Source organism: Pseudomonas sp. (genome assembly GCF_036404235.1).
In the GTDB taxonomy this organism is placed as follows: Bacteria; Pseudomonadota; Gammaproteobacteria; order Pseudomonadales; family Pseudomonadaceae; genus Aquipseudomonas.
This window is the reverse complement of record NZ_DASWOT010000025.1, coordinates 1-57671: the sequence shown is the minus strand read 5'-3', so window position 1 is coordinate 57671 and position 57671 is coordinate 1. Positions and strand designations below refer to the sequence as shown.

The 57671-nt window shown below is 59.5% G+C and carries 55 protein-coding genes (1 of these 55 running past the window's edge); 37 read left to right on the top strand and 18 right to left on the bottom strand.

The window, feature by feature from the left end; translation table 11 throughout:
* From VGC62_RS03635 to VGC62_RS03615, 5 genes are all read left to right on the top strand, one after another.
* Positions 1-636, top strand: partial view of an amino acid ABC transporter ATP-binding protein gene (locus VGC62_RS03635; RefSeq protein ID WP_331185703.1) — the 3' portion only. Its footprint begins 156 nt before the window's first position; 636 of the gene's 792 nt are visible here — the last part of the coding sequence; the start codon falls outside the window, past its left edge; its stop codon occupies positions 634-636.
* Positions 637-665: 29 nt separating this feature from the next.
* Positions 666-1055, top strand: a complete 390-nt coding sequence (locus VGC62_RS03630; protein ID WP_331185702.1) for a RidA family protein — start codon at positions 666-668, stop codon at positions 1053-1055.
* A gap of 164 nt (positions 1056-1219) precedes the next feature.
* Complete coding sequence (locus VGC62_RS03625; RefSeq protein WP_331185713.1) at positions 1220-1984, top strand: IclR family transcriptional regulator; 765 nt, start codon at positions 1220-1222, stop codon at positions 1982-1984.
* Between the two features lie 46 nt (positions 1985-2030).
* Positions 2031-3236, top strand: coding sequence for an amino acid deaminase (locus VGC62_RS03620; protein WP_331185701.1), 1206 nt, complete (start codon positions 2031-2033; stop codon positions 3234-3236).
* Between the two features lie 31 nt (positions 3237-3267).
* Positions 3268-4209, top strand: coding sequence for a sugar kinase (locus tag VGC62_RS03615; RefSeq protein WP_331185700.1), 942 nt, complete (start codon positions 3268-3270; stop codon positions 4207-4209).
* A 158-nt stretch (positions 4210-4367) separates the two neighbouring features.
* Here VGC62_RS03615 and VGC62_RS03610 read toward each other — a convergent pair whose 3' ends face one another.
* Positions 4368-4643: a peptidylprolyl isomerase gene (locus tag VGC62_RS03610; RefSeq protein WP_331185699.1), complete on the bottom strand. Its 276-nt coding sequence runs from the start codon at positions 4641-4643 to the stop codon at positions 4368-4370.
* A 161-nt stretch (positions 4644-4804) separates the two neighbouring features.
* Here VGC62_RS03610 and VGC62_RS03605 point away from each other — a divergent pair, with 161 nt between their 5' ends.
* Together VGC62_RS03605 and VGC62_RS03600 are read left to right on the top strand one after the other, a co-directional pair.
* Positions 4805-5980, top strand: coding sequence for a PilT/PilU family type 4a pilus ATPase (locus VGC62_RS03605; protein ID WP_331185698.1), 1176 nt, complete (start codon positions 4805-4807; stop codon positions 5978-5980).
* A gap of 203 nt (positions 5981-6183) precedes the next feature.
* Positions 6184-7005, top strand: a complete 822-nt coding sequence (locus VGC62_RS03600; RefSeq protein ID WP_331185697.1) for an alpha/beta hydrolase — start codon at positions 6184-6186, stop codon at positions 7003-7005.
* A 17-nt stretch (positions 7006-7022) separates the two neighbouring features.
* On the opposite strand, the gene VGC62_RS03595 is transcribed toward VGC62_RS03600, so the two are convergent.
* On the bottom strand, positions 7023-8567 hold the full coding sequence (locus VGC62_RS03595) for a DHA2 family efflux MFS transporter permease subunit (RefSeq protein WP_331185712.1): 1545 nt from the start codon (positions 8565-8567) through the stop codon (positions 7023-7025).
* 65 nt (positions 8568-8632) lie between these two features.
* Positions 8633-9778: an HlyD family secretion protein gene (locus VGC62_RS03590; protein ID WP_331185696.1), complete on the bottom strand. Its 1146-nt coding sequence runs from the start codon at positions 9776-9778 to the stop codon at positions 8633-8635.
* A gap of 347 nt (positions 9779-10125) precedes the next feature.
* On the opposite strand from VGC62_RS03590, the gene VGC62_RS03585 reads away from it, so the two are divergent.
* Positions 10126-10458: a thioredoxin family protein gene (locus VGC62_RS03585; RefSeq protein WP_331185695.1), complete on the top strand. Its 333-nt coding sequence runs from the start codon at positions 10126-10128 to the stop codon at positions 10456-10458.
* Positions 10459-10489: 31 nt separating this feature from the next.
* Here VGC62_RS03585 and VGC62_RS03580 read toward each other — a convergent pair whose 3' ends face one another.
* The 6 genes from VGC62_RS03580 to VGC62_RS03555 form a co-directional block, all read right to left on the bottom strand.
* Positions 10490-11155 (bottom strand): response regulator transcription factor, encoded by a 666-nt coding sequence (locus VGC62_RS03580; protein WP_331185694.1) that lies wholly within the window; start codon positions 11153-11155, stop codon positions 10490-10492.
* Positions 11156-11208: 53 nt separating this feature from the next.
* Positions 11209-11760 carry a PQQ-dependent catabolism-associated CXXCW motif protein gene (locus VGC62_RS03575; protein ID WP_331185693.1) on the bottom strand — a complete coding sequence of 184 codons (552 nt, stop codon included), beginning with the start codon at positions 11758-11760 and terminating at the stop codon, positions 11209-11211.
* Between the two features lie 164 nt (positions 11761-11924).
* A complete protein-coding gene (locus VGC62_RS03570; RefSeq protein ID WP_331185692.1) occupies positions 11925-12719 on the bottom strand; it encodes an ABC transporter permease in 795 nt (264 codons plus the stop codon).
* Positions 12716-13447, bottom strand: a complete 732-nt coding sequence (locus VGC62_RS03565; protein WP_331185691.1) for an ABC transporter ATP-binding protein — start codon at positions 13445-13447, stop codon at positions 12716-12718. Before VGC62_RS03565 ends, VGC62_RS03570 begins: the two co-directional genes overlap by 4 nt.
* Positions 13444-14403 carry a YVTN family beta-propeller repeat protein gene (locus VGC62_RS03560; RefSeq protein ID WP_331185690.1) on the bottom strand — a complete coding sequence of 320 codons (960 nt, stop codon included), beginning with the start codon at positions 14401-14403 and terminating at the stop codon, positions 13444-13446. The genes VGC62_RS03565 and VGC62_RS03560 overlap by 4 nt, the downstream gene beginning before the upstream one ends.
* A 45-nt stretch (positions 14404-14448) precedes the next feature.
* Positions 14449-15630, bottom strand: coding sequence for an ABC transporter substrate-binding protein (locus VGC62_RS03555; RefSeq protein WP_414705738.1), 1182 nt, complete (start codon positions 15628-15630; stop codon positions 14449-14451).
* 184 nt (positions 15631-15814) lie between these two features.
* Between VGC62_RS03555 and VGC62_RS03550 the strand changes: the two genes are divergently transcribed.
* Positions 15815-17074 carry a HAMP domain-containing sensor histidine kinase gene (locus VGC62_RS03550; RefSeq protein WP_331185688.1) on the top strand — a complete coding sequence of 420 codons (1260 nt, stop codon included), beginning with the start codon at positions 15815-15817 and terminating at the stop codon, positions 17072-17074.
* Positions 17075-17716 carry a response regulator transcription factor gene (locus tag VGC62_RS03545; RefSeq protein WP_331185687.1) on the top strand — a complete coding sequence of 214 codons (642 nt, stop codon included), beginning with the start codon at positions 17075-17077 and terminating at the stop codon, positions 17714-17716.
* Positions 17717-17909: 193 nt separating this feature from the next.
* Here VGC62_RS03545 and VGC62_RS03540 read toward each other — a convergent pair whose 3' ends face one another.
* Positions 17910-18557 carry a pentapeptide repeat-containing protein gene (locus tag VGC62_RS03540; protein WP_331185686.1) on the bottom strand — a complete coding sequence of 216 codons (648 nt, stop codon included), beginning with the start codon at positions 18555-18557 and terminating at the stop codon, positions 17910-17912.
* A 199-nt stretch (positions 18558-18756) separates the two neighbouring features.
* Positions 18757-20625, bottom strand: a complete 1869-nt coding sequence (gene exaA, locus VGC62_RS03535) for a quinoprotein ethanol dehydrogenase (protein WP_331185685.1) — start codon at positions 20623-20625, stop codon at positions 18757-18759.
* Positions 20626-20870: 245 nt separating this feature from the next.
* Between exaA and pedF the strand changes: the two genes are divergently transcribed.
* From pedF to VGC62_RS03475, 12 genes are all read left to right on the top strand, one after another.
* Entirely contained in the window at positions 20871-21347 is a 477-nt protein-coding gene (gene pedF, locus VGC62_RS03530; protein WP_414705737.1) for a cytochrome c-550 PedF, read from the top strand.
* 5 nt (positions 21348-21352) lie between these two features.
* Positions 21353-22243 (top strand): substrate-binding periplasmic protein, encoded by an 891-nt coding sequence (locus VGC62_RS03525; RefSeq protein WP_331185684.1) that lies wholly within the window; start codon positions 21353-21355, stop codon positions 22241-22243.
* A complete protein-coding gene (locus VGC62_RS03520) occupies positions 22240-22995 on the top strand; it encodes a quinoprotein dehydrogenase-associated SoxYZ-like carrier (RefSeq protein WP_331185683.1) in 756 nt (251 codons plus the stop codon). Before VGC62_RS03525 ends, VGC62_RS03520 begins: the two co-directional genes overlap by 4 nt.
* 14 nt (positions 22996-23009) lie before the next feature.
* Positions 23010-23939, top strand: coding sequence for a quinoprotein relay system zinc metallohydrolase 1 (locus VGC62_RS03515; RefSeq protein WP_331185682.1), 930 nt, complete (start codon positions 23010-23012; stop codon positions 23937-23939).
* Between the two features lie 319 nt (positions 23940-24258).
* On the top strand, positions 24259-26034 hold the full coding sequence (locus tag VGC62_RS03510; RefSeq protein ID WP_331185681.1) for a PQQ-dependent methanol/ethanol family dehydrogenase: 1776 nt from the start codon (positions 24259-24261) through the stop codon (positions 26032-26034).
* 126 nt (positions 26035-26160) lie between these two features.
* On the top strand, positions 26161-26232 hold the full coding sequence (pqqA, locus tag VGC62_RS03505) for a pyrroloquinoline quinone precursor peptide PqqA (RefSeq protein ID WP_009394664.1): 72 nt from the start codon (positions 26161-26163) through the stop codon (positions 26230-26232).
* A 154-nt stretch (positions 26233-26386) separates the two neighbouring features.
* Positions 26387-27550: an alcohol dehydrogenase-like regulatory protein ErcA gene (ercA, locus tag VGC62_RS03500; protein WP_331185680.1), complete on the top strand. Its 1164-nt coding sequence runs from the start codon at positions 26387-26389 to the stop codon at positions 27548-27550.
* On the top strand, positions 27534-29264 hold the full coding sequence (locus VGC62_RS03495) for a NahK/ErcS family hybrid sensor histidine kinase/response regulator (protein ID WP_331185679.1): 1731 nt from the start codon (positions 27534-27536) through the stop codon (positions 29262-29264). The genes ercA and VGC62_RS03495 overlap by 17 nt, the downstream gene beginning before the upstream one ends.
* 142 nt (positions 29265-29406) lie before the next feature.
* Positions 29407-30702 carry a nitrate- and nitrite sensing domain-containing protein gene (locus VGC62_RS03490; protein WP_331185678.1) on the top strand — a complete coding sequence of 432 codons (1296 nt, stop codon included), beginning with the start codon at positions 29407-29409 and terminating at the stop codon, positions 30700-30702.
* Between the two features lie 303 nt (positions 30703-31005).
* Positions 31006-32340, top strand: coding sequence for a CmpA/NrtA family ABC transporter substrate-binding protein (locus VGC62_RS03485; RefSeq protein WP_331185677.1), 1335 nt, complete (start codon positions 31006-31008; stop codon positions 32338-32340).
* Positions 32341-32367: 27 nt separating this feature from the next.
* Positions 32368-33237 (top strand): nitrate ABC transporter permease, encoded by an 870-nt coding sequence (ntrB, locus tag VGC62_RS03480; RefSeq protein ID WP_331185676.1) that lies wholly within the window; start codon positions 32368-32370, stop codon positions 33235-33237.
* 11 nt (positions 33238-33248) lie between these two features.
* Positions 33249-34064, top strand: coding sequence for an ABC transporter ATP-binding protein (locus tag VGC62_RS03475; RefSeq protein ID WP_331185675.1), 816 nt, complete (start codon positions 33249-33251; stop codon positions 34062-34064).
* Between the two features lie 272 nt (positions 34065-34336).
* Here the strand turns inward: VGC62_RS03475 and moaA are convergent, their stop codons facing one another.
* The 5 genes from moaA to VGC62_RS03450 all read right to left on the bottom strand — a co-directional run bounded on the left by moaA (position 34337) and on the right by VGC62_RS03450 (position 41085).
* On the bottom strand, positions 34337-35335 hold the full coding sequence (moaA, locus tag VGC62_RS03470; protein WP_331185674.1) for a GTP 3',8-cyclase MoaA: 999 nt from the start codon (positions 35333-35335) through the stop codon (positions 34337-34339).
* Positions 35336-35398: 63 nt separating this feature from the next.
* Complete coding sequence (locus VGC62_RS03465) at positions 35399-36226, bottom strand: formate/nitrite transporter family protein (protein WP_331185673.1); 828 nt, start codon at positions 36224-36226, stop codon at positions 35399-35401.
* Between the two features lie 315 nt (positions 36227-36541).
* Positions 36542-37891 carry a cation:proton antiporter gene (locus tag VGC62_RS03460; protein ID WP_331185672.1) on the bottom strand — a complete coding sequence of 450 codons (1350 nt, stop codon included), beginning with the start codon at positions 37889-37891 and terminating at the stop codon, positions 36542-36544.
* A 286-nt stretch (positions 37892-38177) separates the two neighbouring features.
* The gene (locus VGC62_RS03455) at positions 38178-39461 is read right to left on the bottom strand and encodes an OprD family porin (protein WP_331185710.1); all 1284 of its coding nucleotides are present in this window, start codon (positions 39459-39461) and stop codon (positions 38178-38180) included.
* A gap of 682 nt (positions 39462-40143) precedes the next feature.
* A complete protein-coding gene (locus VGC62_RS03450; protein WP_331185671.1) occupies positions 40144-41085 on the bottom strand; it encodes a class I SAM-dependent methyltransferase in 942 nt (313 codons plus the stop codon).
* 316 nt (positions 41086-41401) lie between these two features.
* On the opposite strand from VGC62_RS03450, the gene hemB reads away from it, so the two are divergent.
* Positions 41402-42376: a porphobilinogen synthase gene (hemB, locus tag VGC62_RS03440; protein WP_331185670.1), complete on the top strand. Its 975-nt coding sequence runs from the start codon at positions 41402-41404 to the stop codon at positions 42374-42376.
* Between the two features lie 128 nt (positions 42377-42504).
* On the opposite strand, the gene VGC62_RS03435 is transcribed toward hemB, so the two are convergent.
* Positions 42505-43401 carry a LysR substrate-binding domain-containing protein gene (locus tag VGC62_RS03435; protein ID WP_331185669.1) on the bottom strand — a complete coding sequence of 299 codons (897 nt, stop codon included), beginning with the start codon at positions 43399-43401 and terminating at the stop codon, positions 42505-42507.
* 232 nt (positions 43402-43633) lie between these two features.
* Between VGC62_RS03435 and VGC62_RS03430 the strand changes: the two genes are divergently transcribed.
* The 9 genes from VGC62_RS03430 (at position 43634) to VGC62_RS03390 (ending at position 51922) form a co-directional block, all read left to right on the top strand.
* Complete coding sequence (locus VGC62_RS03430) at positions 43634-44710, top strand: ABC transporter substrate-binding protein (protein ID WP_331185668.1); 1077 nt, start codon at positions 43634-43636, stop codon at positions 44708-44710.
* A 71-nt stretch (positions 44711-44781) separates the two neighbouring features.
* Positions 44782-45855, top strand: coding sequence for an ABC transporter ATP-binding protein (locus VGC62_RS03425; RefSeq protein ID WP_331185667.1), 1074 nt, complete (start codon positions 44782-44784; stop codon positions 45853-45855).
* Positions 45842-46714: an ABC transporter permease gene (locus tag VGC62_RS03420; RefSeq protein WP_331185666.1), complete on the top strand. Its 873-nt coding sequence runs from the start codon at positions 45842-45844 to the stop codon at positions 46712-46714. Before VGC62_RS03425 ends, VGC62_RS03420 begins: the two co-directional genes overlap by 14 nt.
* Before the next feature lie 6 nt (positions 46715-46720).
* Positions 46721-47518, top strand: coding sequence for an ABC transporter permease (locus tag VGC62_RS03415; protein ID WP_331185665.1), 798 nt, complete (start codon positions 46721-46723; stop codon positions 47516-47518).
* Positions 47515-48657 (top strand): FAD-dependent oxidoreductase, encoded by a 1143-nt coding sequence (locus VGC62_RS03410; protein WP_331185664.1) that lies wholly within the window; start codon positions 47515-47517, stop codon positions 48655-48657. The genes VGC62_RS03415 and VGC62_RS03410 overlap by 4 nt, the downstream gene beginning before the upstream one ends.
* Positions 48647-49000, top strand: a complete 354-nt coding sequence (locus VGC62_RS03405) for a (2Fe-2S)-binding protein (RefSeq protein ID WP_331185663.1) — start codon at positions 48647-48649, stop codon at positions 48998-49000. The genes VGC62_RS03410 and VGC62_RS03405 overlap by 11 nt, the downstream gene beginning before the upstream one ends.
* Complete coding sequence (locus VGC62_RS03400) at positions 48997-50373, top strand: NAD(P)/FAD-dependent oxidoreductase (protein WP_331185662.1); 1377 nt, start codon at positions 48997-48999, stop codon at positions 50371-50373. The genes VGC62_RS03405 and VGC62_RS03400 overlap by 4 nt, the downstream gene beginning before the upstream one ends.
* The gene (locus tag VGC62_RS03395) at positions 50366-51559 is read left to right on the top strand and encodes an FAD-binding oxidoreductase (protein WP_331185661.1); all 1194 of its coding nucleotides are present in this window, start codon (positions 50366-50368) and stop codon (positions 51557-51559) included. The genes VGC62_RS03400 and VGC62_RS03395 overlap by 8 nt, the downstream gene beginning before the upstream one ends.
* Positions 51560-51571: 12 nt before the next feature.
* Positions 51572-51922, top strand: coding sequence for a RidA family protein (locus tag VGC62_RS03390; protein WP_414705739.1), 351 nt, complete (start codon positions 51572-51574; stop codon positions 51920-51922).
* Positions 51923-52092: 170 nt separating this feature from the next.
* Here VGC62_RS03390 and VGC62_RS03385 read toward each other — a convergent pair whose 3' ends face one another.
* On the bottom strand, positions 52093-52995 hold the full coding sequence (locus VGC62_RS03385) for a LysR substrate-binding domain-containing protein (protein WP_331185659.1): 903 nt from the start codon (positions 52993-52995) through the stop codon (positions 52093-52095).
* A 229-nt stretch (positions 52996-53224) separates the two neighbouring features.
* Between VGC62_RS03385 and VGC62_RS03380 the strand changes: the two genes are divergently transcribed.
* The 5 genes from VGC62_RS03380 to VGC62_RS03360 form a co-directional block, all read left to right on the top strand.
* Positions 53225-54070 (top strand): transporter substrate-binding domain-containing protein, encoded by an 846-nt coding sequence (locus tag VGC62_RS03380; protein ID WP_331185658.1) that lies wholly within the window; start codon positions 53225-53227, stop codon positions 54068-54070.
* Between the two features lie 13 nt (positions 54071-54083).
* A complete protein-coding gene (locus VGC62_RS03375) occupies positions 54084-54746 on the top strand; it encodes an amino acid ABC transporter permease (RefSeq protein ID WP_331185657.1) in 663 nt (220 codons plus the stop codon).
* A 7-nt stretch (positions 54747-54753) separates the two neighbouring features.
* Positions 54754-55431 carry an amino acid ABC transporter permease gene (locus VGC62_RS03370; RefSeq protein ID WP_331185656.1) on the top strand — a complete coding sequence of 226 codons (678 nt, stop codon included), beginning with the start codon at positions 54754-54756 and terminating at the stop codon, positions 55429-55431.
* A 10-nt stretch (positions 55432-55441) separates the two neighbouring features.
* A complete protein-coding gene (gene argH, locus VGC62_RS03365; RefSeq protein ID WP_331185655.1) occupies positions 55442-56944 on the top strand; it encodes an argininosuccinate lyase in 1503 nt (500 codons plus the stop codon).
* Positions 56941-57671 (top strand): amino acid ABC transporter ATP-binding protein (locus tag VGC62_RS03360; RefSeq protein ID WP_331185654.1); only part of this gene is annotated, 731 nt, incomplete at its 3' end. The genes argH and VGC62_RS03360, both read left to right, overlap by 4 nt.

Below are 57671 nucleotides of genomic sequence, written 5' to 3'. Positions count from 1 at the left end.
ACCACGCTGCTGCGCTGCGTCAATCTGCTGGAAGAGTTTCAGGGTGGGCACATCCGCCTAGAAGGCCAAGACATCGGCTACAGAGACGTCAACGGCAAGCGCATGCGTCATTCCGAAAAGGTCATTGCCCAACACCGTGCCATGACTGGCATGGCGTTCCAGCAGTTCAACCTGTTCCCGCACATGAGCGCCCTGCAGAACGTCACGCTCGGGTTGCTGAAAGTGAAGAAAATGCCCAAGGATCAGGCCATCGCGCTGGCTGAAAAGTGGCTGGACCGGGTCGGCCTGCTGGAGCGTCGCAACCATTTCCCCGGTCAGCTTTCTGGCGGCCAGCAACAGCGCGTAGCCATTGCCCGCGCTATTGCGATGAACCCAAGTCTGATGCTGTTCGATGAAGTGACCTCAGCGCTGGACCCTGAACTGGTCGGTGAGGTGCTGAGCGTGATCAAGGGCCTGGCTGAAGAGGGCATGACGATGCTGCTGGTGACCCACGAAATGCGTTTCGCCTACGAAGTGTCGGACCAGATCGTGTTCATGAATCAAGGCCGCATCGAAGAACAAGGCCCGCCCAAAGCAGTGTTCGAGCAGCCGAAATCGGCGCGCTTGAGCGAATTCCTCAAGAACATCCGTTTTTAAATCTATCGCTCAATCAAAGGAGATTTCTCATGAGCATTACTCGTTACGGCGCTGGCAGCACAGCAGGTGGCGGTCAGCCACGTCCTTTCGCTCGCGCAGTCGAGGCCGATGGCTGGTTGCATGTGTCGGGTCAAGTGCCTGCCGAAAATGGCGAGATCATTGCGGCCGGCATTGTTGAGCAAACGCACAAAACCATGCAAAACCTGGTGGCGATCCTCAGCGAAGCCGGTTATGAACTCAAGGATGTGGTGCGCGTTGGCGTCTGGCTGGAAGACCCTCGGGACTTCTGGAGTTTCAACAAGGTGTTCGGCGAATATTTCAGCGCCGAGCACGCCCCAGCTCGAGCCTGCGTGCAAGCCAACATGATGGTCGACTGCAAGGTCGAGATCGATTGCATCGCTTACAAGCAGAAGGTGTAAACAGGGCGTTTCGTGGTACCCATTGTTGGAGGCTTGCCCGCAAAGAGGCCAGTACGTCGAACGCATGTGCCAGCATCGACACAGCTTCGCGAGCAAGCCTCGCTCCAACGAGTAGAATGCGCGCAATCTTTCAGGAAACATCTGCACCGATGGATAACCCAACCATGACCGAAGACACCATCAAACGCAGGGCCCGTGGGCTGGACCGGGCGTTCGATATTCTCGACTTCCTCAAGGAAAAGGGCACGCCGCTGCGTCCAAACGAAATCGCAAGTGGCATTGGCAGCCCGAAATCGACGGTCTATGAACTGGTGGCCTCGTTGCTTGAACGGCGGATTCTCGAAACGGTGGGCAAGGAAGGTCATGTCTACCTGGGGCGACAACTGTATTTCCTGGGGCAAGCCCATCTGCGCCATTTCGACTTCACCCGTGAAGCCGAAGTCAGCTTGAGTGAGATCGTCGAGAAAACCCGGGAAACGGCACAGATGTGCCTGCTCAATGGCCGCAAATATACCGTCGCGCTGATGAAAGAGGGTGCCCGGCATTTCCGCATTTCGTCGGACATCGGCGAAGACGCACCGATCCCCTGGACCGCTTCTGGACGCTTACTGCTTGGGCATCTCAGCGACCAGGCGATCATCGACCTGATCGACGCCGATGACTTCATCTTGCCCGACGGCGAACGCTTGCCGCTGGAAACCTTCCTGGGCGAGATCCGCAAAGCCCACGGAGAAGGTTTTTTTTCCTTCGACAGCATCGCAGACACCTTCACCCACTGCCTGGCGGCCCCCGTCAAAGACAAGCAGGGCGTTTGTATCGCTACGCTGTGCATCGTCGCGCCCAGAGCCGACGCCAAGGCGCATTACGAAGACTATCGCCGAGTCCTGATCGACAGCGCCAACAGCCTCGCGCGGCGGGTCAACGATTGATGTGCTCGTCACCGACACGAGCCACGAACAACAATAGGAGCACAACGTGAGTATTGCCCTCGTAGAAAAAGGCGCCGCTAAGCCCGGCGATCAACTTGTTCGCGACGTCAGCCTGCCGGCGCTGGTGATTCATCGCCGCGCCCTTGAGCACAACCTGCACTGGATGCAGAAATTTGTCAGCGACAGCGGCGCCGAACTCGCCCCGCACGGCAAGACCAGCATGGTCCCCGCGTTGTTTCGTCGCCAGTTGGAGGTGGGCGCGTGGGGCATCACACTGGCCACTGCGGTGCAGACTCGCGCAGCGTATGCCCATGGCGTACGACGGGTGTTGATGGCCAACCAATTGGTCGGCGCGCCGAACATGGCCCTGATCGCCGAGATGCTCAGCGATTCGATGTTCGACTTCCACTGCATGGTCGATCATCCGGATAACGTCAAAGCCCTGGGGGAGTTCTTCGCCGCCCACGGCCTGCACTTGAACGTGATGATCGAATATGGCGTGGTCGGCGGACGTTGCGGTTGTCGCAGCGAGCCGCAAGTCATGGCCCTGGCCGAGGCCATTGCCGCGCAACCGGCGCTGAAGCTGACCGGGATCGAGGGCTATGAAGGCGTTATTCACGGTGATCATGCGGTCAGTGGCATTCGCCAGTTTGCTGCCTCGCTGGTACGCCTTGCGGTTACGTTGCAGGACAAGGGCGCCTTTGCTCTGGATCGTCCGATTATCACGGCATCGGGGTCGGCCTGGTACGACCTGATTGCCGAAGAGTTCGACAAGCAGCAAGTGCGTGAGCGCTTTCTCAGTGTGCTGCGCCCCGGCAGTTACGTGGTCCACGATCATGGCATTTATAAAGAGGCGCAGTGCTGCGTGCTTGATCGTCGCGATGATCTGAGCGAGGGACTGCAACCGGCGATGGAGGTCTGGGCTCACGTGCAATCGATGCCAGAACCCGGGTTTGCCGTGATCGCACTGGGCAAACGTGACGTCGCCTTCGATGCCGGCATGCCCAGCCCGCTGCTGCGTTACACCGCGGGCTTGGTTCCGGCCAAAGGCGATGATGTCAGTGCCTGCAAAGTCACGGCTATCATGGATCAGCATGCGTTCATGACCGTTGCCCCCGGCTGCGATCTGAAGATCGGTGACATCATCTCGTTCGGCACCTCGCATCCGTGCCTTACATTCGACAAATGGCGCACGGGGTGTCTGGTAGATGACGACTTGAGCGTCATCGAAACCCTGCACACTTGCTTCTAGCCGTTGTCATCGAAGGGAGCGCTATCGCCTCATGAGCGAATTGATCACTTACAGTTATCCGAAAGTCGCGCTGATCGGCGAATGCATGATCGAGCTGCAACAGCACGCCAACGGCAACCTCAATCAGAATTTTGGCGGTGACACGCTCAACACTGCGGTTTATCTGTCGAGGTTATTGGGATCGGCAGCGCAAGTGGATTACGTCACCGCGTTAGGCGACGACAGTTTCAGCGACGCCATGTGCCAGGTTTGGTCGGACGAAGGCATTGGTTTGAGCAAAGTGCAGCGTCTGCCCGGACGTCTACCCGGCCTGTACTGCATTCAGACCGATGCCAATGGCGAGCGGCGCTTTCTTTACTGGCGCAACGACGCCGCTGTGCGTGACTGCTTCACAACGCCTGCGGCTGAGCCGATTCTGGCCGCGCTCTCGGAATACGACGTGCTGTATTTCAGTGGGATCACCCTGGCAGTGCTCGGCGAAGTGGGCAGGGCACGACTCTTGTCAGCGCTGGGAGAGGCCCGTAATCGTGGCACTCGCGTGGCGTTCGACAATAATTACCGGCCACGGCTGTGGCGTAGCGTTGAGCAGGCGCGGCAAGCGTATCGTGCGGTTATGCATGAAGTGGATCTGGCCCTGCTGACCGAAAACGATGAGCAAGCGCTGTTTGGCTACACCGACAGCGAGCAGTTGCTGTCGGCGTATCGTGATCTGGGGGTCAGCGAGGTGGTGGTCAAGCGCGGCGCGCAAAGTTGTCTGGTGGAGTCGATGGGCACACGCGTCGAGATTGCGACACATCCGGTGCAGAAAGTCATCGATACCACGGCGGCCGGGGATTCGTTCAGCGCGGCTTATTTGGCGCGACGTCTGCGTGGCGGTAGCCCGGAGGATGCCGCACAAGCGGGGCATCGCCTGGCCAGTCTGGTGATTCAGCACCCCGGGGCGTTGATCCCCAGAAGCGCGATGCCTGCCTGATTGCACTGTCGCAGATTCATTGGCGATGGGGTTTTTCAGGCCATGAGGATGTATCGACTGCACCGGCCCCTCGCGAATCAATTCGCTCCGGGGGCGATGTTTGCCAGGCGATGGCGTGGCGGCTGGACGATGGGAGTCTTTTACAGGCTTGGCGCCGATCAATCCCGATAAAAAACCTGCACCAGGTGATACCCGAATTTGCTCTTCACCGGCCCGTGAACAATCCGCAGCGGTTTTTTGAAGATCACCTGATCGATTGCGCCGACCATCTGGCCGGGGCGCACTTCGCCCAGATCACCGCCACGTTTGCCGGAGGGGCAGGTGGAATACTTTTTTGCCAACACATCGAAGGCTTCACCCTTGGCGATACGCTGCTTGAGTTGTTCAGCCTCTTCGGCGGTTTTCACCAGAATGTGCCGTGCTTGAGCTTTCATGGAAAATAAACGCCTCAATTAAAAAGCCGCGCATTATGCCTTTCCCGTGCGCTTTCAGGTAATTTCCCTATCCTTGATCGGACGAGCGAACGCTCCCCGGGGTTGAGGGTCGCATCTGTAGCGGCCTGCCGTCTCCTTACCTCATTTGTGCGGTGCAGCTTATGGATTTCCCGGCGTTGTTGAAGATTCTGGCCAGTCAGGACGGATCGGACCTTTATCTGTCTACCGGCGCGCCACCTTGCGCCAAGTTCAACGGCGTACTCAAGCCGTTGAGCACCGAAGCCTTGAAACCCGGTGATGTCGCGCGGATCGCCGAGGGCATCATGGACAGCGAACAGCGTCATGATTTCGAGCGCGATCTTGAGATGAACCTGGCGTTCTCGCTTCCCGGCATCGGACGCTTTCGGATCAATATCTTCAAGCAGCGAAACGAAGTCTCCATCGTCGCGCGCAACATCAAGCTCGACATCCCAAAATTCGAAGACCTGCACCTGCCGTCAGTGCTGCTCGACGTGGTCATGGAAAAACACGGCCTGGTGCTGTTCGTCGGTGCCACCGGCTCGGGTAAATCGACCTCGCTGGCGGCGCTGATCGACCACCGCAATCGGCATTCCAGCGGCCATATCATCACCATTGAAGACCCGGTGGAGTTCATTCACAAACACAAAAAATCGATCATCAATCAGCGCGAGGTTGGGGTTGACACCCGTAGCTTCCATGCCGCCCTGAAAAACACCCTGCGTCAGGCGCCGGACGTGATCCTCATCGGCGAAATCCGCGACCGTGAAACCATGGAGCATGCGCTGGCCTTTGCCGACACCGGCCACCTGGCGATCTCGACACTGCACGCCACTAACGCCAACCAGGCGCTGGACCGCATCATCAACTTTTTCCCCGAAGATCGACGCCCGCAGTTGCTCCAGGATCTGGGCAATAACCTCAAGGCGTTCGTCTCTCAACGACTGGTCGAGACCAAAGACGGCAAGCGCAGAGCCGCTGTCGAAGTCATGCTGGGAACACCCACCATCCGCGACCTGATTCATCGCAATGAGCTGGGCGAGCTCAAAGGCATCATGGAGAAATCCAGCAATCTGGGCATGCAGACCTTCGATAACGCGCTGTATGACCTGGTGATCGAAGGGGCCATCAGCGAAGAAGAGGCGCTGAAGAACGCCGACTCGATGAATAACGTGCGCCTGCGCCTGAAACTGCACAACGATGGCGGCGTTGCCGACATCACCACGCCACCGCCAGCCCCCCAACCCGCAACGCAAGTGAACGTCGCGGATTGGGGGTTGGTGGACGAGAAAAACGAACCCGGCACACCGCATTTTTGATCTGCTTGATCCTGGACTGCAAACAATGGCACGCCGTGACGAATGCGTAGCGGCGGGCCATTGTGGTCCAGGCCGCAGGGCCCAGTTCAGGTCCACGGTGGTCTTTAAAACAAGCACAAACCTTCAAGGCGCTTGGTGGATATGCGTCTAGGCTCAATCGTTGCTGTTTACTCATCCGTTAAACGACACGAGGATTGCGTCCCATGACTACCTTGACCCTGAAAGACGGTACCGAGTTTTTCTACAAAGACTGGGGCACCGGGCAACCGGTGGTGTTCTCCCACGGCTGGCCGCTGGATGGCGATGCCTGGGACGCGCAGATGTTGTTCCTCGGGCAAAAGGGCTACCGCGTCATTGCGCACGACCGTCGTGGTCATGGCCGGTCGGGGCAAACCTGGGAAGGCAACGACATGGACACCTACGCCGACGACCTGGCGCAGTTATTCGAACATCTGGACCTCAAAGACGTGATTATGATCGGTCACTCCACCGGCGGTGGCGAAGTGGCGCGTTACATCGGTCGCCACGGTACGTCCCGCGTGGCCAAGACGGTGTTGATCGGCGCTGTTCCACCGATCATGCTTAAGACTGCCGCCAACCCCGAAGGCCTGCCCATCGACGTATTCGACGGTATCCGTGCCGGCTTTACGGCTGACCGTTCGCAGTTCTTCAAGGATTTGGCCCTGCCGTTTTTTGGCTTCAACCGAGAGGGCGCAAAAGTATCCCAGGGCGCTATCGATTCGTTCTGGTCGATTGGCATGCTTGGCAGCGTCAAGGGTGAGTACGACTGCATCAAGGCGTTCTCGGAAACCGATTTCACCGAAGACCTGAAAAAGTTAGATGTGCCGACGCTGATTCTGCACGGCGATGACGATCAGATCGTGCCGATAGTGGCGGCGGGCTACAAGAGCCATGAGCTGGTAACAGGCTCCAAACTGCACGTCGTCAAAGGCGGCGCCCACGGTATGTGTACCGTGCAACCGGCTGAAATCAACGAGATTCTGTTGGACTTCCTCAAGGGCTGAACTCGTGCTCTGCGTGCTCAATGAGCGTCGGGCGAGGGCGCGGCAGGCGGTACGACTTTGCGCATCAGCGGCACCATCGCGGTGGCGACGATGAAGCAAGCCATGATCGCCAGAAACGCATCGGCGTAGGTTTGGGTCTGCGCTTCGCGGTAAGTCAGCAGCCACAGTTGATGCAAGGCGGTGTTGCTGGCGTCCGCTGCGTTCTGGCCCAGGCTCATGAAGCTGCCAGTGACCTGCTCCAGCCAGTGATTCATCGACTCGTTGGTGGTGTTCAGGTGCTCGGCCATGCGGGTGAAGTGCAGGTTGGTGCGGTCGTTGAGGATCGTGGCGCAGGCTGCAATGCCGATGGCGCCACCCAGATTGCGCATCAGATTGAACAGCCCCGACGCCTGTTTCAGACGCGACATCGCCAAGCCGCCCAGGGTCAGTGTCACGGTGGGTGGCACCGCCATTTGCTGGGCGAAGCCACGAATGGCTTGTGGCAACAGCAACTCTTTGCCGCCCCAGTCGTGGGTGATCGGTGAGAAATCCCACATCGACAAGGCAAACAGCGACAGGCCGAACATCATGATCCAGCGTAAATCGACGCGGTTGGCGAGAAAGCCGTAGACGGGGATCGCCACCAGTTGGAACACGCCAGTGGAGAAGACCGCGATGCCGATGTCCAACGCGCTATAACCTCGTACTCGGCCCAGAAACAACGGTGTCAGGTAGATCGTGGCAAACAGGCCAATGCCGGTGACAAACGAGAAGAAGCAGCCCAATGCGAAATTACGATCGTTCAGGGCGCGCAGGTCGACGATGGGATTGTTCACCGTCAGCGTGCGGCTGATGAATGCGACCGCCAACAGCCCGGAAATCCACGCGGTGGTGAGAATGGTCTGGTCGCTGAACCAGTTCCAGCGCGGGCCTTCTTCGAGGGTGTACTCCAGACAGCCGAGAAACAGCGCCAGGAACACCATGCTCAGGTAATCTGCGCCTTTGAGCAGCTTAAGGTCCATTGAGTCGATGTTGACCAGTATCGGCACCGCGACGGCGACGAAGATCCCCGGCACAAGGTTGATGTAGAACAGCCAGTGCCAGGACGACACGTCAGTGATCCAACCGCCGATCACGGGCCCCAGCGTTGGCGCGAGGGAGGCGATGGCGCCAATGGTGGAGGCCGCGATCACCCGCTGTTTGCCGGTGAAGAACATGAACGCCGAGGTGAACACCATCGGGATCATCGAGCCTCCCAGAAACCCTTGCAGCGCGCGAAACGCAATCATGCTCTGAATGTTCCAGGCCAGACCGCACAACAGGCTGGCGACGGTGAAACCCACCGCCGAGGCGCAAAACAGCCAGCGCGTTGAAAACACCCGAGACAGCCAGCCCGACAACGGAATCACCACGATTTCGGCGATCAGGTAGCTGGTCTGTACCCAGGCGGTTTCATCGGAACCGGCCGACAAACCGCCGCCGATATCGCGCAACGATGCAGAAACGATCTGGATGTCCAGCAACGCGATGAACATGCCGACGCACATGCTGGCGAAGGCGAAGACTTTGGCGACGGTGGGCATCGAAGCTGCGTCGATATGCCCTTTGGGTGGGGCAGGCTGAGCGCCCGCAGTGGCGAATGAGCTGCTCACGGCGCGGTCTTGCGGTCAACGGCCAGGACAACCGCACGGTCATCCTGGTTGCTGACCCTGGTATCGACTTCGGCGATCACCGACAGCCCCGGGCGCAGCTTGCCCAGAATGCTGTCAGCGTGATCCAGCAATACCCGCACAGGCACCCGTTGCACGATTTTGGTGAAGTTGCCCGTGGCATTCTCTGGCGGCAGTACGCTGAATTGCGAGCCGGTGGCTGGCGCCAGACTGTCGAGATGGCCGTGGAACTCAAGACCCGGCAGCACATCGGCATGGATGCTCACGGGTTGACCGGGCAGCATCTGCGCCAGTTGGTCTTCCTTGAAGTTGGCATCGACCCACAAACCGCTGGCCGGGACCACCGACAGCAATTGCGTGCCCGTTGAAGCATAGGCACCGACCCGAGCGCGGCGGTTGCCGATGACGCCGTCCACCGGAGCACGCAACTCGGTGTAACCGACGTTCAGGCGTGCCATGTCACGTTCAGCACGGGCTTGCATCAGCGCGGCGCGGGCTTGTTGTTTTTGGGTGGCAATCACGTCCAGTTGGCGTTGTGCGGCAAGCATCGAGGCCTGGGCTTTTTCGCCATTGGCGCGAGCGGTCTTGTAGGTAGCGTCAGCGCGCTGGGCGCTTTCGATCGACACCGCGGCGTGTCTGGAGAGCACTTGATAGCGGACCTGATCGTCCCGGGAACGCACGGTTTCTGCATTGGCGGCATCAATGCCAGCCTTGGCCTGGCCGATCACTGCGTGTTGCAGTTGCTCGGTGGCGTCGAGATTTGCGAGCAAGGCTTGTTCAGCGGCGACGGCGCCTTCGGCCTTGTTTAGCGCGGCGATGTAATCGCGGTCATCGATCTTTATCAACAGATCGCCCGCGTGGACAAACTGGTTGTCCACGACCTTCAGCTCAGTGATGTAGCCAGGCACTTTGGGGCCGATGACGGTGACATCGCCGCCCACATACGCGTCGTCGGTGGCTTCAAGGAAGCGGCCCAGGGTCCACCAATGAACGCCAAACAACACCGCTGCGACCAGCGCGGCGACGATCAGCACCAGCAGAATCAGGTGTTTGACTCGCGATGGTTTTTTCTCGGATTGAGTGGCGAGGGTCGCAGGCTCGGTTGCGGTCGTGGGGCTGTTCATCGCCGGTTTACCTTTGGGTGGGCTGTTGAGTGGCATCTACGCCCAGCGGGGTTCTAATTATGATCATAATCCTAAATATATTAATTACATCATGTAATCCACTGATTATGTAAAGGTGAAATGCAGGTTTCGTAATAAAGGCACGCGCAGCTCGGCCCTGGAGCGGGCTGCTGGCGGATCGAAAGGCGGCTATTGCGCCGGAACTCGCTGCCGATGGCAGGGTTCTTATCGGTACACGCTTGTAGAGTGCGCCGCAATCACCGATGGTTCAGCAGCTCGATGATGTCTAAACAAGCACCCACCGATCAGCGGCAGGCCGGGATTCGGAATAATTTGGAGTACGCCCCATGAGTAACATCACGCCTTACGCCACGACCGCGCCAACGCGCGCAGAAGTGGACGCACTGTCCGGCACCAGCGTCGTCGAGTTCGGCACCGATTGGTGCGAGTACTGCAAGGCTGCGCAGCCGTTGATTGCGCAAGTTTTTCGCGACTACCCCAACGTCCGGCACCTGAAAATCGAAGACGGCAGCGGTCGCCCCTTGGGGTGCTCGTTTCACGTCAAGCTATGGCCGACGCTGGTGTTCCTGCGCGATGGCGTAGAAGTGGGGCGTCTGGTCCGGCCGACCGATGTGAGTGTGATCGAGGAGGCATTCGAGGCCCTTGTCCAGGAGGGCTGAATGCACGGTTGACAATTGCCGAGCGCAGCCGCTATCGGCGCAGGTAGGCCGTAAAATCGATATCCCCGGCGCTTAAAATCGCCTGCACCCGGTTGTGTACGTTGAGCTTGCGCAGGATGGCCGAGACATGGGCCTTGACCGTGGTTTCGGCGATTTCCAGGGTGTAGGCGATCTGCTTGTTGGATTCGCCCTTGGTCATGCGCTCCAGCACCAGCAATTGCTTGCGGGTCAGGGCTTGCAGCAGTTCGGGGGCAAACGTTGGGTTGTCATAGCTGTTGCGTCGATGGGTCGAGGTCTGGCTGCGAATGATGTCCGAGGGCAGGTACACATTGCCATTGAGGATCTGGGTGATAGCGTCGGTCATTTGGGCGCGTGGCGACGACTTGGTGATGAACCCGACCGCGCCATAGGTAATCGCTTGCAGCACTACCTGCTTGTCCTGTTCGGCAGAGACGATTACTACGGGGATGGTTGGCGCTTCGTTGCGCAGATTAATCAGCCCGTGCAGGCCATGCATGCCCGGCATGTTCAGATCCAGCAGAATCAAATCGAGGTCATCGTGGCTGCGCGTCAACGCCAGCGCGCTGTCGAGGTCTTGGGCTTGCATCACTTCGCAGCCAGGAAAGTGGTCGATGATCACGCTCTGGATCGCTTCACGGAACAACGGGTGATCGTCGGCGATCAGGATCTTGTACATGGTCGGTGACCTCATTGTTTTTATGAAAGTGCTGCTGCACACCGTGGTGGGGATCATTGCAGGGTTTCCGGTTGCGCGGGTGAGACAGGTAAACCTGCTGCCTGCCACGCGTCCAGGCCATCGCGGTACCAATACACCTCACTGTAGCCCAATGCCTTGGCGCGTTTTACCGCGTTCCAGCTCAGCCAGCAATCGGCGCGGCAGTAGAACACCGTTGGCTGGTCCAGGTGTCCGTCGCTCAGGCGGCGCAGATGCCGCGTGAAGTAATCCATCCACTGTGCGCTGAGTTCGCCGTCCCCGGTATTGGCTAGCCAGTGGCTACCGGGCAGATTGGCGTGGGGCTCGTCTTCGATGAACCTGCCTTGCAGCCATTGGCGACGATAGACGTCGATCAACAGCGGTTTGCGCGGTTGATCCAATAGGGACTGAAGTTGCTGTGTACCAATGACCGTCGCGCCTGCGGCCTGATCCGGCGTGGGGCTACGATAGAGGGAGATGCGGTAACCGTCAGCGTTGAACAGCGCAGGAGCCGATGGTGTGACCGACTCGGCGTGGCACGTTATCGACAACACAAGCACACAAGCGGGCAACAGGGCACGGAGCATGATGGTAATTCCTTTCTTCTTATGGCTCGCATTACACGACAGGCCTGCTGCTTTGTGAATGCGACCATAGAGAGCAAAGGCAGTACTAAAGGAGTAGGAGGCAGCCTCAAGTGGCTAGCTGCAAGTAAAAGCGGGCACCACGCGGTCCGCTTGTCGCTTGCAGTTCAGGGCTTGCCCTTGAGCAGTGCCGCGTGCTGCGGATTGAACGTCAGCACGGCCAGTAACGCGAACAACACTGTCAGCCCCAGGCAAACCATCAGCGCCAGCACGTTGAACCGCTCATACAAGGCAAAGCGCGCTAACTCCACCGCATGGGTGAAGGGGTTGATCGCGCACAGCCAATACAGCCACTCGCTCGCTTCGCGCATCTTCCACAACGGATACAACGCCGAGGACATGAAAAACAGCGGGAAGATCACGAAATTCATCACCCCGGCAAAGTTCTCCAACTGACGAATCGCGTTGGACAGCAGCAGCCCCAATGCGCTGAGCATCAGGGCCACCAGCAGCAGGGCGGGCAGCGCTGCTAGCAATCCCCAGGCCGGAGGCTGTACGCCGTAAACCCAGGCAATGGCAAGAAACGCGTACACCTGCAACAGGGATATCAGCGAGGTTGCCAGCAACTTGCTGACCAACAGAAACGTGCGGGGCAGGGGGCTGGTGAGCAGCACGCGCATGCTGCCCATTTCCCGGTCATAGACCATCGACAGCGAGCCCTGCATGCCGTTGAACAACAGGATCATGCAGGCCAGCCCCGGAATGATGTACACCTCATACGGGATGTAAGTGTCATACGGCGCGATGATGGCGATACCCAATGCGGCGCGAAATCCGGCCGCGAACACCAGCAACCACAGCAGTGGCCGTACCAGTGCGCTGAGAAAACGCGTGCGTTGCAGGACAAAACGCAACCACTCACGCAACACGATCCCGCTGAAACAGTGCCAGTAGGCATTCATTGCGCCCCTCCTGAGGTCGTCAGGCGTTGGAAGGCCACGCCCAATTCGCCGCCATACTCGGCACTCACTTGTCCCGCCTGACCAGACGCGACCAGCCGCCCCTGATGCAAGATCAGCAGGTCATCGTTGTGCTGCACCTCGTCCAGCAAATGCGTGGCCCATAACACGCTGATGCCGTCTTCACGGCACAGGCTGCGCACGTGTTGATTGAGCGCCAGGCGGCTGGCCGGATCGAGCCCGACGCTGGCCTCGTCCAGCAGTAACAGACGCGGCTGGTGCAGCAGCGCTCGGGCGATTTCGATGCGCCTGCGATGCCCGCCGTTGAGTGCGCGCACGCGTTCTCGACGACGCTCGGTCAAGCCTTGGCGCGCCAGCTCCAGGTCGATGCGCTGACGTGCCTGGCGGCGCGACAGGCCATGCAGCGCGGCGTGGTAGTGCAGGTTTTGCTCAACGCTCAGGTCTAGATCCAGCGTGCTTTGCTGAAACACCACCCCCATTTGCTTGAGCGCGGGGCGCGGCGACTGACGCAATGAATGCTGCCCGATGTGAACGTCGCCGCGTTGCAAGTCATACAGCCGGGTCAACAGGGCAATGAGTGTGGATTTGCCTGCGCCGTTTGGCCCCAGCAGCGCGCCGAAGCAGCCCGGTTGCAGGGTAAATGACAGCTGACGCAGCGCTTCCCGCGCGCCATAGGCAAAGCTCAACTCACTGACCTGCAACGCGCTCATGGCGCCACCACCACGCCCCACGGATAACGCCCGACCTTCACTGACTTCAGCACCTTGAGGCTCTTCACATCGATCACCGAGACATCGCCGCTGACGCCGTTGGTGGCGAGCAACTGGCTTTGATCCGGGGTAAACGCCATCTGCCATACGCGACGCCCGACCAACAGGTAGTCGATGACCTCGAACGTCTTCGCGTCAATCACGGCCACATGGTTGGCGGGGCCCAGGGCGACGAACGCATAACGCCCGTCGTTGGAAATCTTGATGCCCACCGGCTGCACTTTGTCCGGGTGAACACCTTTGATCTGGAAGGTCAGGGTCTTGAGGATCTTGCGCGTGGCGACGTCGATCACACTGACCGTGCCGCCGATTTCTGCCGACGACCACAGTTGCGAGCCGTCACTGTTGAACTCGACAAAGCGCGGGCGCTGATCGACCAACGTGTTGTCGGCCAAGGTCTGGGTACGGGTGTCGATCCAGTGCAGCATGTTGGTGGTTTCGCTGGTGTTGACCGCCCACTTGCCATCCGGGCTGACGGCCATGCCTTCGGGTTCGACGCCGACGTCCACCTGCGCCAGCACTTTGGAGGTTTCGGTGTCGATCACGGTGACCAGCGAGTCGTCTTCGTTGGAGACATACAGCCATCGGTTGTTCGGGTGCAGGGCGAATTGTTCCGGGTCCTTGCCTGAAGGCAGCTCCTTGATGATTTTATGCGTGGCGACGTCCATCACCTGAACCCGGTCCGAGTCGCTGGCGCAGATGTACAGCAGTTTGTTGTCATGAGACAGCAACAGCCCACGCGGGCGCATGCCAACCGGCAAGGTTTCGGTCACCTGCAATGTGTCCATGTCGATCAGGCTCAGGTTGTTGTCTTTCTCGTTGGAGACGAACGCGGTAGCGGCCAGGACCTGTCCGGTGGCGATCAGCAAGGCGGTAGCTAACAGGGTGCGGCGCATGGTGTGTTCCTTATTGTTGGAAGATTCGACGAAATAACGCGCCGTTCATTGGAAGTTACAACTCACCTCTGGCTTGTCGTAACCCAGGCTGTCCAGCTCGGTGCCAGGGTGCAGGAACCCTTCTTGCGGCGAGGTGGTGACCAACGCTCGGGGCTGCACCACCGGGATCGGCTGACGCAGTTCGCCGTTCCATGGGCGGTAACTGAGTTTGCTGCCCTTGAAACCGTCCAGCGGTAGGGTGTCGCTCAGTTCCAGCGTGCGGATTTGCTCTGCATCGGTGCCACGCAATCGGGTCACAGCGCTGGAGATACTGCGCACGGCCATCCACGCGGCGAAATCCCGATCATTCATCCAGCGCCCGGCGGCGGCCTCGAAGCGTTTTTGCAACTGCGCGGCGCCGTAGGTTTCGACCGTCTTGTGCCAGCCTGTCGGTGTCAGGCCCTGTGTGCCGGCGACCGGGCGCGGATACCAGGTTTGATAGGGCACGTACTCGCCAAAGTCACCGCGCTCGTCGGCCACCAGCACCACGTCGTATTCGGCGGTTTGGGTAAACAGCGGCATGTCCGCCTGGGCGCTGCGCCGCTGATCGTTATCAAAACTCCAGGCCTTCTCGGCGACAATGGTGTGGCCGAAACGTTTGGCGGCGCGGCGCAGGGCGTTGGCGTAGGCCTGGTCATCGGGGGTCTGGCCGACAATCAACAGCCAGCGATTCCAGCGCCGTACCGCCAGAAACTGCGCCAGGGCATCGGTCAGCATCGCCCGGCTGGGTAAGGTATGCAGCACGTTGCGCAGGCATGCGGTGCTGCGCAGGCTGTCGTCGGCACTGCCGGCGTTGAACAGCAGGCTGTCGGGCAGCGCGGCGCTGAGCTGGCGCAGGGTATCGACCGGCGCATTGACCACGAACAGTCGCAAGCCTTGTTCATGCTGGGCCTTGGCCTGTTGGAGCAGCGCCTCGGTACTCCCGGCATCAGCGCTGGTCAGGCTGTAGGTTTGCTTTAGAAAGCGTCCGGTGCTGTTGCTGTCGACGATGGCCAGTTGCGCGCCGCGCAGGCCGGCGTCCCTGGGCTCGGGGATAACATTGGAAAGAATCGGCCCAGGATCAGGGATGTAGGCCAGATAGCCAATGCGTACCTGCAACGGCTCATCCGCTGCGCTGACCGGCAGTGTCAGCAGTGCAAAAAGAAGGCAGGCAAAAGGGGGCAGGCGGGGACGATAAGACCGGTGCATGAGCGACTCCCTGGCAGGTAGCGCCAGCATAGGAACCCGCGCCCGGCAGGGAAATATGCAGAAAGTACCAGTGGACCTGTACCAAGGTACTAAACCGCGCTGCCAGCTCGGTCATTACCATGCAGTCAGGTACGACTCCCAACCAATGACGTTCAACTAATAATAAAAAAGCGTGGCGATCTGCATGTCGGCACTATGGCGTATCAATCTGTGGGTGATTGCTTTTTTCGCGTTGGTCACCTTGTCCTGCACGTGGCTGCTGTTGCACCAGGCCGTTGCCGACGTGGAGCGCGAACTGGTGGCCGCTGAGGCGGTGGTCGAATACCTCAGTGAAACGGCGCAAAACAACCCGGCCAGCCTGCAAGAGCGACTCACGGGCAACCTTCGCCACGTACGCCTGGTGTGGCTGGAGGCGCAACAGACGCCCCAGCCACTGACCCAAAGCCCGGTGGATGACTGGCTTGAGCACTGGTTGCTGCCTGAGCGGGCGGACCAAAGCCAAGTGCTGTCACTCAGCGACGGACGCCGTGTGCAGATCAGCCTGGACCCCGCCGACGAAATCGACGAAGTGTGGGACTCCTTGCAGCAATTGCTGATGCTGTGCGGCCTGGCATTGCTGCTGAGTCTGGTGACCATTCGCTGGGCGGTCCTGCGCGGCCTGAGCCTGCTCAAGGATGTACTGGGAGCTTTGCAGCAGGTCTCGGAGGGGGATCTTCAGGTTCGGCTTGCGGTTCAGGGGTTGCCTGAGGCCCGACAACTGGCAGGTCATTTCAATCGGATGACCGCGACCTTGCAGCGCGTGCAAGCCGATAACACAAGGCTGACCCAGGCCCTGCTGGCGGTGCAGGATCAGGAACGCACACGGCTTGCACAAACCCTTCACGATGACCTCGGTCAGTACCTGGCGGGGATTCGTGCCCAGGCCTGTCTACTTAGACTGGTCGCCGATGATCCGGCCCTGGTGCGCAGTACCTCATCGGTTCTTGAGCAGAACTGCGAGCAGTTGCAGCAAGGTTTTCGCGCACTGATCCGCGATCTGTATCCAGTGGTGCTGCAGCACTTGCCGCTGCCCCAAGCCATGGCCTTGCTGGTCGAGCAGTGGCGCAGCAGTCAGCACATTGCCTGCAATCTGAGTATCGGGCACGCGCTGCCGGAGCTCTCCAATACCACCAAGGCGCACCTGTATCGGTTGATGCAAGAGGCGCTGACCAATGTCGTGCGCCATGCCAGCGCCACTCAGGTGAAGGTCCGATTGCAACGGCGTGGATCACGCCTGTGGCTGTTGATTCGTGACAACGGTCAAGGGGCGTCGACCCCGCAACGTGCTGGCGTCGGCCTGCACTCGATGGCTGAACGGGCGCGCTGCCTGAACGGTGAGCTGCGCATTATCACGCGTCCCGGTGCCGGCTGGGCGCTGGCGCTCAATGTTCCGCTGGAGGCTTGAATGCATATTTTGATCGTCGATGACCACGCGGTGGTGCGTCAGGGCTATGCCAGTCTGCTCCGGGCGCTGTTGCCCCAGATGCAGGTGCGCGAGGCGGCCACTGGAGAAGAGGCTTTGAGCCGGGTGCAGGAGGAGATCCCGCAGTTGGTGATCATGGATTTCGGCCTGCCGGGCATCAGCGGCCTGGAAACCACGCGCCGCCTGCGTCAGCGCCTGCCGCAATTGCGCGTGCTGTTTTTCAGCATGCACGACGAGTTGCCGCTGGTGCGACAAGCGCTGGAGGCAGGTGCCGCAGGGTATCTGACAAAAAGCTCCGCACCCGATGTGCTGGTGGATGCGGTGCGCCGCATACTCGCCGGGCACGCGTATATCGAGCAGCCTTTGGCGACGCAGTTGGCCTGCCATGCGCAGCAGGATGATCGAGTGGACTCTCGCTTGCAGTGCATGACCCAGCGTGAGCTGGAGATTTTCCTGATGCTGGCCAAAGGCACGCCCTCACGCGTGATTGCCCAACAGCTGTGCATCAGCGCCAAGACCGTGTCCAACTACCTGACCCTGCTCAAAAGCAAATTGCAGGTCAGCTCCCATGCTGAGTTGGTACACCTGGCGATCGATACCGGAGTGATGCGCGTGGCGTTCTGAGCCTGTGGCCTGACGTCGAACTCAGCAGGGTATCAACCACTGTGAGCGCGAAATCATTCGCGAGGTTCAGTTTCACGCGACGAACCTATATCGGCTGTACCGGCCCCTCGCGAATGAATTCGCTCCTACAGCAGCGATCGTTCCCACACTCCGCGTCCAACACCCGGCGCAACGTTCACCGGGCTGCACGCGATCATTTATCCCATCCACCCGGACACGCTATGCACCCCTCCATGTTGCTGTCCTGAAAGTTCGCATAAGGATGGCGCGCGCCGCTGAGGTCGGCCTGGGCCAGGTTGGCTTCGCCAAATTTGGTTTCCTGCAAATTAGCGTCCTTGAGATTGGCGCCCGTCAGATCGGCTTTGTTGAGAAAGGTCATTTCCAGATCGGCCGCTTGCAGGTTGACATTGTGCATTTTCGCCCCCACCAGCCGGGAGAATTGCAGGTATGCCGCACTGAGGTTGGCGTTCTCCAACTGCGCGCCCTGGGCGAACATGCCCCAGGCCTGCACCGCTTGCAGGCTGGCGCCGCTGAGGTTGGCCAGACGCACATTGGCTTGTTGCAGGCTGGCGCGGGTCAGGTTGGCGTCTTGCAGATTGGCCTTCTCCAGATTGGCCAGGTCCAGAATGGCATGCCGCAGATTAGCGCCGTGCAGGTCGGCACCGGTCAGGTTCATTTTGCGCAGGATCTGATTGCTCAGGTCAGCGCCGTGCAGATCGACGCCGGGGCACTGGCTGCCCTCGGCAATCGTGCAACCGTTGATCACCAGCGGCGCGCCATCGTCTTCGTCGGCGACCGCGCTGGCGATGATCAACAGCAGGGACAGGGCAAGGTATTTCATCCGATGTACTCGCAAGGTAAAGGGCATTATTGGGTGCGTTAGAACACACCCCGCAAACACGAGAGCTGTAGGCGCTGCCGAAAATCTCTTTTATTCAGATAGTGAGGGGGCACCTGCTCACGGTTGTCATCCAGCGCGTCAGTGACTGAACAGACCTGTCGCGAGCAAGCTCCCTCCCACACATACCTGGCCGCCTTGCTTACTGCTTCGCGACCTTGCCCTTGCTGTCCCAACTCGGGATCTTGAACACCCAGAACGAGCCGCCCTGAGCCACCGGCTTGGTCAGCTCAGCCATGTCGCCGCCCCACAACGGCACTGCGCCGCCATAACCCACGGTTACGCCGATGTACTGCTCGCCGTCCTGATCCCAAGTGATGGGCGGGGACACGATGCCGCTGCCGGTCTGGAAGTGCCACAGCTCTTCGCCGGTCTTGGCGTTGAACGCCTTGAAGAAACCGTCCCCGGTGCCGGTGAAAACCAGGTTGCCCTTGGTTGCCAGCACCCCGGCCCACAACGGCAGGCGCTCCTTGTGTTCCCAGACGATCTTGCCGGTGGTCGGGTTGACTGCACGCAGGGTGCCGACGTGGTCCTCATACATGCGCTTGATGCGAAAACCCATGCCCAGGTACGCCGAACCTTTCTTGTAGTTGACCTCCTCGGTCCAGTAGTCCTCTTTCCACTGGTTGGCGGGGATGTAGAACAGGCCGGTGTCTTGGCTGTAGGCCATGGGGTTCCAGTTCTTGCCACCCAGAAACGGCGGCGAGACTTCCACCGGCTTGCCTTTGGTCTCACCCGGCAGCGGTTTGGCCGGGCGCGAGCCTTCATTTTCCACCGGCCGCCCGGTCTTCAGATCGATATGGCTGGCCCAACTGATGTTGTCGACGAAGGGGAAGGCGTTCTGCAATTTGCCGTTATTGCGATCAACCACATAGAAAAAACCATTGCGGTCGGCGTGACCGGTTGCCTTGACGGTCTTGCCTTCGGTGGTCTTGTAGTCGAACAGCACCAGTTCGTTATTGCCGGAGAAATCCCAGGCGTCGTTCGGCGTGTGCTGATAGAACCATTTCACTTCGCCGGTGCTTGGATCGACCCCGACCTGACCTGAGGTGTACAGGCTGTCGTAGTCGTGCGGGTTACCGTCCTTGGCGGTGCGTGCCCAAGTGTTCCAGGGGCCTGGGTTGCCTGCGCCGACGATGATGGTGTTGGTTTCGGCATCGAAGCTTGCGCTTTGCCACGGGGCGCCGCCGCCGTGGCTCCAGGCTTGGACCTTGCCGGTTTCGGTCGTGGAGTCGTCAGGCCAGGAAGGCGCCTTGACGTCGCCGGTCACGGTGCTGTCCTTGCCGTTGAGGTGCCCCATGTGGCCTTCCACGAAAGGCCGCATCCATACCTCTTCACCGGTGTCCGGGTCGCGGGCGAAGAGGCGTCCGACCACACCGAACTCATCCCCGGAGCTACCATGGATCAGCAGCACCTTGCCGGTGACTTTGTCCTTGATCAGCACCGGGGCGCCGGTCATGGTGTAGCCGCCGCTGTGATCGCCGAATTTCTTGTTCCACACCACTTTGCCGGTGTTCTTGTCCAGGGCGATGACCCGCGCATCGAGCGTGCCGAAGAAGATCTTGTCGCCATAGATCGCCGCGCCCCGGTTGACCACATCGCAACACGGGCGAATGTCGTCCGGCAGTCGATGGTTGTAGGTCCACAGGCGCTTGCCGGTCTTGGCATCGAGGGCAAACACCCGCGAATAGGAACCGGTGACGTAGACCACGCCGTCACTGACGATGGCCTGGGATTCCTGGCCGCGCTGCTTCTCATCGCCAAACGAGTAAGACCACGCAGGCGTCAGCTTGAACACGTTCTTGTCGTTGACCAGGGCCAGCGGGCTCCAGCGTTGAGCGTTGGTGCCCATGCCGTATTGCAGGACGTTTTTCGTGCTCAGGTGGTCGTTGGCGATGTCGTCCCAGGTGACGTTATGGGTGTCGTCCGCCAGGCCATTCAACGACAGAGTGCCCAGCAGCAGGGCCAGTGAAAGAGGGGCGAGGGCGGGGAGCGATCTTCTTGTTGTCATGTTTTTGTATCCCGGTTCGGTGGAGGTCTTGACCTGCACAGGGTGAAACCGGAGGGCAGGGCGCGGATACGGAAAAACTCCCGCGCTTGCCGGGAAGACTTCCCGAACCGCCCATAAATTGGATGTGCATCACAAGCCCTACGACCAAGGAACTAGAAGGCGACCACCAAAGCAGCATTCGGCGGGTCGTCAGCGATTCATAAGATGGCTGCATGGCTTTTGCGTGCTCTCTTGAGGATATAACAATGATAAAAACGCCCGTAACCCCGCCTGATCTGGCTTGCCGTGCCAACAAGTGCTCCTTGTTGCTGGGCTGCCTGCTGCTGGGCGGCATGTTATTGAGCAATCTGGTTCAGGCCCATGGCAACGTCGTGCCCCAGGCGGTTGCCACTGATGGGCTCGAACAACTCGGGCCTGAATGGCGCACCGAGAACCCGTATCGGACCTCCAAGGACCACGACAAAGCGCTGGAGATCGGCGCCTCTGCCTACAACCAGAACTGCGCCGCGTGCCACGGTCTGGAAGCCAAGTCAGGCGGGATTGCGCCGGACCTGCGTTTGCTCGATCAAGGCGCCGCTGGCGATGAATGGTTCGTCGAGCGGGTGCGTAACGGGGCGGTGCGGGACGGTCGGGTGTACATGCCGAAAATGGCCGATTACCTCAGCCAGGAAGCGCTGTGGGCGGTGCGCACCTATCTGGACAGCGTGTACACCACGGAATGACCGGCATGCGCCGATTAGCGCGAGTTTGCAGCGTGTTGCTGGTGAGCATGCAGCTGCTGTGCTGTGCGTTCGCCAGTGCGCAGATCCGCAACTACGACAGCATCATCGCCGCCGGGGCGATCAAGGTTGCGGTGTATCAGGATTTCCCCCCCTACAGTTTTCAGGTCGACGGCAAGGCTTGCGGCGTCGATGTCGACCTGGCTACCGCACTGGCGAAGGCGCTGGGTGTGCGGCTGGAGTTGATGTGGGCGCCGCCCGGCGAGAAGCTCGATGACGATCTGCGTGATCTGATCTGGCGTGGCAACCAGTTGCGTGGCCAGCAGTTGGCCGACCTGATGATGCGGGTGCCGTACGACAAGGATTACGCGCAAAAACGCAACGATGTCGGTGAGCTGGAAAACGACCATGTGGTGATGTTCGGGCCGTACCAGACCGAGCGATGGCAGGTGGCATTCGACCGGCGTCGCCTGGACGCCGTACCCAGCGTCGCAGTCTTTGACAAGCACCCCATCGGCGTCGAGATCGACAGCGTGCCATCGTTCTACCTGACCTCGATTTTCAACGCCCAGTTCGCGGGCAGCACCCATCATTTTCCGTCCGTGCAAGGCGCGTTTGCGGCCATGCATGCCGGCAAGGTCGACGCGGTGATGGCGATGCGCGGCGAAGTCGACTGGCAATTGCACCAAGCCCATGACGATCAATGGTCGCTGGCCGAAAACGCCTACCCGAGCATGGGCCGGCAGACCTGGGAAATCGGCATGGCGGTGCATGAAAGCAACCGGCAATTGGCCTATGCCGTGGAAGAAGCGCTGGAGACCCTGATCCGCGAGGGTCAGGTGCAGCGTATCTATGCCGCTTATGGCATGCGCTATGACGTGCCGGACATGTATCAATGAAACGGCTCGTCGCCTGGTTTGCCGTGCTCCTTTGTCTGGCTGACGCGGCGTATGCCGATCCCGGCAAGGACCCGGTCACTTCGGTGATGTGGGCGTACTACCAACACAAGTTTCTCAACGACCAGCCCTTCGTGTTCGATGACAAAATCATTTTGAGCGCACCGCCCTTCGCCGAAGATGCACGGCAAGTTCCCATCGAAATCGACGCTCGGGCCTACAAGGGGGACGTGGTGCGTATCCTGGCCTGGGCCGAACTCAACCCCTTGCCGCAAATCGTCGATTTTCAACCCGTCGAACGCGTGTTGCCGTGGCTGGCGATCCGCATCCGTATCGAACAGGCGACCCCCTTGCGCGCCGCCGTGCTGACCCGCGACGGCCTGTGGCATATCGGCTCGACCCGCATCGAGGCGACGGGCGGCGGATGCACAGCGCCCAGCGTGGTGCGCACGCAGCCGGGGTGGGAAGAGCACTTGGGCGAGGTCATTGGCGGGCGTTATCCGCGTATAGGCTTTAACCGTTTGCGGGTGCAAATCGCGCATCCCATGGACAACGGCATGGTCAGCGGCATTCCTGAGTTCTACCTGAATCAGGCGCAACTCAAGGACGCTAATGGCAAGCTGCTGGCGACGCTTGAGTTGTTCCCGGCGGTCAGCGAAAACCCGGTACTGGGTTTCGATATCCAAGGCGATGGTCAAACACAGCTGTCGTTGCGTGACATCAGCGGCAACCAGTTCAGTGCGACGATCCGATGACAAGGACTGCGACCATGCGTCTGCTGATTGTTTTGATGTTCTGCTTGAGCGCGTCCGCCTATGCCGATCTTGACTACCATTTGCAACCACGGCAGATCGCAGACGCCACCTATCTGCTGGAAGGCAGCACCGAGAACTTCGCCAAAAGCAACGGCGGCAATATCGTCAACACGGGCTTCATCGTCACTGACAGCGGCGTGGTGGTAATCGATACCGGCCCATCCCGGCGTTATGGAGAGGCCTTGCGCCAGGCCATCGCAACGGTAACCGACAAGCCGGTGATACAGGTTTTTCTCACCCATCATCATCCCGATCATGTACTGGGTAACCAAGCCTTCGCCGATGTGCCGATTGCAGCGCTTGCAGGGATCACCGAGCTGATGCGCAAACATGGCGACACCCTGGCCGAGAACCTGTACCGGATGGTGGGTGACTGGATGCGCGGCACCGAAACGTTGTTACCCACCCAGGTCGTGCAGGCTGGCACCATTGAAATCGGTGGACACCCGCTGCGACTGCTGGCGCTCTCAGGCCATACCGGTGCCGATCTGGCGATTCTGGATGAGAAAACCGGCGTGCTGTTTGCCGGTGACATCGTGTTTTACGAGCGAGCACTGACCACGCCGAACACGCCTGGGCTGGACGTGTGGCTCAAGGATCTCGACACCGTGCAGGCGCTGCCCTGGAAAATCCTGGTGCCTGGGCATGGCCCGATTGCCATCGACGCCAAGCCGCTGGATCAGATGCGCGATTACCTGACGTGGCTCGACCAACTGATGCGCGACGGCGCGAAGCAGGGCGCCGACATGGCTGAACTGATTCGCAGCCCCATCCCTGAGCGATTTTCCCGGATCAGCCTGACGCGCTATGAGTTGATTCGCAGCGTCAGCCATTTGTACCCGACGTATGAGCGGGCGCAGATGAGTCGTCTGGATGAGCAATAATCGCTTTTGATTCCGGCCGCAGCCCAGGAGCGCGGCTTGCCCCGCGACCGGCGGGGAACCCGTCGTAAAACCTGTGCATGCGGTGTGACAGGCAGACCGCGCGACCCGGGTTTACTGCCGCTGTGCGCTCCATCGCGACCGTCGTCACCTCCGATTGCTCCTATGCCCTGCGGGCAGAAGCCCCACATCACCTACCAAAGAACTAGAAACCTCCACATTGCGGGCAATTGTTGTCCGTCGCCTCACCGCCAACAATCGCTTTGATCGGGAAAATTTCCCGAAAGGAAGAAAACAACAATAAACCGCAGAGGCAGCCGTCATGATTCAACCCGCACGTCGCCATTCTTTTGCTCTGGGTCTGCTGGCCAGCGCCTTGCTGTTATCTGGCAGCACGCTGGCCGCTGTCACTGACGAGGAAATCCTCCAGGACCCAAAAAACCCCGAGCAGATCGTCACCAACGGTCTGGGCGTTCAGGGGCAGCGCTACAGCCCGCTGGACATCATCACTACCGACAACATCAAGGACCTGCGCCCGGTATGGGCGTTTTCGTTCGGCGGTGAGAAACAACGCGGCCAACAGGCGCAACCGATGATCAAGGACGGCGTGATGTACCTCACCGGCTCCTATTCGCGGGTGTTTGCAGTGGACGCTCGCACGGGTCACAAACTCTGGCAATACGATGCGCGCCTGCCCGATGACATCCGCCCGTGCTGCGATGTGATCAACCGCGGGGTGGCGCTGTACGGCGATCTGGTTTACTTCGGCACCCTGGACGCCAAGCTGGTGGCGCTGAACAAGGACACTGGCAAAGTGGTGTGGAGCAAGCAGGTCGCCGATCACAAAGCTGGCTACTCCATCAGCGCCGCGCCGATGATCGTCAACGGCAAGCTGATCACTGGCGTGGCGGGCGGTGAGTTCGGCGTGGTTGGCAAGGTCGAGGCCTATGACCCGAAAAACGGCACGCTGCTGTGGTCGCGACCTACCGTCGAGGGCAACATGGGCTATGTCTACAAGGACGGCCAGGCCATCGAAAATGGTATTTCCGGCGGCGAAGCCAACAAGACCTGGCCGGGTGACCTCTGGAAAACCGGCGGCGCGGCGCCCTGGCTCGGCGGCTACTACGATCCCTCCAACAACCAGATCCTGATCGGTACCGGCAACCCCTCGCCCTGGAACTCGCACATGCGGCCGGGCGATAACCTGTACTCCTCGTCACGGCTGTCGCTGAACCCGGATGACGGCACCATCAAGTGGCATTTCCAGAGCACGCCTCACGATGGTTGGGACTATGACGGCGTCAACGAGTTGATCTCCTTCGACTATCAGGAAAACGGCAACACCGTTCAAGCCGCAGCCACCGCAGACCGCAACGGTTTCTTCTATGTGCTCAATCGCAAGGACGGCAAGTTCATCCGTGGCTTCCCGTTTGCCGACAAGATCACCTGGGCCAGCGGTCTGGACAAAGACGGGCGGCCTATCTACAACGAAGCCAGTCGACCTGGGGCACCCGAGGGCGAGACCAAAGGCACGTCGGCATTCGTCGCACCAGCGTTTCTGGGTGCCAAAAACTGGATGCCGATGGCCTATAGCCCTGACACCGGGCTGTTCTATGTGCCCGGCAACGAATGGGGCATGGATATCTGGAACGAAGGCATCACCTACAAAAAGGGCGCAGCGTTTCTAGGTGCTGGCTTCACGATCCGACCGTTGAACGAGGACTACATCGGCGTACTGCGCGCCATTGATCCAAAGACCGGCAAGGAAGTGTGGCGGCATAAGAACTACGCGCCGCTGTGGGGCGGGGTGATGACCACCAAAGGCAATTTGGTGTTCACCGGTACGCCGGAGGGTTTCCTGCAGGCGTTCAACGCCAAGACCGGCGAGAAAGTCTGGGAGTTCCAGACCGGTTCCGGCGTACTGGGTTCGCCTGTGACGTGGGAAATGGACGGCGAACAGTACATTTCCGTGCTGTCCGGCTGGGGCGGCGCTGTGCCGTTGTGGGGCGGAGAAGTCGCCAAGCGGGTGAAGGACTTCAACCAGGGCGGGATGTTGTGGACGTTCAAGCTGCCCAAAGAGTTAGTGGCCAAGCATTGATGGACCTCATACCAACCCCTGCGTAATCAGTGCCAAAGTACTATTCGCCTGTCGCGTTCCTCGTGCGGTAATGGCTGTGCCGAACCTTATTCGGCACAACTACCGGTACAACACGAGGAACGACCCATGTGGAAAAAACCTGCGTTTACCGATCTGCGCATTGGCTTTGAAGTCACCATGTATTTCGCCAACCGTTGATCAACAGGCTGCGGTCGCTCACCATCGGCCGTAGCCTCCCTCAATCATGAACGATCATCGGCTTACACCCACGACAGCCAATGGTCTTATTGCTTTACGACGTAAATGCTCTAGGCTGGCGCTCATCTCCGATAACAACAAAAACAGGCTTTATATGAGCCAGAGCCTCAACCAGCTACGCAAGTTCGTTTCTCCTGAAATCATTTTCGGTGCCGGCAGTCGGCACAGCGTCGGCAACTACGCCAAGACCTTCGGTGCGCGCAAGGTTATGGTGGTCAGCGATCCGGGCGTGATAGCGGCGGGGTGGGTGACTGATGTCCAGGTCAGCCTACAAGCGCAAGGCATCGACTATTTCGTCTACAGCAACGTTTCGCCAAACCCTCGAGTCGAAGAGGTCATGCTTGGCGCCGAGTTGTATCGCGAGCATCACTGCGACGTCATCGTGGCGGTGGGCGGCGGCAGTCCGATGGACTGCGGCAAGGGTATCGGCATTGCGGTGGCCCATGGGCGCAACATCCTTGAGTTCGAGGGCGTGGATACGATTCGCGTACCAAGTCCCCCGCTGATCCTGATTCCGACCACCGCAGGCACGTCGGCCGATGTGTCGCAGTTCGTGATCATTTCCGATCAGCAGGAACGCATGAAATTCTCCATCGTCAGCAAGGCGGTGGTGCCGGATGTGTCGCTGATCGACCCCGAAACCACCCTGACCATGGACCCGTTTTTGTCCGCCTGCACCGGCATCGATGCGCTGGTACACGCCATTGAGGCGTTTGTCTCCACGGGGCATGGTCCGCTGACCGATCCCCATGCGCTGGAAGCGATGCGCCTGATCAACGGCAATCTGGTGCAGATGATCGCTAACCCGCAGGACATCGCCCTGCGCGAGAAGATCATGCTTGGCAGCATGCAGGCCGGGCTTGCCTTCTCCAACGCGATCCTTGGCGCCGTACATGCGATGTCGCACAGCCTGGGCGGGTTTCTCGACTTGCCCCATGGGCTGTGCAATGCGGTATTGGTGGAGCATGTCGTCGCATTCAATTACAACTCGGCGCCAGATCGCTTCAAAGTCATCGCCCAAACCCTGGGCATCGATTGCCGAGGTCTGAATCACGTGGCAATCAGCAAGCGCCTGGTGGGGCACCTGATTGCCCTCAAGCATCAGGTCGGCTTTCAGGAAACCCTGGGGCTGCAAGGTGTGCGGGCCTCAGACATCCCCTTCCTTTCGCAACATGCGATGGGCGATCCGTGCATTCTGACCAACCCGCGAGTGTCCAGTCAGCGCGACGTCGAGGTTGTCTATGGCGAGGCCCTCTGACGAACACCAGGGCGCACTGACGGCCCTGCTGGGGCTGGGCAACCACTCGACTCGCAAGAGCCATTACCCCGAACTGACCTTGCGCCTGGGTGAGCTGGAAAACGAACGCAACCGCTATAAGTGGTTGTTCGAGCACGCCGTCCACGGGATATTCCAGGCGAGCTTGCAGGAAGGCTTGCGGGCAGCCAACCCGGCGCTGGCGCGGATGCTGGGGTATGACGACCCGCAACAGGTGTTGTTTTCCCTTGATGATCTGGCGAGCAGCTTGTTCATCGGTGGGCCGGCCGAGACCGACGCCATCGCCTTTGTGCTGCAACGCGAAGGCAGCCTGCTGGGCTACGAAACACGCCTGCGCCGCCGGGACGGCAGTTATGTCGATGTGCTGATGAACCTGCTGCTCAAACCGGACGAAGAGGGGTTGTTCGAGGGGTTTGTCGCGGACATCACTGAGCGCAAGTTGGCCCAGAAGCGTTTGCAGGAGCTCAATGACCAACTTGAGCTGCGGGTGGCGGCGCGCACCGACGAGTTACTTGAAGCAAACCGCAACCTGCAGCAGCAGATTGCTCAGCGTGAGCAAGTTGAACAGGCGCTGCGCGATGCGCGTGACGCGGCGGAATCAGCCAACCACAGCAAGGACAAATACCTCGCTGCCGCCAGTCACGACCTGCTACAGCCCTTGAATGCCGCGCGTTTGTTGATCTCGACGTTGCGCGAGCGGTCTCTGCCCGACGCCGAGCACGTGTTGGTCGAGCGCACCCATCAAGCGCTTGAAGGCGCAGAGGACCTGCTGACTGACTTGCTCGACATCTCCAAGTTCGATCGCGCGTCGATTCAGCCTGACGTCGACGTGTATCGACTCGATGACGTGCTGTCGCCGCTGGTGTCCGAGTTCCAAAGCGTCGCGGCAGCGGCTGGCTTGACCTTGCGCTCGCGGGTCGGAAAATTTGCGATCAACACCGATTTGCGTCTGGTGACGCGAATCTTGCGCAACTTCCTCAGTAACGCCTGCCGCTATACCGAAAAAGGCTCGATCCTGCTGGGCGCTCGGCGGCGTGGCGACACAGTGCGCATCGAAGTCTGGGACACCGGACGCGGCATCGCCGAGGACCGGCTCGAATCGATTTTCCTGGAGTTCAATCAACTGGATGTCGGGCGGGCCGCCGACCGTAAAGGGGTTGGGTTGGGCCTGGCCATCGTCGAACGCATCGCGCGGATTCTCGGGGCGCGGATTCAGGTCCGCTCGCAGCCGGGGCGGGGCTCGGTGTTTAGCCTTGAGGTGCCGTTATCCTACGACATGCCGCCTCCGGTCGCGGTCGTGGTGCAACAACACGCCAGCGTCGCTAACCCGCTGCCAGGGCGCCGCTTGCTGGTGCTCGATAACGAAACCAGCATCCTCGACAGCATGGCCGCCTTGCTCGGGCAGTGGGGCTGTGAAGTGCTGACCGCGACCGATCAGGCCTCCTGCCATACGGTGCTGCAAGGCCGTGCGCCGGAGCTGATTTTGTTCGACTTCCACCTTGATCACGGCGTATTGGGTTGCGACGTCGTGCATGCCCTGCGCGAGCATTTTGACCATGACATCCCGTGCGTCATGATCAGCGCCGACCGCACCGAACTGTGCCGTCGCTCGCTGCAAAGACTCAATGCACCACTGCTCGCCAAACCGGTGAAACCCGGGAAGTTGAGGGCGGTGATGAGTCAGTTGTTGGGGTGAAGCTGCGGTGCAGCAAACTGACGGTGGACGTGTCACTCGGCTTGCGCATGAGGTGCTGTGCTAGTCGTCTGTGCTGACGCGGATCGATGGCTGGACCCTGTTTTGCATACCTTTTTGGCAAACCGTTAAAGAACCTCACACCATGACTGATACCAATATGCCTCCCGCCCTGCGTTTCATGCTCGCTGCACGCCGTAGCGAGCTGGAGGGGCTTGAGGGGTTGGCGCAGACCTGCGAGCTGGTGACGCAGATCGGCGAACTGGTGCATGCGCTGCAACGCGAGCGAGGTTATTCCAACCTCTATCTGGGCAGCCAGACGCCCGCACACTTGACCCAGCTCAACGCGCTGACCCAGGAAGCCAAGGCTGTCGAACAGCGGGTGGTGGTGTCTTTCGAGGGCATTGATTTATACGCAGCGAGTGCTTCGGATCGGGCGCGCTTGTTCAATCGGCTGGCGTACGTCATGCACGCGCTGGACGAGTTGCCGGGGCTGCGTCGGCGTATCCGTGACCGACTGCTCAGCCCACTGGAGGCGACGACGGCCTTGACTCGCTTGATCGGGGGGCTGTTGGCGGTGGTTTTCGAGGCTGCCGACACCGCAATCGATCCGGTGATCACTCGCGTGCTCGTGGCGATGTTCAACTTCATGCAGGGCAAGGAGTTGGCCGGACAGGAGCGGGCCAGCGGTGTGGCCGGGTTTTCCGCAGGTTACTTCGACAAGGCGTTGCGTGATCGCATCGAGCATCTGGCGCACAGTCAGGAGCGTTGTTTCCAGATATTTTCTGACTTCGCCGACGACCAGTCGCGCAGCCTCTGGCGCGATCAGCAGGGCAGTGCCACGGTGGTGCAGATCGTTCGTTTGCGCGGCGTGGCACTGAAAACATCGGAAACCGAAAGGGTCGATCCAACGCTGTCGGAGCTCTGGTTCGAGCTCAACACGCTGCGTATTGACGCGATGCGGGCCGTGGAGATTCATCTCGCCAACGTCCTATTGAACAACTGCCATACCAGTATCAAACAGGCCCGCGCCGATCTCGAAAACCACCGCATGCTGCTCAACCGTCTGGTGGGGCTGCAATCGGCAGGCGCGGTCGATCAGACCGTGCTGTTTAATGTTCAGGCGCTGGATCTGGACAGCGTGCCGCAGGACGGCCTCGGGCATCACTTGGGCCGCTCGGTACTGGACCTGCTGCAAGCCCAATCTCAGCGGCTGCTCAGTGCCAACGATGAGCGCGACGAAGCGCGTGAAGCCTTGAACGAGCGCAAGCTGGTGGAGCGGGCCAAGCGTCTGCTGATGGACGAGCATCAATTGAGTGAAAGCGATGCCTACGAGCGCATGCGGGTAGCGGCCATGGAGCGTGGGCAACGCATGGTCGATGTCGCGCAAACGCTATTGGCATTCGCCGCGGGGCGCCCGGCATCGCGCAAGCGCCCGTAGCGGTACTCTGCACTGGCGGCGCGCAGCGGCTGGATTGCTCGCCCCATATCTGTGCGCGGCCACTGATAAGTCGCCTCTGAAACAGCCCGGACCTGACGCGCATATCAGGCTAAACCGTGTCTTACGAGCGTTTGTTGGCGATCTGGCATGCAATCTGCTTTGAGCTGATTGCAGGCCGACCATCACGCGATGGACACATCGGCCGTTCAGCGAATTCCGGACAACGGCGTCCACTCTTTCATCGGCCCTGGCCTTGAGAGCGTGTACGCCGTTTTTTTATGCGCGTTTTTCAGGGGATCTAAGATGGACGAACAGCCAGCAATCGCAGGGCAGGATAATGCGCATGACGCGCCGCGCCGCACGTTCCTCAAGCATTCTCTGAGTGTATTGGGTGCAGGCGCAGCGATGAGCATATTGCCGCCAGGGCTGCAGTCGGCAGTGTGGGCTGCAGGCACCGATGGCGTGGAAACCACCACCGCCAAGTTGGGTTTCATTGCGCTGACTGACGCTGCGCCTTTGTTCGTTGCCGACGAAAAGGGCTTGTTCGCCAAATACGGCATGACAGGCGTCGAGGTGCTCAAGCAATCGTCCTGGGGCACCACCCGCGACAACCTGGTATTGGGTGCTGCGCACAACGGTATCGACGGCGCGCACATCCTGACGCCGATGCCCTACCTGATTTCGGCGGGCAAAATTACGCCGAACAACCAGCCGGTGCCGATGTACATCCTTGCCCGGCTGAACCTGGCCGGGCAGTGTATTTCGGTAAGCAACGAGTACGCCGACCTGAAAATCGGCACAGATGCAGCGCCTTTCAAGACCGCCCTCGCGGCGCGCAAGGCAGCAGGCAAGTCGGTCAGCGCGGCAATGACCTTCCCCGGCGGCACACATGACTTGTGGTTGCGTTACTGGCTGGCTGCCGGTGGCATTGATCCAAATAAGGAATTGTCGACCATTGTCGTGCCGCCACCACAAATGGTGGCGAACATGAAAGTCGGCAGCATGGACAGCTTCTGCGTGGGTGAGCCCTGGAACGCGCAACTGATCAGCCAGAAGGTCGGCTACACCGCCAACACCACTGGCGAGCTATGGAACAACCACCCAGAGAAGGCCCTGGCGCTGCGCGCCGATTATGTCGATGCCAATCCCAACGCAGCCAAGGCGCTGCTCAAGGCGGTGATGGAGGCGCAGATGTTTTGCGACAAGCCGGAGAACCGTGACGAAGTCGCGCAGATCTGCGCCAAGCGTCGCTGGGTCAACGCGCCGTATGAAGACATCGTCGACCGCATGAAGGGCACGTTCGACTACGGCACCGGCAAGGTGGCTCAGAACAGCCCATTCATCATGCGCTACTGGAGCGAGTTCGCCTCCTACCCGTTCAAGAGTCATGATCTGTGGTTCCTCACCGAGAACAAGCGTTGGGGCTATTTGCCGCAGGATTTCGACAGCCAGGCGCTGATCGCCAAGGTCAATCGCGAAGACATCTGGCGTACCGCCGCAGCAGAGTTGAACGTCCCTGCGGCGCAGATTCCGACCTCCACCTCGCGTGGCGTCGAAACCTTCTTCGACGGCAAAACCTTCGACCCACAAAACCCGCAAGCCTACCTCGACAGCCAGACCATCAAGGCACTGGCTTGATGCCTGCCATCCGTTCGGGAGAACACCATGAACGCAGACGTTAAACCCCTGGAAGCCGCCGAGCGGGTGAACCTGTCAAAGGCTGTCAGCCCATGGCCGGCGCGCAACAAGCGCGTGCGCCAGTTCATCGTGCAGAGTCTGGTGCCGCCACTGGTGGTGGCGGCGCTGTTGCTGCTGTTCTGGCAACTGCTGTGTAGCGGGCCGGGTTCGGCATTGCCGCCACCGACACAGGTAATCAAGGACACCTGGGAATTGATCATCCATCCGTTCTACGACAACGGCGGCAACGACAAGGGCATGGCCTGGCAACTGATCGCCAGCTTGCAACGGGTGGCCTACGGTTATCTGCTGGCGGTGATCGCAGGCATAAGCCTTGGCGTGCTGGTGGGGCAATCGGCGTGGGCGATGCGGGCGCTGGACCCGCTGTTTCAGATCCTGCGCACCGTACCGCCACTGGCCTGGCTGCCGTTGTCTTTGGCGGGTTTCAAGGACAGCCATCCTTCGGCGATTTTTGTGATTTTTATCACGGCGATCTGGCCGATCATCATCAACACCTCCGTGGGCGTGCGCAATATCCCGGAGGACTATCGCAACGTCGCCAAAGTGCTGCGCCTGAATGGCGTCGAATACTTCTGCAAGATCATGTTGCCCGCCGCCGCGCCTTATATTTTTTCCGGTTTGCGGATCGGCGTCGGGTTGTCGTGGCTGGCAATTATTGCGGCCGAGATGCTGATCGGTGGCGTGGGTATCGGCTTCTTCATTTGGGACGCCTGGAACGCTTCGCGTATCAGCGACATCATCCTCGCGCTGGTCTACGTCGGTGTCGTCGGCTTCCTGCTCGACCGGCTGGTGGCGTTCATCGGGCACTTGGTCACTCGCGGCACATCGTCCAGTTAAGGAGCACTGACATGACATCCCATAACGCCTCAAGCCAATACCTGAGCATCGAGAAAGTCGACAAGCGCTTCGAGCGCGACGGCGTGTCCAGCCAGGTATTGTGCGACATCAACCTGGACGTGCAGCGCGGCGAATACATTTCCATCATCGGCCACTCGGGCTGCGGCAAATCCACGGTGCTGAACATCGTCGCCGGGCTGATCGAGTCCAGCAGCGGCGCAGTGATCCTCGACGGCAAAGAGGTTCGGGCACCGGGCCCGGATCGCAGCCTGGTGTTTCAAAACCACTCGCTGTTGCCGTGGCTGACGGTCTACGAGAACGTCGCGCTGGCGGTGAACAAGGTGTTCAAACACAGTAAATCCAAGGCCGAGCGGCATGAATGGGTGCTGCGCAACCTAGAGCTGGTGAGCATGAGCCATGCGCTGCACAAGCGTCCGAGCGAGATTTCCGGCGGGATGAAGCAGCGCGTGGGGATCGCCCGTGCTCTGGCCATGCAGCCCAAAGTGTTGTTGCTCGACGAGCCGTTTGGCGCACTGGATGCGCTGACCCGCGCGCACCTGCAAGACGAGGTGATGCGCATCCAGGTTGAGCTGAAGAACACGGTAATGATGATCACCCACGATGTGGACGAAGCGGTGTTGCTTTCGGATCGGATTGTGATGATGACCAACGGCCCGTCAGCAACGATTGGTGAAATCCTCAAGGTCGACCTGCCACGCCCGCGTAACCGCATCGCCCTGGCCGATGACCCGCTGTACAACCAATACCGGCATGCAGTGCTGAGTTTCTTGTATGAGAAGCATCGCAAGGTGGAAATCGCGGTCTGAACCTCCTGACCGTATCAAATGCTTCACCACTGCGGATGGCGGATGTTGATCCCCAGTAGGAGCGCGGCTTGCCCCGCGACCTGGCGCGCAGCGGCAGTAAACCCGGTGTGTGCGGTTTGCCTGTCACGCCGTGTGCGCAGGTTTACGACGGGTTCCCCGCCGGTCGCGGGACAAGCCCGGCTCCTACGAGCTGAAGTGCGCCCCAAAAGTTGGATGGCTGTTGGTTAGGCTATCGTGGACTGGGCCCGGTACGCTACAGGACTCAGTCCACCTCAGCCGCCGGTCATGTTCATGAAGCGCACCACCTGCACGTCATCGTTGATTTCGAAGTTATGCCGATAAGGCTTTAACTTCATGGCGTCGATGATGGCTTTCTCAAGCTTTTCCGGCTGCCCCGGATTGGCTCGCAGCACGGCTTTGAGGTCCATGGAGTGTTCGTTGCCCAGGCACAGCAGCAGGCGACCTTCGACCGTGACGCGCACGCGGTTGCAAGTGGCGCAGAAGTTATGGCTGTGAGGGGAGATGAAGCCGATGCGGATGTCTGGCGCTTGGGCTATGCGCCAGTAGCGTGATGGGCCTTGGGTTGATTCAGTGGAGTTGATCAGGGTGTAGCGTTCGGCGATCCGCTCGCGCACTTGATCACTGGAGAAATACGATTCGGCACGGCTGTGCTCGCTGATGATGCCCAGCGGCATCTCTTCAATAAAGCTGATATCCAGCTTGCGCTCGATGGCGAAGGCCACCAGGTCGTTGATCTCGTGATCATTGCGACCTTGCATCACCACGCAATTGAGTTTGGTGTGGACAAAGCCTGCCGCGTTGGCGGCGTCGATCCCTGCAATGACCTTGGCCAGATCGCCAGTGCGGGTCAGTTCCTTGAAGCGCACAGGGTCCAGGCTGTCCAGACTGATATTCAGCCGGGTGAGGCCCGCGTCGAACAGGGGCTGGGCGAGTTTGTCCAGCTGTGATCCGTTGGTGGTCATGCACAATTCGCGCAGGCCGGGCAGGGCGGCGATGCGCTTGCACAGGCCGACGATGCCAGCCCGCACCAGCGGCTCACCCCCGGTGAGGCGGATTTTCTTGGTGCCAAGCGCCACAAAGCGCTCAGCCACCTGCTCGATTTCTTCCAGGGAAAGAATTTGCTGGCGCGGCAGGAACGTCATGTCTTCAGCCATGCAATAAACGCAACGGAAATCACAGCGATCAGTGACGGAAATCCGCACGTAATCAACTTTGCGTGAGAACCCGTCTATCAACACTCGTTCTGGCATTTAAAGGTCTCAGTGGCGCTTTGGTAGCCAGGCTGTGTGGTTACACAGCGCTGGCCGCAAGGGTCACATTTTTTGAGTTTCGCTGGACAAAGTCACTGTCTCGTTTTTGTTGGAAGCGGCTGACTGCAAGACATTCGAATAGGACACGTAATACGCCAACCCGACAAAAATTGCACCGCCCACCGCATTGCCCAGGAACACCGCGATGAAGTTTTCGACGAATTGGGTCCAGCTCAGGGCATCGGCAAAGATCGCCGCCGGGATGATAAACATATTGGCGACGACGTGCTGAAAGCCAATTGCAACAAAGGCCATGACCGGGAACCACATCCCCAGGATTTTCCCGGCAACGTCCTTGCTCGCGAAAGACAGCCAGACCGCCAGGCACACCAACCAGTTACAGCCAATCCCTGAAATGAACGCCTGGCTGAAATCCGCATTGACCTTGGCCGTGGCGATGGCCAGCGTCTTGCTTAGGTACGCGCCTTCAGTCAAACCCAGGATGTGGCCGAAGAAATAAGCGATGAACAGCGCCCCCAGCAGGTTGGCGATGCTCACCAACAGCCAGTTGTGTGCCACGGCGCCGAGGCTGATACGACCGGCAAACATCGCTGTTGGCAGGCTCATCATGTTGCCGGTGAGCAATTCTCCACCCGCCAGAACCACCAGGATCAGCCCGATTGGGAACACCGCTGCGCCCAGCAGGTTGCCCAGCGATGCCCACGGAGCGGGGATCATGGTGCTGACATGAATGTCGAGCAAGAAGCCCAGCGCAATGAAGGCCCCTGCGAGAAAGCCCAGAACCATCACCGACAAGGTGGGTAAGTGGGACTTCTTCACACCGGCCTCAATCGTTATATCAGCAATCTGTTGCGGGGTATTAATGGACATGATTCTGAACTCGCACGCAAAGGCAGACGTCACGACACAGCATCGAGCGTCTCGCAAATTAGTTTTTTTTCAAGAGTCCGGTCTCGGTGCGCACTCTTGTGGGTACACAAGAGTGGCATGTCCCTGTGAGGTTGTTGTGTTGCGCAGATGACGCAATGCCAGAGCAGCACAGCTGGGCGTGACAAAACGGGATCAGTTGGTAAGCAAGCTACCGATCCCGTCGTAGAGCGTCCAATCGCTTGTTCTGATGAAGTGATCGATAGGCTCTATGAGGGGGTGCAATGTGACGCATACGCGATTGACGGTTGACCGCTTTCAATCGTCCGTATTGTTCACACGGCTGCGTTCGTAACGCTCCAGCAACGGCTGAATACTGACCCCGTGGAGCAAAATACTCAGCGCCACCACTGACAGCGTCAGGCCGATAGTGGTCTGCACACCGTTTTGCGGCAGCCCATGGGCCAGCGCGTAGCACAGGTAATACAGGGTGCCGATCCCGCGAATGCCAAACCAGCTCACCAAGGCTTTTTGGGGCACGTTGAGCAGGCTACGGCTGACCAGCAGCCAGACGCTCACGGGACGAATCACACAGAACAACGCCAATCCCAAGCCAATCGCGCGCCAGTCCCAGTACACAGAAATGGCGGCGCCAAGCAGGGTAATCAGCAGCACCTCCATCGACCGCTCGACCAGACTGCCGAAGGCCAGTATGTCGCCCATCATCACGCCAGCGGCCAACTGGGTGTCGCTGAGATCTTCGCTGGGGGCGCCCGTGGCTTTTTCGGGCGCGCTGTTCATGTGACCCAGCATTGGCTTGGCCACGTGCTCGGCGGGAACCTCAGACTGAGTGGTTTGCGCCTCGGCCTGGCGCAAACCCAGGCCGGCGGCGAATACCGAGAGAAACCCAAACGCCCCCAGTCCTTGGGCGACCACATACGCCACAGCGATCAATGCCAGCGCCAAAAAGTCGTTGGGTGAAGAGGTGCTGTCGGCATTTTTGATGCGCAGGTAAATCATCAAATGCCCGACGCCACGGCCCAATCCATAACCGAGCAACAGCCCGACCGGAACGCCCCAGACGATGTTCTTCAAAAACCAGCCTTGCACCCAGTCGAAATTGCCATCGTGCGTGCCCAAAAATGCCAAGGCGAAGATCACGAACGGGAAGGCAGTGCCGTCGTTCATGCCCGCTTCGCCCGACAGGCCAAACCTGACCCGGTCCAAATCCTGGGCGTTATTGACCTGCACCAGCCCCGCCAATACCGGGTCGGTGGGCGACAGCATCGCCCCCAGCAACAGCGAGATACCCCAGGAGATGCCGAGCAAGTAATGCGCGGCCAGGCAGGTGCCGAGGATGGTCAAGAGCATCACTGGGCCGGCCAGCAGATAGGCGGCACGCCAGGCTTTGCCATTGAATGGCAAGCGCAGTTTGATCCCGGTATTGAACAGCGAAAACAGCACCGCGACTTCGGTCAGGCGCTCCAGCCATTCATAAGCGCTGCCGATGTCCAGCTTCATCAGCCCCAGCCCCAAAGGGCCAATGGCGATGCCGAATGCCAGGCACACTGCCGAGGTGGTCACCGGCAACCAGCGCAGGTAAGAGGACGTCAGCGCCAGCAACATCAACAAGACGCCGAGCACGGTCATGCAAAGAATAAAGCTCATCGGGCCTCGCTATGCGTGGGGAGCGTCGTTCTTCGTGTGACTGTTCGGTGAGCGGATAGTTGAAACAATCTGTTGCGTAAGAGAGGGCAATGCTGCGACGGCAGGTGGTTGTCCCTCGGCGAAGTATCTCGCTGCCTGGGTGATTACAAGGTTGAAGGGGCCTGAGACGGCGCGTGAGATGCTTAACTATTTCGCGCCGGGGGTGAGAGGGACGAGTACGTGGAGCTGGGCATGTCGCATATCAGGGGCCAAGCGAAGGCTTACCCCGGATAAGCGACCATCTGCCTTACAAGAGAGGAATGCTATAGCTCACTATCAGGCGGTTTTCGTCCTTGTCAGCGACATCGTTACCGCGTGCCACCGCGCTTCGCCAGGTGAGTCCGACACCTTTGAACGTACCTTGCGGAATGACATAGTCGATACGTAGATCGTGTTCCCACTCGCTATTGTCTTGCTTGGCGGTCTGTATGTGTTGGCCGTTCATATAGGTGAAACTCGACTTGAGCCCTTGAACCCCCACTGCAGCGAAATCGTAGGCGTAAGTGGCCACGGCGGTGTCTTCCCCAGCGTTCACGAAACGCAGATATTGCCCATTGGTGAGCAGATAGGGCGAACGTCCCTGACCTTCGTTAATGTGCGGAAAGTCGCTGTCGCCCGAGCTCTTCTGATAACCAATACTTAGCGAGTGGCCGCTGATGCTATAGGTCAACATCGAGCTCCAGAGACGATTGTCTACTTCGCCCTTCGAGATGCCTTGACCGTAATAGCCAGCACTCACGTATCCATCACCGCGACCGTCGGCGCTGGAGTTTTTTCCGTCAGAGGTGCTGTAGAAGTAGCGCAGGTCCGTTTTTAACTGGCCTTGTGGCAACTGCCACACATGGGTCAGACCCAGGAAGTGCTGTTGGTAAAAGTTCTCAAGACTGCCGTAGTAGTACTGCAGTTGCAGCTGTTTAGTGGCTTGATAGTCGACGCCACCGTAATAGAACTGATTACTGAATTTCCCTTTGACAGGATCATTCGCGCCAGCGATTGACATCCCTTGCATGTCTGAGGAGTTTCGATCGCTGACCTGAGTCAGTCGTCCGCCTACAAAGTTAAATTTGTCCAGTTCTTTGGAGTCTACCTGCCAGCCCTGGAAGGTTTGCGGCAACAGCCGGCCGTCGTTATAGGTCACCACCGGCAGTTTGGGCATCAGGTTACCCACCTTGAGCTGCGTCTTGGAAAACCGGAACTTGGCAGTCGCTCCCAACTTTGCATAGTCGTCCACGGCTTCACCATTGCTGGAAACCGGGAACACACTGCCAGGGGTACGATCTTCACCCGCTTTGCCAACGCGCCCGGAAGCATCCAGACGTACACCGTAGAGCCCCAACAAGTCCAAACCCACACCTATCGGGCCTTGGGTAAACCCAGACTGATAGTTAAGGATAAAGCCCTGACCCCACTCACGATCAGAGGCCGCTTCTTCATTTCGGGTGTCCTGATTGAAATAGAAGTTGCGCATGTCAAGATTTGCCTTGCTGTCTTCCAGAAATCCCGCCGCATTGGCTTGATGTGCCACCCCCATGGCGATTGCAATCTTCAGGCAAAACCTCTTGTTCACGGTACGACTCCAGTTAGTGCGTTCTTATAGGCCAGTTCAAAAGGCCGGTCTCAGGTGGCGGCAATCTATTGAGTTTTAATGGTTTTCCTAAATATTTATTTATCTATTGCATATCTCGTTTTGGAATATTGAATCAACAATACTGTAAAAATGAGCGAATTTTATTCGAGTCCCTACAGGGTTTGGCGGGCTACTTGCCGATCCGGAAGAACCTTGTAGGCGGTGTCTCCACGGGGGCGTAACTTATCATAAGTCATTGATTTAACTGATAACAATATAATTTATTGCCTGTGGGTTTTCGCGATTTCTGACTTTGCCTTGAGTGTGGCTATTGGAGTTCTAGCGATTTTTCAAGGCAGGAAAGGAACGAATGAAGTCTTTTTGCCTTGATGTGGCGTGATGGGGAAAATGTCAATCCTACCAAAGTGAGTAACTTGGTAGTGCGTACTGTTGCGGTTAGGGTAATGGTGTATATCAAAATAAGGGGTGGCGCTTTTAATACTGTTCTGATTGTTGCTTGATTCAGCTAAGTGCGCACCGTTTAGTTCATTAGTGCAATAAGCGCAGGGCCGTTCAGGGGCGTAGTTGTTTTGCAGGGCGGCGTGTCTGACACACCGCGTCTTGCCTTTCGCCTCTACGTTTGTGCCTACAGACTGTTTTTAAACACCAATGCCTTCAACCCACCCTCTGGTTCTGCGTCGGCAAACTCCGGCGGGTTCTCCAAGCGCAGCACAAACCGCAGGCTCGGTGCTTCCCGGGGGACGCCTTCTATAAGGAAGTCCGCGCCCATCGCCGGGTCGTTCATGCATGCCAGAACGGTGCCGTTGTCTGTCAGCAATTCCGGCAATTTGCGCAACACGCGTTGGTAGTCCTTGGTCAGCAAAAAGCTACCTTTCTGGAACGACGGCGGGTCTATGATCACCAGATCATAGGGCCCTGTGCTTTTCACCTTGCCCCAGGATTTGAACAGCTCATGGCCCAGGAAACTCACTTTGCGCAGGTCATGCCCATTGAGTCGATGGTTGTCACGGCCCCGACTCAAGGCTGCCCGAGACATGTCCAGATTGACCACTGATTCAGCGCCGCCTTCGATGGCCGCCACTGAGAAACCGCAGGTATAAGCGAACAGATTCAATACCCGTTTGCCCTGCGCGTTCTCCCGTACCCAGTCGCGCCCGTAGCGCATGTCGAGAAACAGCCCGCTGTTCTGCTTTTTGCCGAAGTCCACGAGGTAACGCAGGCCACCTTCGGTGAGCGTCCATTCATCAATGTGTTCACCCACCAACCACTCGGTGGTGCTGTCTGGCAGGTAGCGGTGTTGCAGTAGCAATGTATGCGCGCCCGATGCGTGCCAGGTCCGGGATTCAATAACCGCCATCAACAGTGCCTTCAGCGCTTGCAGCTCATCATTGGCTGGCGCCTTGAACAGCGACACCAGCACTACGCCCTGCATCCAGTCGACTGTCAGTTGTTCCAGCCCTGGCCAACGACGGCCACGACCGTGGAACAGACGACGGGTTTCTTGCGGTGGGTTTTCCAGTGAGTTCAACAGATGGTGGTGCAGGGTCGCGAGAGCGTCAGGGTTCATTCGGCAGGTTCGGCAAGGAGAATGGACGCCATTTTAAACGTATTTAGCGACCTCGCGTGGGCGCGTTCGAAGCGGTGGGTTTCAAGCACGGTCGCGGGGTGGACACCCTATTGATGCAGCGCGAACTGGGCGAGGGTCTGGCCCGCGTGCCAGGTGAATGACGCGCGCCAGGCCTTGACTATTGCTGCCTCGACAATAATTTTTATTGCATCGATATTTGAATCGAACTCTCGGTGGGCATAAGCTTCGCGCCACCTGTATGTGCCTGACGTCTTGCCGTCCGACATTTTTCCGGAATCTTTTTTCAGGAACTGCCATGTCCAGCCTGTTTCCCGCTTCTCGTCCACGTCGCCTGCGCAGCAACGAAAATTTCCGCGCGTTGTTCCAGGAAACCGAGTTCACCCTGAACGATCTGGTATTGCCCATCTTCGTCGAGGAAGAAGTCGACGATTTCGTACCGATCAAAAGCATGCCTGGCGTGCATCGGATTCCTGAGTCGAAACTGGCTCAGGAAATCGAGCGTTATGCCAAAGCCGGGATCAAGTCGGTGATGACGTTTGGCGTGTCGCATCATCTGGATGCTACCGGCAGCGACACCTGGAACGAGAACGGTCTGGTGTCGCGTATTTCGCGGACCATCAAGGCTGCGGTGCCAGAGATGATCGTGATGTCCGACACGTGCTTTTGCGAGTACACCGATCACGGCCACTGCGGTGTGATGCATGGCGATCATGTGGACAACGACGCGACGATCAAAAACCTTGGCAGACAGGCGGTGATGGCCGCACGTGCCGGTGCCGATGTGATTGCGCCCTCTGCTGCAATGGATGGACAAGTCGCAGCGATTCGCAGTGCGTTGGACGCTGCGGGCTTTACCCAGACGCCGATCATGGCCTATTCGACCAAGTTCGCTTCGGCGCTTTATGGTCCGTTCCGTGAAGCGGGCGGCAGTGCGTTGAAAGGCGACCGTAAAACCTACCAGATGAACCCGATGAACCGTCGCGAGGCGATTCGTGAATCATTGATGGACGAAGCCGAAGGCGCCGACGCATTGATGGTCAAGCCTGCCGGGGCGTATCTGGACATTATTCGTGACATCCGTGAAGCGTCGAAACTGCCCTTGACGGCGTATCAGGTCAGCGGCGAATACGCGATGATCAAATTCGCGGCCCAGGCCGGGGCAATCGACGAACAACGTGTGGTGCGTGAGAGCCTGGGGGCGATCAAGCGCGCGGGTGCGGATTTGATCTTCACCTACTTTGCGATGGACCTGGCCCTTGATGGGATTTGATGGGTAAGTTCGCTGACTGTTGACTCTGGCCTGACTCCCACGCCTGCGGCAGAAGCAGGTGAGAGGGGACGGTGAGAGGGGACAGATTGATTTTTCCAAAAAGCGCGAAAAAATAAATCAGTCCTCTCTCAGGCATGCCCCAGCACCTCGCGGTAATAGGCTTTCAACGTCTCCACAAACTCTTCGGCCAGTCGCGTGCGTGCTTGTGCCGTCGGCCAAATGACATAGGTCGGAAACAGGATGTCCGGCCTGAACGGTCGGACGACCACATCCAAATGCAGGTAATCCCGAGCCACCAAGGGGTGGGCGAGGGTAACGCCCATGCCCAGCGCAACCATCTCGCAGTTGATCGCGCTGTATTGCGCTTCCACGGCCATGACCCGCTCGACCCCCGCCTGTTCGAACAAGCCATCCACCAGCGACCGCGTGCCGTCGCCATGGCACAGCGAGACGAACGCTTGGCCCTCAAGATCGCTAAAGGTGATCTCGGCACGCTCAGCCAAAGGGTGCGATCCAGGTAATACGCAAACTGCTGGCACGAGCGCCAGCAACTCGCTCTGCTGGCTGCTCACATCGCCCGGATGCACAACGATGCCAATGTCGCAGAACTGCGATTTGACCCATTGCTCCACCGTCGGCGATGAGTTCACGTGCAGCGAAACAGTCAGTTCCGGGCGTGAGTCGGTGAAGGTTTTGAGCACTCGGGGAATCACGCTCATGCCGGTCGAAGGTACAGCTGCAACGCGCAATCGACCGGTGCCCAGGTTGCGAATGTTCTTCGCCGAATGCTTAAGGCTGTCGAGCCCGACAAAAGCGCGCTCCACTTCCTGAAAGAACGCCTGGCCTTCTTGCGTCGGAATCAGCCGTACGCCAGCGCGTTTGAACAAGGTCAAGCCGCTACTGAGTTCCAACTGCGCAATCAGCCGGCTGACGTTGGGCTGCGAGGTATACAACACTTCTGCCGCAGCGGTCATGGAACCCATACGCATCACGCTGCGAAATGCTTCTATCTGCCTGAGGTTCATGGCGACCTTCCATATCAAATATGAATAACTAACCCGGATATCCGTATTTGACCATATGGATGGGCTGTCGCAATACTCCAGACCAGCAACTCAACTGAGCCCATAGCGCACATCAAGATGCGCCGCCCGGGATGGACCTCCGGGAGCATGCACCGTGCATGCATGACTTCGGTGTATGCCCAAGCTGCTGACGCATTGTTCGATCTGCCCCCATGCACTTCGGAGATAGTCTGTGAATAGCCTTAACTCGTCTTTAGTCGCACAGCCGTTTCGTCCTATGACCCGTATCGCCACCGCCGTCGCTGTGACCTTGGTCGGGTTGAGCAGTAGCGCGGCGTACGCTGACACCACGTTGTATGTCGCAGGCGTCGGAGGCTCGACGGAGCAGATGTACAAAACCAAAGTCATTCCCGCCTTTGAAAAGCAGCACAACGTCAAAGTCGTCTACGTTGCCGGCAACTCCACGGAAACCCTGGCCAAGCTGCAAGCGCAGAAAGGCCGGCAGCAGATCAATGTGGCGATGATGGACGACGGCCCGATGTACCAGGCGTTGCAGATGGGGCTGTGCGAAAACCTCAGTGACGCGCCGGTCTACAAAGACCTGTATCCATTGGCTCGGCTCAGTCCGCAAGCCACCGGTATTGGTGTCGTGGCGACAGGCATTGGCTACAACGAAGATGCCTTCAAGAAGCGCGGTTGGGCGCCCCCCGATTCCTGGGAAAACCTCACCGATCCACGCTACAAGCAACTGTTGGGCATGCCGCCGGTGACTAACACCTACGGCTTGCACACCCTGGTGGAGATGGCCCGGTTGCGCGGCGGCGGCGAGAAAAACATCGACCCTGGTTTCAAGGCGCTGAAGGACGAAATTGGCCCCAACGTGTTGGCCTGGGTATCGGCGCCGGGTGAGATGGACGGCATGATGCAAAACGGCGACGTGGTCATGGCAGTGTATGGCAGCGGACGTGCGGTGGCGTTGCAGAGCACCGGTTTCCCGCTGAAGTTCATTTACCCGAAAGAAGGCGGCATTGCCTTGCAGATCGCCGTGTGCGGGGTAACGCCCAATACGCAGTCAGAGCTGTCTCAGGCGTTCATCCAGTACGTGTTGTCACCTGAAGTCCAGACTATTCAAGCCAAGGAAAACGGCTTCGCGCCGGTCAACCAGACCGTTGCCCTTGCGCCTGAGATTGCCGCCCGGATGCCGTATGGGCCGGAGAAGGTCAACGCGTTGATCAAAGTCGATTGGGACACGATCAATCAGCAACGCAGTGAGTGGACGACGCGCTGGAACCGCACGGTCGAGCGCTAACGCCAAGGTTGATGTTCGACGCTTCCTGAAACCCTTCTGGAGACGCAGGCTCACGCCTGCGTGGCAAGCCCATGGCATTTCTCACACTCGAAGGCCTCGTCAAGACCTACGGCAGTTTCAGGGCCATTGACGGTTTGAACCTGGAAGTCCAGCACGGCGAATTCATCGCCTTGCTCGGCCCGTCCGGCTGTGGCAAGACCACCACCCTGCAATCGATTGCAGGCTTTGTGCAGCCCACCGAAGGACGCATTGTCCTTGATGGACGGGACATCACCCATGTGCGCCCGGAGCAGCGTGGGCTGGGCATCGTCTTTCAAAGCTACGCGCTGTTCCCGCACATGACCGTGGCACAAAACATCAGCTTCGGGCTGGAGATGCGCGACGTGCCCAAGGGCGAGCGCAGCAAGCGTGTCAACCAAGCGCTGGATTTGGTGCGCCTGGGCGGTCTCGGTGAACGCTACCCAAAAGCGTTGTCCGGTGGGCAGCGTCAACGCGTCGCCATTGCCCGCGCCCTGGCCATCCGCCCCAATCTGTTGCTGCTTGACGAGCCGATGTCCAACCTCGACGCCAAGCTGCGCGAAGAGATGCACATTGAACTGCGAGCGATCCAGCGTGATCTGGGGATCACCACGATTCTGGTGACCCACGATCAGGTCGAAGCCATGACCATGAGCGACCGCATCGCGGTGATGCACAAGGGTCGTATCGTGCAGATCGACACGCCGTTCGAAGCCTATGAGCGTCCGCATTCGCCGTTCGCCTCGGCGTTTCTCGGCAAGACCAACGCCTTCGCCGGGGCCGTGCAGTTGCGCAATGCCCGCTGCTGTGAGGTGCAGGTCCGGGACACGCTGCTGCACGTGCCTCATGAAGACCGCTCACTGGGCAACGACGTCAACGTCTACATTCGCCCAGAAAAAATTCGCCTGACCGATCTTGGCAGCGCTCGCATAGTGGGGCGTATCCGCTTGCGAGTGTTCCTCGGCAACCTGTGGCTGATCGCGGTGGACAGCCATCTGGGCCTGGTACACATGACCCAGCCCAACCTGGGCACGCCACCGCCGGATGAGGGCAGTGAGATTGGGCTGGACTGGTCCGATGACGATCTGCGCCTGCTGGATCGGGAGGTCGTCCATGGCCAGGTATGACGCCGAGCACGTCGGCGCCGCGCCGTGGTTACTGAGCGGGCCGGCGCTATTGGTCTTCATCGCGTTGCTGCTGGCGCCCTTGCTGCTGACAGCGGTGTTGTCCCTGAACCTGTTCAGCGACACCGAAGGCGTGATACCGAGCTACAGCTTCGGTAATTACCTTGAGGTGTTCAAGGACGGTTATTTCCACGAGATATTCCTGCGCACCGGCGGCATGGCGCTGGCCGTGACCGTGCTTTGCGTGCTGCTGGGTGTGCCGGAAACCATCATCATCGCGCGCATGGCGCCGCGCTGGCGTTCGTTGTTTCTGCTGGTGGTGCTCGGCCCATTGCTGATTTCGGTGGTGGTGCGCACCTTGGGCTGGGCGATCCTACTGGGCAACAACGGCTTGATCAACGACGCGCTTCAAGCGCTGGGCATTACTGACCAGCCGGTGAAGATGCTGTTTACCCAGGTCGGCGTGATCATTGCCCTGACGCACGTGCTGGTGCCGTTCATGGTGATTGCGGTGTGGGCGACTTTGCAGCGTCTGGACCTGCAAGTGGAGTGGGCCGGGTTGTCGCTGGGCGCCTCACGGTTGACGGTGTTTCGCCGGATCATTCTGCCGCAGATCATGCCGGGCATTCTGTCGGGTTCAATCATTGTCTTCGCCCTTGCGGCCTCAGCTTTTGCCACGCCCGCAATCATCGGCGGCCGTCGCCTGAAAGTGGTGGCAACAGCGGCCTATGACGAATTCCTCGGCACCCTCAATTGGCCTCTCGGCGCCGCCATCGCCATGCTTTTGCTGGTGGCCAATCTGATCATCATCCTGGGTTGCAGCAAGTTGGCCGAGCGCCGCTTCAAGCAAATCTTCGAGTAGGCGGCCATGCACAAGAACGGATTTTTCTCGCAGCTGTATCACGCCTGTTTCGTGGCATTCATCGTCGCGCCGTTGCTGGTGGTGATGGCGATGGCGTTCACCAGCAAGGGCTATTTATCGTTGCCCACCGACGGCCTGTCGCTGCGCTGGTTTCGGGCGTTGCTGGATAACCAGGAAATGCTCGATGCCTTCATGCTGTCGATCAAGCTGGGCCTGGCCTCGGCGACCATCGCCGCCTTGCTGGCGATCCCGGCGGCACTGGCGATCAGTCGCTACGAATTCCCCGGACGCGGCGCATTGACCGGCTTTTTGTTGTCGCCGCTGATGATTCCATCGGTGGTGCTGGGGATCGCGTTTCTGCGTTTCTTCTCGCTGGCGCAGATCGGCGGATCATTTTGGGCGCTGACCCTGACCCACGTGATCGTGGTGCTGCCTTACGCATTACGCCTGACCCTGGCCTCGACCATCGGCCTTGAGCGCGACATTGAGCAGGCGGCCTTGTCGCTGGGCGCCAGCCGCTGGACCGCGTTCTACCGGGTGGTGCTGCCACGTATTCGCACAGGGGTGATCGGCGGCTGGATGCTGGCGTTCATCCAGAGTTTCGACGAGCTGACCATGACGGTATTCGTCGCCACGCCCGGCACCACGACCTTGCCGGTGGCGATGTACAACCAGATTTCCCAGACCATTGATCCGCTGATCACCGCCGTGTCCACGGTGCTGATCGTCGGCACCTTGCTGCTGATGCTGGTGCTTGATCGCATGGTGGGCCTGGATCGGGTATTGATCGGAGAAGGTAAATGAGCCAGGACCTACATAGCGTCACGCAGTCCGACGTGATTGTGATTGGCGGCGGGTTAGTCGGTACGGCGGTGGCTTACGGGCTGGCGCGCAGTGGTGTGGACACCGTCGTGCTCGATCAGGGCGACGATGCGTTTCGGGCCTCGCGCGGCAATTTCGGTCTGGTCTGGGTGCAGGGCAAGGGCCACGACCTGCCGGATTATTCGCGCTGGACCCGCTCGTCGGCGAGCCGCTGGCCAACCCTCGCGCAGGCGCTGCTGGAAGACAGCGGCGTCGATGTGCAACTCAAGCAGCCGGGCGGGTTTCACATGTGCTTCAGCGATGAAGAACTGTTGGAGCGCCAGTCGCGGTTACAGACACTGCAGGATGCATTGGGCGATTACCCGTTCCAGATGCTTGATGCGGCTGATCTGAAAGCACGCTTGCCGCTGATAGGCCCCTCGGTGATGGGCGCCAGTTACACGCCGCAGGATGGCCACGTCAATCCATTGAAACTGCTACGCGCCTTACACACGTCGGCTCAGGCCAAGGGCGCGCAGTTGTTTGGCGGCGTGCAGGTTGACCGTATCGACTGTGGGCCAGGTGAGTTTCGCGTCACGGCGGGGCAACGACGCTTCATTGCGCCACGCATCGTGTTGGCCGCTGGATTGGGCAATCCGGGGTTAGCCAGGCAAGTTGGCCTGCATGCCCCGGTCGCGCCGAATCGCGGTCAGGTGCTGATCAGCGAGCGCGTCCGGCCGTTTCTCCAATACCCGACCATCAATGTGCGACAGACCGACGAAGGCACCGTGCAGTTGGGCGACTCGATGGAGGAGGTGGGTTTCGATGACAGCACCTCCACCCAGGTGCTGGCTGCCATCGCCAGACGCGGTGTCGCGACCTTTCCGCTGTTGAGTGATGTGCGTTTGATTCGAGCCTGGGGGGCGTTGCGGGTGATGAGCCCTGACGGTTTTCCCATCTACCAGCAGTCCGATGCGCATCCCGGCGCGTTTGTGGTCACGTGCCACAGCGGCGTGACCCTCGCCGCCGCCCATGTGCTGCGCATCGCACCGTGGATCATGGGGGGCATACAACCCGATGAACTGGCGGTGTTTACCGGCGAGCGTTTTCTAACTGACAAGGTGTTTTCCCATGCGCACTGATCCGCTGTTTCAACCCGTCATGAGCGAAGTCAGGGCGACGCGCACCGTGAACCTGACCTTCAACGAACGAACCTTGACTGTGCCTGCGGGCATCAGTGTCGCCGCCGCGTTGTTGATGTCCGGGGTCAACCGTTTTCGTGCGACGCCGGTCAGTGAGTCACCACGTGCGCCATATTGCATGATGGGCGTGTGCTTCGAGTGCCTGGTGGACATCGACGGCGTACCCAATCGCCAAAGCTGCCTGATCGAAGTGGCTAACGGCATGCGCATCCATTCTCAGGAAGGTGCCCGGGATTTGATCTTTCAACCGATGAGCGTTCAGCCGGTGGAGGTGCAGTCATGAGCGCGCAAACCGTCGATGTGGTGGTCATTGGTGCTGGCGCAGCAGGCTTGAGCGGGGCAGTTGAGCTGGCACGGTTGGGCTTGCAAGTGGTGTTACTGGACGAGCAGGGCAGTCCGGGTGGGCAGATTTACCGGGGCATCACCCTGGCGCCGTTATCGCGTCGCGACATGCTCGGGCCCGATTATGCCCACGGCAACGAACTGACTCAGGCCTTGGCGTCATCGCCAGTGCGCTACGAGAAGGGCGCCTCGGTGTGGCAGGTCACTCGGGATCACCAGGTCAGCTACCTGCGTGACGGCCGTTTGCACACGCTCAATGCCAAGGCGGTGTTGCTGGCGACAGGCGCCATGGAGCGGCCGTTCCCGATTTCAGGCTGGACCTTGCCCGGCGTCATGAGTGCTGGCGCCGCGCAGATTCTGCTGAAAAGTGCGGGGCTGGCGCCGAGCGAGCCGGTGGTACTGGCGGGCTGCGGCCCGCTGCTGTACCTGCTCGGTTGGCAATATTTGCGTGCAGGCGTGCCGATCAAGGCGTTGGTCGACACCACTCGGCCTGAAGACTATTGGCGGGCGCGTCGTCATCTGTTTGCCGCGCTGCGCGCCTGGCCGTATCTGCGCAAGGGGCTGGAGTTGCTGCGATGCCTGCGCAGTGCAGGCATCGCGCATTACAGCGGCGCTGAGCAGTTGGCGGTTGAGGGCGCAGAGGCCGCGCAGGCGCTGACGTTCACTGTTTCCGGCAAACCCCAGCGCATCGCCACGCGCTGTGTGCTGCTGCATCAGGGCGTGGTGCCGAATATTCAATTCAGCCAGTCGCTGCGCGCACGCCATGAATGGGACGTCGATCAACTGTGCTTCAGCCCGGTGGTCGACCCCTGGGGCGAGCTGGATGTACCGGGTATCTATGTCGCCGGAGACGGCGCCGGGATTGGCGGTGCCCAGGCAGCGGCAGTGCAGGGACAACTGGCGGCGCTGGGCATTGCCGCGCAATTACAAGCGATCAGCGTGGCGCAACGAGATCAACAGGCTGAGCCGCTGCGCGCAAAACTTGAGAGCAACCTGCGAATTCGGCCGTTCCTTGATGTTTTGTATCAGCCCAGAGAAGAAAACCGCATCCCGGCAGATGACGTGATGGTCTGTCGCTGCGAAGAGGTCACGGCAGGTGACTTGCGTCGGTTTGTTGCGCTGGGTTGTTCCGGGCCAAATCAGGCCAAGTCATTCGGGCGCTGCGGCATGGGACCTTGCCAGGGCAGAATGTGCGGGCTGACCGTGACCGAAGTCATCGCCAAGGCGCGCGGGGTTTCGGCATCGCAAGTGGGGTATTACCGGATTCGTCCGCCGATCAAACCGATCACACTGGGAGAGTTGGCCGGTGAGTGAATCGGGGCCATGTCATAAGCCAAGCCAAGGCGACGTGCTGATCATCGGCGCAGGTATTCACGGGCTGAGCACGGCATTTCATCTGGCCCAACGCGGGGTCAAGGTGACAGTGCTGGAGGCTGATTACTGCGGCCGTCATGCCTCCGGGGTCAATGCCGGTGGGGTGCGGACGCTGGGTCGCCATACCCCCGAAATCCCCTTGACGCTGGCGTCTCGCGAACTCTGGCATGAGCTCAAGCATGTGCTGGCTGACGATGGCGGCTTTGTACCCAGCGGCCAATTGAAACTGGCTGAGTCCCAAGCCGAATGGGATGAGTGCAGGCAACGTGTCGCGCAATTGCAGGCGTTGGGTTTCAGCCATGAAGTGCTGGTCGATCAGCAACAGGTTTTCGAGATTATCCCGACCGTAGCCCGGCATGTCGTGGGTGGCATCTGGGTCAAGGACGATGGCTATGCCGTGCCTTACAAAGCCGTTACGGCTTTCCGGCTGGCCGCACAAAGGCTTGGGGTGCAGATTCACGAAAACACGCCAGCGCAACGTATTGAACAGGCCGGCACCCGGTGGAACGTTTCGACACCAAAAGGTACGTTCATTGGAGAACATCTGGTGATCACCGCAGGTGCCTGGGCAGGAGAGCTGGCAGCGCAGATCGGCGAACCGGTGCCCGTACACCCGGAAGGATTGATGCTGATGGTCACCCACCGAGTGGCGCCGTTTTGTGTGCCGGTATTGGGGGCAACGGGGCGGGCATTGTCATTCAAGCAGTTCGAGAACGGCACAGTCGTGATCGGTGGAAAACTGATCGGTTCGCTGGATTTCCCCGCGCGCCACGGCGAAGTAGACATGACCCGCCTTGGCACCAGTGCGCGGACGGTCACTGACCTGTTTCCGCACTTGAAGAACCTCGGCGTCAATCGCGTCTGGGCGGGCGTCGAGGCCTTCACTGCCGACGATCTGCCGGTGATCGGCGCCAGCCGCAAGGCCAGCAGCCTGAGCTATTCGTTCGGCTTTTGTGGCAGCGGCTTCCAGATGGGGCCCGGCACCGGCCGGCGTCTGGCGCAGCAGATTCTCGGCGAACACTCGGACATTTCTCTGGCACCCTTTGCCATCGACCGTTTTGAAAAAGCCACCGTGGCTGCGGCGCTTTCTACCCTTCAACCCGCTTCAACCATCCCGCAACATTGAGGAGTTCACATGCTGGAAATTACACGTATCGAAACCAATCAGCGCATGAGCCGCGTGGCTCAGTGCAACGGTTTCACCTTTCTGGGCGGCCAGACGGCCACCGACCGTAGCCTGGACATCAAGGGCCAGACCGCGCAGGTGCTGGAAAAAATCGACAATTTCCTGGCCCAGGCGGGGCTCGACAAAACCCGCATTCTGACCGCACAAGTGTGGCTGTCGGACATCAACGCCAACTTCGCCGGCATGAACGAGGTTTGGGATGCCTGGGCGCCAGAGGGCCACGCGCCCGCGCGCGCCACGGTCGAATCGCGTCTGGCAGCGCCTGATTTGCTGGTGGAAATCACCGTGGTGGCGGCGGGTTGAGACCTCGCGCCGTTTGATCACGTCGGATCAGAAGGGGACAGATTGATTTTCAGAAGGGGACTGATTTATTTTTCGCGCTTTTTTGAAAAATTAATCTGTCCCCGGTCTGCGGGAAAACGGGACAGATTAATTTACGGTGAAGCGTTGTAAATAAATCAGTCTCTTTTCTGCTACTGCCAATCCTGCGAAGCAGCCGTCAGCATTTCGTGTATCAACTGCCCAAACCGTTGCGAGAGCAGGCTTTGCGGTCGGTCAGCCGGTAGCAGCAGGTAAGTCGAAAAACGTATCTGTGGGCGGAAGGGGCGGGTTTCGATGCCAGTGTGCAGGTATTCCAGCGCCACCATGGGGCTGACGATGCTCACGCCCAAACCCAACCCCACCAACGAGCACACTGTCGCCGCATAGGGGGTTTCCAGGTTCAATTTGCGATGCCCCTTATCGTCGGGGAACACCCGGTCGACGCGGCTGCGCGAGCCGTCACTTTGCGACAACGAAATAAACTCTTCGCCTCGCAAGTCATCTGGGCCCACCGACGTCAACGCGCTCAGCCGGTGCCCCTTGGGAAACACGCACACCCCCGGCACATCGCAGATCACCTGGGTTTTTACCCCCGGCATGCCCTCGCCGATATACGACGCCAACCCCAAGTCGCAAAACTGCGAGGCGGCCCAGTGCGCAACCATCGGCGAGTCACTGGTATGAATCGAGATCGCGACATCGGGGTTTTCCTGGCGAAAGCGCTGGATGACCCGTGGCAATACAGTCAGTGACAAAGACGGGACCGCCGCGATGCGCAAGCGCCCGGTGCCGCCGCGCCGAATGTTCTGCGCCGATTGCTCAAGGCTCTGCAAGCCAATGAATGCAAGCTCGACATCGGTGAACAACGCCGCGCCCTCGTCGGTCGGCAATAACCGTCCACCGACCCGTTCGAACAGCTTGAAACCGCTGTTGCGCTCAAGTTGGGCTATCAACCGGCTGATGTTCGGCTGTGAGGTGTGCAGGGATTCGGCGGCAGCGGTCATCGAGCCGCTCAACATCACGGTCCGGAACGCTTCGACTTGTTTGAAGTTCATGACAGACCATATCAATTTAGTATGGGCGGCTACTGTATTGTCATTTGTTGGCATGGGCCAGAGGCTTTATAACTGTTTGCGAGATCGATGTACCGCGCAGACGGATGCGATCCAAAACGAGCCCCGCCGTCAGCAACAGCGCTGCACGTCTTTTCAGTTCTGCCCTTGAATTCATTGCGTCGTTCTACGCTCAGCGTCGGACGATGCTGGTATGTAACCAGGAGGCATCATGTCGTTTTCTTTCAAAATCCTTGGCAGTGCGTTGGCATTCTCATGCGTGTCGTTGGCGGGGCTGGTGCAGGTTCATGCCGCTGAGCTTCCTGCGGTGCCCGATGAGATCAAACAGGCTGGGCAGTTGCGCGCTGGCGTGCGATGCGATCAACCACCCTATGGTTTCCAGGATGGCAGCGGTGAGTTCGCCGGGGTCGAAGTGGAGATGTCTAAGCAGATCGCGCTGTGGGCACTGGGCTCCAAGGACAAGGTGACGTTCACCTGCGTCACCGCTGAAAACCGCGTGCCGCAGTTGCTTGGACGCAAGGTCGATTTCTTGATTGCCACCCTCGGCGTCACCCCGGAGCGTCAACGCGTAATCGACTTCACCACGCCATACCGTTGGGGCGCCAGCGATGTGGTGGTGAAGAAAGACAGCTCGATCAGAAAGATCACCGACCTCAACGGTAAAACCCTCGCCACCCTTAAGGGTTCAGTGCAGGCCAAGTGGTTCGAGGACCATATGCCTGAGGTCAAGACCTTGCGCATGAACAGCGCCGCCGATGCCTTGCAAACCTTCCGCCAGGGCCGCGCCGACGCATACACCCATGATGCCGCGACACTCGTCGTGGTGGCCGACAACGACAAGGATGCGCGGCTGCTGAACGAGCCGTTCCAGATATCCGATGCTGCCATCGGGGTACGCAAGAATGAGCCTCAATGGCGCGATTATCTGAGCGCTGCCGTGGCGCGCATGCATGAGGAAAAGCTGTTTCGCGTCTGGGTGCAGCAATACGTGCCAGCCAACATCCAGAGCTACTACCTGAGCGTTTTCGAGCAGGCCAAACCTGCTGAAGCGCTCTGACCGGTTGCCGCTGATGGATTTCGATTTCAATTACCTGTTGGCGCAATGGCCTGCGCTGCTGGACGGCATGTTAATGACGCTGCGGGTGTCGCTGCTGGCCATCGGTTTCTCGCTGATGATTGGCGTGCTGGGCGGCGCGGTGCGGGTGATGAAGGTGCCTGTGCTGGCGCAGATCGTGGTGCTGTATGTGGAGTTGATTCGCAACACGCCGATCCTGGTGCAGTTGTTTTTCATCTTCTACGGCTTGCCCGCCATCGGCATGGAGTTGTCGCTGTTCTGGTCCGGCGTGCTGTGCCTGTCGTTGTGGGCCGGGGCTTATCAGGTTGAAAACGTGCGCGGCGGTCTGGCAACCGTTGAGCACGGGATGCGCGAGGCGAGCATGGCCTTGAGCCTGAAGCCCAGCCATTACTTGTGCCTGGTGGCGCTGCCCATTGCCTTTCGCACCAGCTTGCCGGCGATGCTCAATACGGCGATCTCGTTGTTGAAAAACTCTTCCTACCTACAAGCGATCGGTTTGGCAGAGCTGACCTTCGTGGCGGTAGATCGGATTGCCACGGATTTTCGCGCCATCGAGATGTTCAGCGCGATCTGCGTGATGTACCTGGTAATGGTGGCGATTTTGGCGCTGTTGGCCGGACGCCTGTCGGCTCACTTGCAACGACCTTTCCGGCAGTGAGGCCTCAATGAATTTCCTGATCGAAAACTGGGGTTTTGTCTCCAAGGGCTTGTGGATGACCGTGCGCCTGGCGTTGGTGATCCTGCTGTTCACGACGATTATTTCCGCGATATTCGGGGTGCTGGCGACGCTGAAGAACCGTCTGCTGTGGTGGACGATTCATGCCTATGTCGAGTTGTTTCGCTCAATCCCGCTGATCGTCAACGTGTTCTTTATCTTCTTCGGCGCACCGATGTTGGGGCTCGACCTGAGTCCGTTCGCGGCGGTGACCACCGGCCTTACGTTGTGGGGTAGCGCCAACGGCATCGAGATCGTGCGTGGCGGTCTTGAGTCGGTGGCCCGCCATCAATGGAAAAGCGCCTGGGCCTTGGGTTTGCGGCCTTGGCAAATCTACTTGCACGTCATCGCGCCGCAATCGATGCGGGCAATTCTTCCGGCTTACACCGGATTGCTGACCATGCTGGTGCAGGCCACGTCCCTTGGGGCATTGGTCGGTGTCGGCGAGTTTCTCAAGGTTGGCCAGATCATCATCGAGCGCGCCACGGTCATGACCGGCGTCAGCCCGGCCTTCACCGTCTACGGTCTGGTGCTGATGGTGTATTTCGTCATTTGTTCACTGCTGAGCTGGCTCAGCCGTTATCTCGAACGTCGCCTGGGTCGCCCAGTGACGCGCGCCACCATTTAAGGGGTTGAATATGCAAGAGTCCAAAGTCAGTCGACGCCTGAAGGAATCCACCGCCCCCGAGGTCAACGAATACATCTATCGGCCACGTCTGGAAGGGTTCGCAGCAGGCTTCGATAATCTTGGCAACGTCAACAAGGCGCACATAATCATGCTCGCCGAGCAGGGGCTGATTCGCGGCGAGCACGCGGCAATCCTGGCCAAAGGCGTGCTGGACATGGAGGCGGCCGGGCCCGGCGTGGTCACCCTCGACCCCTCCCGTGAAGACGCCTACTTCAACTATGAAGCGCACTTGATCGAGCAGATCGGCACCGATATCGGTGGCCGTTTGCACACCGGCCGTAGCCGTAACGACATCCTCGCGACGCTGGACCGGCTGCGTTGTCGCGAAGTGCTGATGGACTTGATCGACGGCCTGATTCAAGTGCGCCAGACCGCTATCAATAACGCCGAGCGATTCGCCGACGTGGTGATGCCCGGTTACACCCACCTACAGCCTGCGCAACCGATCACTTACGGTTATTACCTGTCGGCGGTGGAGCAAGCGTTGGAGCGTGATTGCAAGCGCCTGACCCAGACGCTTGAGTCGATGAATCAAAGCCCGTTGGGTGCCGCTGCCTTCGCTGGTACGCCGTTTGACATCGACCGCGCACGCACGGCTGAGCTGCTGGGCTTTGACGGCTATCTCGACAATGCGCTGGACGCCGTGGGTTCGCGGGATTTCATTCTCGAAAGCCTGTCGCACCTGAGCTTGCTGGCGGTGTTCTGGAGCCGTGTAGCACAGGACTATTTTGTCTGGAGCACGCACGAGTTCAGCCTGATCGACTTCCCTGACAGCGTCGCGGCGACATCGAGCATCATGCCGCAGAAGAAGAACCCAACCGTGCTGGAATACCTCAAGGGCCGCAGCGGGCACATCGTCGGTTTGCTGATGGGCGCGAGCATCACCATCAAGGGCAGCAATTTCTCCCACACCGGCGACGCCAATCGTGAGGGCACTCGCGGTTTTTGGGAGGCTGCCGAAGAAAGCCTGCGTTGCCTGAAATTGCTGGATCTGGTGCTGCGCACCGCCACCCCGAATGTGGCGCTGGCGGTGAAACGCGCCGGGGAAGATTTCTCGACGGCGACCGGGCTTGCTGATTTGATCGTGCGTGAGGCGGATTTGTCGTTCCGTGAAGCGCATCACGTGGTCGGTGCCGTCGTGCGCATGGCCATGGATGCGGGGCTGTTTGCGCACCAGATCGACACCGACATGGTCGACATCTGCGCGATGGAACAACTGGGCCACGCACTCAATTTGCCAGCGCACAAGGTGCGCGATTGCCTCGACCCGACAGCCAATGTGCAGGCGCGAATCTCCGCAGGTGGCCCGTCGCTGTCGTCGTTGAAACCGAGCCTTTTGCGTGCCAACAACCGAATCGCCACCGAACGTCAGGCCAATCAGGCACGTCGTGATCGGCTGACGGCTGCCCATGAACGGTTGCAGGCGGCAACCCGGGCACAGGCCGGCCTATGAGCACGATGCTGACGGTGCGCGGGCTGCACAAACGTTTCGGCGAGCACGAGGTGGTCAAGGGCGTCGATCTGGACGTCAGCGAGGGCGAGGTGGTGGTGATCATCGGGCCTAGCGGTTCGGGCAAGTCCACCTTCATTCGCTGCCTCAACAGCCTCGAAGAACCGTCCGCGGGCAGTGTGGTGATCGACGGCGGCGAGTCGATCAAGGCCGGGGATCGCAAGGCCCTGGCACGGCTGCGTGAGGAAGTGGGCATGGTGTTTCAGGACTACACCTTGTTCCCGCACATGACGGTGCTGGCGAACATGACCTTGGCGCCGGTCAAACTCAAACGCGCGTCCAGGGCAGATGCCGAGAGCAACGCACTGGCGTTGCTGGATCGGGTGGGGCTGCGGCATAAGGCCCAAGGTTATCCGTCGCAGCTTTCGGGCGGTCAGCAGCAGCGGGTAGCGATTGTCCGCGCGCTGGCAATGAAGCCGCGATTGCTGTTGTTCGATGAACCAACATCCGCACTTGACCCCGAGACCGTCGGCGACGTGCTGAACGTCATGAAGGGGCTGGCGGCCGAGGGTATGACGATGATCGTGGTGACCCATGAAATGGGTTTCGCCCGGGAAGTGGCGGATCGGGTGGTGTTTTTCGATGGCGGGCGGATCGTCGAGATGGGGCCGCCGTCGGACATGTTTTCAGCCCCGAAAGAAGCCCGCACGCGGCAGTTTTTGCAGAGCGT

Bases quoted from the DNA above. Each gene is read 5' to 3' on its own strand.
- VGC62_RS03630 (WP_331185702.1), top strand. From the start codon at position 666: ATGAGCATTACTCGTTACGGCGCTGGCAGCACAGCAGGTGGCGGTCAG.
- VGC62_RS03625 (WP_331185713.1), top strand. From the start codon at position 1,220: ATGACCGAAGACACCATCAAACGCAGGGCCCGTGGGCTGGACCGGGCG.
- VGC62_RS03615 (WP_331185700.1), top strand. From the start codon at position 3,268: ATGAGCGAATTGATCACTTACAGTTATCCGAAAGTCGCGCTGATCGGC.
- VGC62_RS03610 (WP_331185699.1), bottom strand. From the start codon at position 4,643: ATGAAAGCTCAAGCACGGCACATTCTGGTGAAAACCGCCGAAGAGGCT.
- VGC62_RS03605 (WP_331185698.1), top strand. From the start codon at position 4,805: ATGGATTTCCCGGCGTTGTTGAAGATTCTGGCCAGTCAGGACGGATCG.
- VGC62_RS03600 (WP_331185697.1), top strand. From the start codon at position 6,184: ATGACTACCTTGACCCTGAAAGACGGTACCGAGTTTTTCTACAAAGAC.
- VGC62_RS03595 (WP_331185712.1), bottom strand. From the start codon at position 8,567: ATGCCCACCGTCGCCAAAGTCTTCGCCTTCGCCAGCATGTGCGTCGGC.
- VGC62_RS03590 (WP_331185696.1), bottom strand. From the start codon at position 9,778: ATGAACAGCCCCACGACCGCAACCGAGCCTGCGACCCTCGCCACTCAA.
- VGC62_RS03585 (WP_331185695.1), top strand. From the start codon at position 10,126: ATGAGTAACATCACGCCTTACGCCACGACCGCGCCAACGCGCGCAGAA.
- VGC62_RS03580 (WP_331185694.1), bottom strand. From the start codon at position 11,155: ATGTACAAGATCCTGATCGCCGACGATCACCCGTTGTTCCGTGAAGCG.
- VGC62_RS03575 (WP_331185693.1), bottom strand. From the start codon at position 11,760: ATGCTCCGTGCCCTGTTGCCCGCTTGTGTGCTTGTGTTGTCGATAACG.
- VGC62_RS03570 (WP_331185692.1), bottom strand. From the start codon at position 12,719: ATGAATGCCTACTGGCACTGTTTCAGCGGGATCGTGTTGCGTGAGTGG.
- VGC62_RS03565 (WP_331185691.1), bottom strand. From the start codon at position 13,447: ATGAGCGCGTTGCAGGTCAGTGAGTTGAGCTTTGCCTATGGCGCGCGG.
- VGC62_RS03560 (WP_331185690.1), bottom strand. From the start codon at position 14,403: ATGCGCCGCACCCTGTTAGCTACCGCCTTGCTGATCGCCACCGGACAG.
- VGC62_RS03555 (WP_414705738.1), bottom strand. From the start codon at position 15,630: ATGCACCGGTCTTATCGTCCCCGCCTGCCCCCTTTTGCCTGCCTTCTT.
- VGC62_RS03550 (WP_331185688.1), top strand. From the start codon at position 15,815: ATGTCGGCACTATGGCGTATCAATCTGTGGGTGATTGCTTTTTTCGCG.
- VGC62_RS03545 (WP_331185687.1), top strand. From the start codon at position 17,075: ATGCATATTTTGATCGTCGATGACCACGCGGTGGTGCGTCAGGGCTAT.
- VGC62_RS03540 (WP_331185686.1), bottom strand. From the start codon at position 18,557: ATGAAATACCTTGCCCTGTCCCTGCTGTTGATCATCGCCAGCGCGGTC.
- exaA (WP_331185685.1), bottom strand. From the start codon at position 20,625: ATGACAACAAGAAGATCGCTCCCCGCCCTCGCCCCTCTTTCACTGGCC.
- pedF (WP_414705737.1), top strand. From the start codon at position 20,871: ATGATAAAAACGCCCGTAACCCCGCCTGATCTGGCTTGCCGTGCCAAC.
- VGC62_RS03525 (WP_331185684.1), top strand. From the start codon at position 21,353: ATGCGCCGATTAGCGCGAGTTTGCAGCGTGTTGCTGGTGAGCATGCAG.
- VGC62_RS03520 (WP_331185683.1), top strand. From the start codon at position 22,240: ATGAAACGGCTCGTCGCCTGGTTTGCCGTGCTCCTTTGTCTGGCTGAC.
- VGC62_RS03515 (WP_331185682.1), top strand. From the start codon at position 23,010: ATGCGTCTGCTGATTGTTTTGATGTTCTGCTTGAGCGCGTCCGCCTAT.
- VGC62_RS03510 (WP_331185681.1), top strand. From the start codon at position 24,259: ATGATTCAACCCGCACGTCGCCATTCTTTTGCTCTGGGTCTGCTGGCC.
- ercA (WP_331185680.1), top strand. From the start codon at position 26,387: ATGAGCCAGAGCCTCAACCAGCTACGCAAGTTCGTTTCTCCTGAAATC.
- VGC62_RS03495 (WP_331185679.1), top strand. From the start codon at position 27,534: ATGGCGAGGCCCTCTGACGAACACCAGGGCGCACTGACGGCCCTGCTG.
- VGC62_RS03490 (WP_331185678.1), top strand. From the start codon at position 29,407: ATGACTGATACCAATATGCCTCCCGCCCTGCGTTTCATGCTCGCTGCA.
- VGC62_RS03485 (WP_331185677.1), top strand. From the start codon at position 31,006: ATGGACGAACAGCCAGCAATCGCAGGGCAGGATAATGCGCATGACGCG.
- ntrB (WP_331185676.1), top strand. From the start codon at position 32,368: ATGAACGCAGACGTTAAACCCCTGGAAGCCGCCGAGCGGGTGAACCTG.
- VGC62_RS03475 (WP_331185675.1), top strand. From the start codon at position 33,249: ATGACATCCCATAACGCCTCAAGCCAATACCTGAGCATCGAGAAAGTC.
- moaA (WP_331185674.1), bottom strand. From the start codon at position 35,335: ATGCCAGAACGAGTGTTGATAGACGGGTTCTCACGCAAAGTTGATTAC.
- VGC62_RS03465 (WP_331185673.1), bottom strand. From the start codon at position 36,226: ATGTCCATTAATACCCCGCAACAGATTGCTGATATAACGATTGAGGCC.
- VGC62_RS03460 (WP_331185672.1), bottom strand. From the start codon at position 37,891: ATGAGCTTTATTCTTTGCATGACCGTGCTCGGCGTCTTGTTGATGTTG.
- VGC62_RS03455 (WP_331185710.1), bottom strand. From the start codon at position 39,461: ATGGGGGTGGCACATCAAGCCAATGCGGCGGGATTTCTGGAAGACAGC.
- VGC62_RS03450 (WP_331185671.1), bottom strand. From the start codon at position 41,085: ATGAACCCTGACGCTCTCGCGACCCTGCACCACCATCTGTTGAACTCA.
- hemB (WP_331185670.1), top strand. From the start codon at position 41,402: ATGTCCAGCCTGTTTCCCGCTTCTCGTCCACGTCGCCTGCGCAGCAAC.
- VGC62_RS03435 (WP_331185669.1), bottom strand. From the start codon at position 43,401: ATGAACCTCAGGCAGATAGAAGCATTTCGCAGCGTGATGCGTATGGGT.
- VGC62_RS03425 (WP_331185667.1), top strand. From the start codon at position 44,782: ATGGCATTTCTCACACTCGAAGGCCTCGTCAAGACCTACGGCAGTTTC.
- VGC62_RS03420 (WP_331185666.1), top strand. From the start codon at position 45,842: ATGGCCAGGTATGACGCCGAGCACGTCGGCGCCGCGCCGTGGTTACTG.
- VGC62_RS03415 (WP_331185665.1), top strand. From the start codon at position 46,721: ATGCACAAGAACGGATTTTTCTCGCAGCTGTATCACGCCTGTTTCGTG.
- VGC62_RS03410 (WP_331185664.1), top strand. From the start codon at position 47,515: ATGAGCCAGGACCTACATAGCGTCACGCAGTCCGACGTGATTGTGATT.
- VGC62_RS03405 (WP_331185663.1), top strand. From the start codon at position 48,647: ATGCGCACTGATCCGCTGTTTCAACCCGTCATGAGCGAAGTCAGGGCG.
- VGC62_RS03400 (WP_331185662.1), top strand. From the start codon at position 48,997: ATGAGCGCGCAAACCGTCGATGTGGTGGTCATTGGTGCTGGCGCAGCA.
- VGC62_RS03385 (WP_331185659.1), bottom strand. From the start codon at position 52,995: ATGAACTTCAAACAAGTCGAAGCGTTCCGGACCGTGATGTTGAGCGGC.
- VGC62_RS03380 (WP_331185658.1), top strand. From the start codon at position 53,225: ATGTCGTTTTCTTTCAAAATCCTTGGCAGTGCGTTGGCATTCTCATGC.
- VGC62_RS03375 (WP_331185657.1), top strand. From the start codon at position 54,084: ATGGATTTCGATTTCAATTACCTGTTGGCGCAATGGCCTGCGCTGCTG.
- VGC62_RS03370 (WP_331185656.1), top strand. From the start codon at position 54,754: ATGAATTTCCTGATCGAAAACTGGGGTTTTGTCTCCAAGGGCTTGTGG.
- argH (WP_331185655.1), top strand. From the start codon at position 55,442: ATGCAAGAGTCCAAAGTCAGTCGACGCCTGAAGGAATCCACCGCCCCC.